This window comes from Dissulfuribacter thermophilus (assembly GCF_001687335.1).
GTDB classification, from domain to species: domain Bacteria; phylum Desulfobacterota; class Dissulfuribacteria; order Dissulfuribacterales; family Dissulfuribacteraceae; genus Dissulfuribacter; species Dissulfuribacter thermophilus.
The window spans coordinates 1-57,671 of the sequence record NZ_MAGO01000002.1; the positions used below are offsets into that span (position 1 = coordinate 1).

At 48.0% G+C, this 57,671-nt stretch carries 52 protein-coding genes and 3 pseudogenes (1 of these 55 running past the window's edge); 26 read left to right on the forward strand and 29 right to left on the reverse strand.

Annotated elements, in window-relative coordinates:
- Window positions 1-78: 78 nt before the first annotated feature.
- The 6 genes from DBT_RS01910 to DBT_RS12820 form a co-directional block, all read right to left on the reverse strand.
- On the reverse strand, window positions 79-375 hold the full coding sequence (locus tag DBT_RS01910) for a hypothetical protein (RefSeq protein WP_141674189.1): 297 nt from the start codon (window positions 373-375) through the stop codon (window positions 79-81).
- A gap of 185 nt (window positions 376-560) precedes the next feature.
- Entirely contained in the window at window positions 561-905 is a 345-nt protein-coding gene (locus tag DBT_RS01915; RefSeq protein ID WP_067615911.1) for a helix-turn-helix domain-containing protein, read from the reverse strand.
- Entirely contained in the window at window positions 886-1,014 is a 129-nt protein-coding gene (locus tag DBT_RS12815; protein ID WP_425248292.1) for a type II toxin-antitoxin system RelE family toxin, read from the reverse strand. Before DBT_RS12815 ends, DBT_RS01915 begins: the two co-directional genes overlap by 20 nt.
- A gap of 280 nt (window positions 1,015-1,294) precedes the next feature.
- Window positions 1,295-1,558, reverse strand: coding sequence for a hypothetical protein (locus tag DBT_RS12385; RefSeq protein WP_067615912.1), 264 nt, complete (start codon window positions 1,556-1,558; stop codon window positions 1,295-1,297).
- A gap of 64 nt (window positions 1,559-1,622) precedes the next feature.
- Window positions 1,623-1,844, reverse strand: a complete 222-nt coding sequence (locus DBT_RS12390) for a hypothetical protein (RefSeq protein ID WP_067615914.1) — start codon at window positions 1,842-1,844, stop codon at window positions 1,623-1,625.
- A complete protein-coding gene (locus DBT_RS12820) occupies window positions 1,801-1,992 on the reverse strand; it encodes a helix-turn-helix domain-containing protein (protein ID WP_425248293.1) in 192 nt (63 codons plus the stop codon). Before DBT_RS12820 ends, DBT_RS12390 begins: the two co-directional genes overlap by 44 nt.
- Window positions 1,993-2,145: 153 nt before the next feature.
- On the opposite strand from DBT_RS12820, the gene DBT_RS01930 reads away from it, so the two are divergent.
- Window positions 2,146-2,580, forward strand: a complete 435-nt coding sequence (locus DBT_RS01930) for a Panacea domain-containing protein (RefSeq protein ID WP_067615916.1) — start codon at window positions 2,146-2,148, stop codon at window positions 2,578-2,580.
- Between the two features lie 993 nt (window positions 2,581-3,573).
- On the opposite strand, the gene DBT_RS01945 is transcribed toward DBT_RS01930, so the two are convergent.
- Window positions 3,574-3,936, reverse strand: coding sequence for a hypothetical protein (locus tag DBT_RS01945; protein ID WP_141674190.1), 363 nt, complete (start codon window positions 3,934-3,936; stop codon window positions 3,574-3,576).
- Between the two features lie 569 nt (window positions 3,937-4,505).
- Here DBT_RS01945 and DBT_RS01955 point away from each other — a divergent pair.
- Genes DBT_RS01955 through DBT_RS01970 form a run of 4 tightly spaced genes read left to right on the forward strand, consistent with a single transcriptional unit; the run spans window position 4,506 to window position 10,988 of the window.
- On the forward strand, window positions 4,506-5,129 hold the full coding sequence (locus tag DBT_RS01955; protein WP_067615929.1) for a TetR/AcrR family transcriptional regulator: 624 nt from the start codon (window positions 4,506-4,508) through the stop codon (window positions 5,127-5,129).
- 53 nt (window positions 5,130-5,182) lie between these two features.
- Window positions 5,183-6,406, forward strand: coding sequence for an efflux RND transporter periplasmic adaptor subunit (locus DBT_RS01960; protein ID WP_067615931.1), 1,224 nt, complete (start codon window positions 5,183-5,185; stop codon window positions 6,404-6,406).
- Window positions 6,406-9,573 (forward strand): efflux RND transporter permease subunit, encoded by a 3,168-nt coding sequence (locus tag DBT_RS01965; protein ID WP_067615933.1) that lies wholly within the window; start codon window positions 6,406-6,408, stop codon window positions 9,571-9,573. The genes DBT_RS01960 and DBT_RS01965 overlap by 1 nt, the downstream gene beginning before the upstream one ends.
- Window positions 9,570-10,988, forward strand: a complete 1,419-nt coding sequence (locus DBT_RS01970) for an efflux transporter outer membrane subunit (protein WP_244155287.1) — start codon at window positions 9,570-9,572, stop codon at window positions 10,986-10,988. Before DBT_RS01965 ends, DBT_RS01970 begins: the two co-directional genes overlap by 4 nt.
- A gap of 485 nt (window positions 10,989-11,473) precedes the next feature.
- Here the strand turns inward: DBT_RS01970 and DBT_RS01975 are convergent, their stop codons facing one another.
- The gene (locus DBT_RS01975) at window positions 11,474-11,860 is read right to left on the reverse strand and encodes a hypothetical protein (protein ID WP_141674191.1); all 387 of its coding nucleotides are present in this window, start codon (window positions 11,858-11,860) and stop codon (window positions 11,474-11,476) included.
- A 331-nt stretch (window positions 11,861-12,191) separates the two neighbouring features.
- On the opposite strand from DBT_RS01975, the gene DBT_RS12645 reads away from it, so the two are divergent.
- The 9 genes and pseudogenes from DBT_RS12645 to DBT_RS12825 all read left to right on the forward strand — a co-directional run.
- Window positions 12,192-12,317, forward strand: coding sequence for a helix-turn-helix transcriptional regulator (locus tag DBT_RS12645; protein WP_279614745.1), 126 nt, complete (start codon window positions 12,192-12,194; stop codon window positions 12,315-12,317).
- Window positions 12,318-12,405: 88 nt separating this feature from the next.
- A complete protein-coding gene (locus DBT_RS01985) occupies window positions 12,406-15,195 on the forward strand; it encodes a DUF499 domain-containing protein (protein WP_067615938.1) in 2,790 nt (929 codons plus the stop codon).
- On the forward strand, window positions 15,195-16,163 hold the full coding sequence (locus tag DBT_RS01990; RefSeq protein WP_067615940.1) for a hypothetical protein: 969 nt from the start codon (window positions 15,195-15,197) through the stop codon (window positions 16,161-16,163). Before DBT_RS01985 ends, DBT_RS01990 begins: the two co-directional genes overlap by 1 nt.
- Before the next feature lie 18 nt (window positions 16,164-16,181).
- Window positions 16,182-19,727 (forward strand): DUF1156 domain-containing protein, encoded by a 3,546-nt coding sequence (locus tag DBT_RS01995; RefSeq protein ID WP_141674192.1) that lies wholly within the window; start codon window positions 16,182-16,184, stop codon window positions 19,725-19,727.
- Window positions 19,727-20,227 carry a hypothetical protein gene (locus tag DBT_RS02000; protein ID WP_067615943.1) on the forward strand — a complete coding sequence of 167 codons (501 nt, stop codon included), beginning with the start codon at window positions 19,727-19,729 and terminating at the stop codon, window positions 20,225-20,227. The genes DBT_RS01995 and DBT_RS02000 overlap by 1 nt, the downstream gene beginning before the upstream one ends.
- Window positions 20,208-23,000 carry a DEAD/DEAH box helicase gene (locus DBT_RS02005; RefSeq protein WP_067615945.1) on the forward strand — a complete coding sequence of 931 codons (2,793 nt, stop codon included), beginning with the start codon at window positions 20,208-20,210 and terminating at the stop codon, window positions 22,998-23,000. The genes DBT_RS02000 and DBT_RS02005 overlap by 20 nt, the downstream gene beginning before the upstream one ends.
- Window positions 23,001-23,039: 39 nt before the next feature.
- Window positions 23,040-24,551: an SIR2 family protein gene (locus tag DBT_RS02010; protein ID WP_067615947.1), complete on the forward strand. Its 1,512-nt coding sequence runs from the start codon at window positions 23,040-23,042 to the stop codon at window positions 24,549-24,551.
- Window positions 24,541-26,826 (forward strand): ATP-binding protein, encoded by a 2,286-nt coding sequence (locus DBT_RS02015; protein WP_067615949.1) that lies wholly within the window; start codon window positions 24,541-24,543, stop codon window positions 26,824-26,826. Before DBT_RS02010 ends, DBT_RS02015 begins: the two co-directional genes overlap by 11 nt.
- 72 nt (window positions 26,827-26,898) lie before the next feature.
- Window positions 26,899-27,051: pseudogene (locus tag DBT_RS12825) on the forward strand (metallophosphoesterase family protein); the annotation flags it as partial.
- Window positions 27,052-27,412: 361 nt separating this feature from the next.
- Here DBT_RS12825 and DBT_RS02020 read toward each other — a convergent pair.
- On the reverse strand, window positions 27,413-27,799 hold the full coding sequence (locus DBT_RS02020; protein WP_067615951.1) for a type II toxin-antitoxin system VapC family toxin: 387 nt from the start codon (window positions 27,797-27,799) through the stop codon (window positions 27,413-27,415).
- Window positions 27,796-28,062, reverse strand: coding sequence for an antitoxin (locus DBT_RS02025; protein ID WP_067615952.1), 267 nt, complete (start codon window positions 28,060-28,062; stop codon window positions 27,796-27,798). The genes DBT_RS02020 and DBT_RS02025 overlap by 4 nt, the downstream gene beginning before the upstream one ends.
- A gap of 266 nt (window positions 28,063-28,328) precedes the next feature.
- On the opposite strand from DBT_RS02025, the gene DBT_RS02030 reads away from it, so the two are divergent.
- The 5 genes from DBT_RS02030 (at window position 28,329) to DBT_RS02050 (ending at window position 35,394) form a co-directional block, all read left to right on the forward strand.
- Entirely contained in the window at window positions 28,329-32,531 is a 4,203-nt protein-coding gene (locus DBT_RS02030; RefSeq protein ID WP_067615954.1) for an acyl-CoA dehydratase activase, read from the forward strand.
- Between the two features lie 244 nt (window positions 32,532-32,775).
- Window positions 32,776-33,261, forward strand: coding sequence for a superoxide dismutase, Ni (sodN, locus tag DBT_RS02035; protein ID WP_067615956.1), 486 nt, complete (start codon window positions 32,776-32,778; stop codon window positions 33,259-33,261).
- Between the two features lie 51 nt (window positions 33,262-33,312).
- Window positions 33,313-33,615 (forward strand): S26 family signal peptidase, encoded by a 303-nt coding sequence (locus DBT_RS02040; RefSeq protein WP_067615958.1) that lies wholly within the window; start codon window positions 33,313-33,315, stop codon window positions 33,613-33,615.
- A gap of 267 nt (window positions 33,616-33,882) precedes the next feature.
- Window positions 33,883-35,088: a porin family protein gene (locus DBT_RS02045; protein WP_067615960.1), complete on the forward strand. Its 1,206-nt coding sequence runs from the start codon at window positions 33,883-33,885 to the stop codon at window positions 35,086-35,088.
- A 9-nt stretch (window positions 35,089-35,097) separates the two neighbouring features.
- A complete protein-coding gene (locus tag DBT_RS02050; protein WP_067615962.1) occupies window positions 35,098-35,394 on the forward strand; it encodes a hypothetical protein in 297 nt (98 codons plus the stop codon).
- 38 nt (window positions 35,395-35,432) lie between these two features.
- On the opposite strand, the gene DBT_RS02055 is transcribed toward DBT_RS02050, so the two are convergent.
- The 5 genes from DBT_RS02055 to DBT_RS12300 all read right to left on the reverse strand — a co-directional run bounded on the left by DBT_RS02055 (window position 35,433) and on the right by DBT_RS12300 (window position 40,220).
- On the reverse strand, window positions 35,433-37,481 hold the full coding sequence (locus tag DBT_RS02055; protein WP_067615964.1) for a monovalent cation:proton antiporter family protein: 2,049 nt from the start codon (window positions 37,479-37,481) through the stop codon (window positions 35,433-35,435).
- 223 nt (window positions 37,482-37,704) lie between these two features.
- Window positions 37,705-38,394, reverse strand: a complete 690-nt coding sequence (locus DBT_RS02060) for an HNH endonuclease (protein WP_067615966.1) — start codon at window positions 38,392-38,394, stop codon at window positions 37,705-37,707.
- 396 nt (window positions 38,395-38,790) lie between these two features.
- On the reverse strand, window positions 38,791-38,949 hold the full coding sequence (locus tag DBT_RS12830; protein WP_244155288.1) for a transposase: 159 nt from the start codon (window positions 38,947-38,949) through the stop codon (window positions 38,791-38,793).
- A 330-nt stretch (window positions 38,950-39,279) separates the two neighbouring features.
- A complete protein-coding gene (locus tag DBT_RS02065; RefSeq protein WP_067615968.1) occupies window positions 39,280-39,771 on the reverse strand; it encodes a prefoldin domain-containing protein in 492 nt (163 codons plus the stop codon).
- On the reverse strand, window positions 39,771-40,220 hold the full coding sequence (locus DBT_RS12300; RefSeq protein WP_083186562.1) for a DUF6508 domain-containing protein: 450 nt from the start codon (window positions 40,218-40,220) through the stop codon (window positions 39,771-39,773). Before DBT_RS12300 ends, DBT_RS02065 begins: the two co-directional genes overlap by 1 nt.
- Window positions 40,221-40,601: 381 nt before the next feature.
- On the opposite strand from DBT_RS12300, the gene DBT_RS12035 reads away from it, so the two are divergent.
- From DBT_RS12035 to DBT_RS12835, 3 genes are all read left to right on the forward strand, one after another.
- Window positions 40,602-40,757 (forward strand): hypothetical protein, encoded by a 156-nt coding sequence (locus DBT_RS12035; RefSeq protein ID WP_153304041.1) that lies wholly within the window; start codon window positions 40,602-40,604, stop codon window positions 40,755-40,757.
- A 287-nt stretch (window positions 40,758-41,044) separates the two neighbouring features.
- Window positions 41,045-41,215, forward strand: a complete 171-nt coding sequence (locus tag DBT_RS12040; RefSeq protein WP_153304042.1) for a hypothetical protein — start codon at window positions 41,045-41,047, stop codon at window positions 41,213-41,215.
- Window positions 41,216-41,409: 194 nt separating this feature from the next.
- Window positions 41,410-41,640, forward strand: coding sequence for a group II intron maturase-specific domain-containing protein (locus tag DBT_RS12835; RefSeq protein WP_425248294.1), 231 nt, complete (start codon window positions 41,410-41,412; stop codon window positions 41,638-41,640).
- A 262-nt stretch (window positions 41,641-41,902) separates the two neighbouring features.
- On the opposite strand, the gene DBT_RS02085 is transcribed toward DBT_RS12835, so the two are convergent.
- From DBT_RS02085 to DBT_RS02130, 11 genes and pseudogenes are all read right to left on the reverse strand, one after another.
- Entirely contained in the window at window positions 41,903-42,226 is a 324-nt protein-coding gene (locus DBT_RS02085; protein ID WP_067615974.1) for a HigA family addiction module antitoxin, read from the reverse strand.
- A 5-nt stretch (window positions 42,227-42,231) separates the two neighbouring features.
- Window positions 42,232-42,531: a type II toxin-antitoxin system RelE/ParE family toxin gene (locus DBT_RS02090; RefSeq protein ID WP_067615976.1), complete on the reverse strand. Its 300-nt coding sequence runs from the start codon at window positions 42,529-42,531 to the stop codon at window positions 42,232-42,234.
- 152 nt (window positions 42,532-42,683) lie between these two features.
- Window positions 42,684-42,884, reverse strand: a pseudogene (locus tag DBT_RS02095) (helix-turn-helix domain-containing protein); the annotation flags it as partial.
- A 23-nt stretch (window positions 42,885-42,907) separates the two neighbouring features.
- Window positions 42,908-43,357: a transposase gene (locus DBT_RS02100; RefSeq protein WP_083186564.1), complete on the reverse strand. Its 450-nt coding sequence runs from the start codon at window positions 43,355-43,357 to the stop codon at window positions 42,908-42,910.
- Window positions 43,300-43,608 carry a hypothetical protein gene (locus DBT_RS02105; protein ID WP_067615980.1) on the reverse strand — a complete coding sequence of 103 codons (309 nt, stop codon included), beginning with the start codon at window positions 43,606-43,608 and terminating at the stop codon, window positions 43,300-43,302. Before DBT_RS02105 ends, DBT_RS02100 begins: the two co-directional genes overlap by 58 nt.
- Window positions 43,605-43,739, reverse strand: a complete 135-nt coding sequence (locus DBT_RS12650) for a hypothetical protein (protein WP_279614746.1) — start codon at window positions 43,737-43,739, stop codon at window positions 43,605-43,607. The genes DBT_RS02105 and DBT_RS12650 overlap by 4 nt, the downstream gene beginning before the upstream one ends.
- Window positions 43,740-43,785: 46 nt before the next feature.
- Window positions 43,786-44,676: pseudogene (locus tag DBT_RS02110) on the reverse strand (IS110 family RNA-guided transposase); the annotation flags it as partial.
- A gap of 346 nt (window positions 44,677-45,022) precedes the next feature.
- Window positions 45,023-46,012: a hypothetical protein gene (locus tag DBT_RS02115; protein ID WP_067615984.1), complete on the reverse strand. Its 990-nt coding sequence runs from the start codon at window positions 46,010-46,012 to the stop codon at window positions 45,023-45,025.
- A gap of 806 nt (window positions 46,013-46,818) precedes the next feature.
- Entirely contained in the window at window positions 46,819-47,505 is a 687-nt protein-coding gene (locus DBT_RS02120) for a hypothetical protein (protein ID WP_067615986.1), read from the reverse strand.
- Window positions 47,505-48,530: a ParA family protein gene (locus DBT_RS02125; RefSeq protein WP_067615988.1), complete on the reverse strand. Its 1,026-nt coding sequence runs from the start codon at window positions 48,528-48,530 to the stop codon at window positions 47,505-47,507. Before DBT_RS02125 ends, DBT_RS02120 begins: the two co-directional genes overlap by 1 nt.
- A 124-nt stretch (window positions 48,531-48,654) precedes the next feature.
- Window positions 48,655-49,431: a PadR family transcriptional regulator gene (locus DBT_RS02130; RefSeq protein ID WP_067616289.1), complete on the reverse strand. Its 777-nt coding sequence runs from the start codon at window positions 49,429-49,431 to the stop codon at window positions 48,655-48,657.
- Between the two features lie 929 nt (window positions 49,432-50,360).
- Here DBT_RS02130 and malQ point away from each other — a divergent pair.
- Window positions 50,361-51,917: a 4-alpha-glucanotransferase gene (gene malQ / locus DBT_RS02140; RefSeq protein WP_067615992.1), complete on the forward strand. Its 1,557-nt coding sequence runs from the start codon at window positions 50,361-50,363 to the stop codon at window positions 51,915-51,917.
- Window positions 51,918-51,930: 13 nt separating this feature from the next.
- On the opposite strand, the gene DBT_RS02145 is transcribed toward malQ, so the two are convergent.
- Entirely contained in the window at window positions 51,931-52,728 is a 798-nt protein-coding gene (locus DBT_RS02145; protein WP_067615994.1) for a DUF169 domain-containing protein, read from the reverse strand.
- 307 nt (window positions 52,729-53,035) lie between these two features.
- Here DBT_RS02145 and DBT_RS02150 point away from each other — a divergent pair, with 307 nt between their 5' ends.
- On the forward strand, window positions 53,036-54,361 hold the full coding sequence (locus tag DBT_RS02150) for an alanine/glycine:cation symporter family protein (RefSeq protein WP_067615996.1): 1,326 nt from the start codon (window positions 53,036-53,038) through the stop codon (window positions 54,359-54,361).
- Window positions 54,362-54,905: 544 nt separating this feature from the next.
- Window positions 54,906-56,405, forward strand: coding sequence for a multiheme c-type cytochrome (locus DBT_RS02160; RefSeq protein ID WP_067616000.1), 1,500 nt, complete (start codon window positions 54,906-54,908; stop codon window positions 56,403-56,405).
- 68 nt (window positions 56,406-56,473) lie between these two features.
- On the opposite strand, the gene DBT_RS02165 is transcribed toward DBT_RS02160, so the two are convergent.
- Together DBT_RS02165 and DBT_RS02170 are read right to left on the reverse strand one after the other, a co-directional pair.
- Window positions 56,474-57,013: a THUMP domain-containing protein gene (locus tag DBT_RS02165; RefSeq protein WP_067616002.1), complete on the reverse strand. Its 540-nt coding sequence runs from the start codon at window positions 57,011-57,013 to the stop codon at window positions 56,474-56,476.
- A gap of 40 nt (window positions 57,014-57,053) precedes the next feature.
- Complete coding sequence (locus DBT_RS02170) at window positions 57,054-57,431, reverse strand: DUF2267 domain-containing protein (RefSeq protein ID WP_067616004.1); 378 nt, start codon at window positions 57,429-57,431, stop codon at window positions 57,054-57,056.
- Window positions 57,432-57,651: 220 nt separating this feature from the next.
- Here DBT_RS02170 and DBT_RS02175 point away from each other — a divergent pair, with 220 nt between their 5' ends.
- On the forward strand, window positions 57,652-57,671 hold the beginning of the coding sequence (locus DBT_RS02175; RefSeq protein ID WP_244155289.1) for a CBS domain-containing protein. 439 nt of this gene lie beyond the right edge of the window; the window shows 20 of its 459 coding nt (coding positions 1-20); it begins with the start codon at window positions 57,652-57,654; its stop codon lies beyond the right edge, outside the window.

The window sequence follows — 57,671 nt, forward strand, 5'->3', positions numbered from 1 at the left end:
TGCTGAGTAAAAAACATTGCTTGGTAAGACTGATCTCTCGATTGTCCAGTTCAACCATGGCCTTTCTCTTCTTATGGCTCACAGAAGACCGAACTTTCTGGCTAAAAAATCCCGTTCCACCTTTAGTTGTCCTATCTTCTGATAGAGTTGGTCCAGAAGAACCTGCTGCTCTTTTTCTTTCCTCTGAGAGTGGTCAAATACCACAGAGGCATTTGCTAGCATCTGCCTTTTCCACTGCCTCACCTGCCCAGGATGAACCTCAAACCTAGAAGCTATCTGATTGGTGGTCTCCTTCTCGCTTAATGGCTGCCATAGTAACCTTGGCCTTGAACTCTGAGGTGTACTTCTTCCTTGCCATCTTTTGTCTCCTTTCACTGCTTTACTTGTTACTCCTTATAGTGAAAGCGAACAATACTACCTGTCAAAAAAGGGGGACCACCTCAATGATCATAGACCAGAGGCGGCATCACTGCTCAATTTGGCTGCACTATGTCAGAGATGCCATAACCGGCATGACGCAAAAATGAGGGCGGAACACAGGAGGAATGAATGAAGAAGTATCAAATGTCAGTAAGCTGCTCTACCTTCAACCCAAGCGTTTTGGCCAGCTTTTCAAGGGTCTCTGACCTCAGGTTGTCGCTGCGTTCCATCTGGGAAAGGGCAGCCTGGGATATACCAGCCCGCTTTGCCACTTCCGCTTGGGTAAGGCCAAGATATTTGCGCCATGCTCTCAAAAGATTCCAGCCATTCTTGATGACCAGGCCAACCACTTCATGGGGGATAGTAGGCTCATTATCCGTGTCGTCCTCGCCGAGAAGACGCAAATATTCATCGTATGGTAAAACAGCAAACAAAGGTACGCCATCTTTACGGATAATCTGGACATCAGGAATATGTGCGCTCATTTCTTTTTTTAACCTCCTTTATCAGGACAATTTTCAAAGAATCAGTAAAAAACACACGCCAATGGCCAACGCGCAACCTGAAAAGATTTGTGGCCTTCACCTTTTTCACATTGGAAACATTCGGAAAATTTTTGAGTTCAGTAACAGCATCATAAATTCGATTTCTGATGCCAATATCCTTGATTTTACGAAGCTACCTCAATGCCTTTGGCGTCCATTCAATCCTCTTCATATTTATATTTTAACTTATAATATAAGTTTTTCAATGTTTGAACATATCTTTGTTGTCAACAAATAGACTTGTCCGGTTTTATAGCAAATAAACTGTCCTCTTTTTCTTAGGGAACCGCCAAAACCAAACTTTTCTTCATCAGGCCTGAAACAGATTGTCAAGGTGCCACGCATTCCTTTTTCTCCTCTATAAGACTTCCATCTGGATTGTATGCGGCCGACTTGCGAGGCCCGTGGAATATAGCAAGACTGCCGTCTGGATAACTGTGTATCCATACCTTGGCCTTTACATAATGGCATCTGTAGGGTGTTTGAGGAATTTGGAGCGTTAGTCCTTTGAACTGCACACAGTTATCGTTGTTTACTGTTCTTTCATGCTGTTCACAGAGAATATCCTTTAAATTCTGAACTATCCAAGGCACAAATGCCGTCTCCTCAAGAGCAGGCTTTACAGAAAATTCTTCATTATAGTAAGGCCCTTTCTATTCAGCCTCTAGCCTCAGGAGAGTAGGAGGGGGTCATCTGAATGCCAAGCTGCCTCATGGCACGGCCAAACTGGGTAAGATGGTTCTTGTCTAGTTTTCCTCCTGCCTCTGGAGTGTACCAGTAATGACTGCCTCTATCGGTATATAGAGATGAAAAAAGCCCTTTCTTCTCTAGAACCTCACTTACTCCAAAAAAACTGCCCCTCCAAACCCATCTCCTCATAGCGACTTATGTACCTCCGAAACGTCCTGACACTGACTCCTAAAATCCGTGCCGCCTCCTCCTGGATAAGCTCTCTCCTCTTCCATAAACAATAACTCTCTTCAAATCTCATCAACCTGACCTCCTGTAATATTTCTGTCCGTCTCATATGTGTCCCTCCTAAAAGCACATATGAAACCGGACAATTTATTTGCTATAAAGGAGGACAGTTTATTTGTCCGTAACAGCCAAGAGCACCCTTGACAATCCGTATATAAATTTGCTATGAGGAGAATAGGAGGTTTTTAAAAAGGGTTTTCTCATGGCAACCGTCCACGATGTAGCAGCCTATATTCTTCAAAAGCATGGCAAGATGACCACGATGAAGCTTCAAAAATTGGTCTATTATTGCCAAGCCTGGTCACTGGTATGGGATGATAAGCCCTTATATTCTGCTCAGATTCAGGCATGGGCAAATGGCCCCGTTGTTCCGGCACTATATAAATTGCATCGTGGGAAATATACTATATCGGAATGGCCAGAAGGCGATCCAAATAATCTGACCCCTCAAGAGAAAGAAACCATTGATGCTGTCCTTGATTTTTATGGCGACAAATCATCACAATGGTTGATTGATTTGACCCATATGGAGGACCCATGGCGTAATGCCCGGAAAGGGCTTGGCCCTGGGGAACGGGGAAACCGGCCAATTAGATTGGCTGATATGGCAGAATACTATAGTAGCTTGAATAATTAATGGCAAAAAGGCCTAAAACAAAAAGCATACCATATCCTAAAAAGCAAGCCCATAAAATACACTCACCCTCCAAGAAAAAGAAACCAAAAACTTCCTATTCCCCTAGCTTCAATCAATATTACCCTTCATGGCGATTGCAAAAACTGGATTGCAAGTCATGTTATGGATGGCATGATATTGACCGAAAGTCATTAAAAGATATTCGGGAAAAGCTCAAAGCTTATGAAAGCATGACCTGGGATGAGATATTAATCAAATCAAAAAAATAAAATCATACTGTTCCTTGTAAAAAATTATCCAAAACTGCTAGAGACCGTTTACAGGCATTACAGCTAGATGATATTGACGAGCTTGTGTCGTTAAGAGTGGGCTCGACGGGTAGGATTTGGGGGATACGCCACCAGAGCGTCTTGTTGCTTTTATGGTGGGACCCAGAACATAATATCTACTCTTCACCCCAAAAACATACTTAATATTTAGGAGGTGGCGTATGAAATGTATCTCAAATTTGGCAAATTTCTTTGTGTTTTGACTCTAATCTTAATGGCCTCAAATGCTCTGGCAGAAAAGTGTAATCCAACCTATTCCCCCTATGGGGGATATTATGAAATCTGTTAATTGATATCACCAATAATCCCGGATTATGCAGCTCGCAAGTTTGCCGAAGATGCGAGGCGGAGGGCACGCAGACGTACTTTGGTACTTCAACTGCCCGACAACAAAGCAGATTCGGTAAAATTGCGAGCCCCTTGCGGCTTCAAATGCCTGAGGATTTATCATGGATTGAACTTCACCTTTTGGGTGAAGGCACAACGGGAACAGATGGATGCTAACTATGTAATAATTTGAAGAAATTACTTTCTTCAGGCATTTGAAGTGCATAATCCGGGATAATAGCTATTAATAAGAGACACTCACTTTTTACATACCATGCTTCACGCCTTCATCCATTTTTCACTAAATCCAGATTGACGTAGTTGAGATCCGGGTATTTCAGCCCTTCGCCCCTCTGCTGAGACCTCCTCCTGATGGACCATCTTCCGATGATGCATCCCCCTTAAATGGCATGAGCCTTTCGTCATGGCCCTTCTTCCCCTTCATGGCCTCTATGCGCTCATATACGGATGTAAACTCGGATTCTTCGGGAAATCTCGCCATGCCTGCCCTCACAGGATTCAAGTCCACATAGGCAAGGGCTACCAAAAGGGCCTGGCTCTTGTAACGACCCTCCCAGAACCGACCCCTTGCACCCTCCTCCTTGTTGGCAAGCCTCGCCACATATTCATTCAGACTCCTCATGTACCATGAAAGACTGTAAAGACGCCCCCTTATCTCCTCCACTGACCTCAAAAGCACATCCCTCTCACCAACGGCGTCTCATCTAGGGACACTATACTGGACCTAGGCATGGTCATTTTTCTAAATCCCTCCATGTTTTATTTGTTTATAAACGTTCTCTGACTTACCAATCTGTTCATCTCTCTCGTAACAAACCTACCTCCTCAAAATTATGATGTTAATAAAAATGGGTGTCCTTTCTTAAATCTCGCGCCTCATGGCCCTTGCAATCAAATTCGACGGCTTCGTCCGCCGTGGCGAGGTGCGGGACTACGCCACCTCGCCCGGCTGGGTTACGTGACCCGAGCCCCCATCACGCAGATCATGAACCTCCTCAACCAGGCCCCCGACATCCAGGAGGAGATCCTGTTCCTGCCCAGGACCGTGAAGGGCCGCGCCCCGATCCGCGAGCGGGACGTCCGCCCCACGGGCAGACTCCCCTTGTGGCATTGCCTGCCAGACGTTCCAGATGACAGCACAGTTTTTTTCAGATCACTCTTGACAATGTGACGCGGACTTCTAAAATGTGACGTCACGTTCACTACTATTTAACGTGACCCTGTTCAGGCTACATATCGGGAGGCCAGATGAAAGACAAAAAATTATCAAGGCGCGAAAGAGAGAAACTCAGGCAACGTCAAGAGATGCTCGCCGCCGCTCTAGAACTTTTCTCAGAGAAGGGATACCACAATGTATCTATGCACGAGATTGCCGAGAGAGCTGAGTTTGCCATCGGAACGCTCTACAAGTTCTTTAAAAACAAGGAGGACCTCTATAAGTCCCTTATAAAGGAGCAGGCCGACAGGTTCCATGAGGCCCTGACCAAGGCCTTGGAAGAGGCAGATGACGAGCGTGAAAAGTTGAGGAATTACGTGAAGGCCAAGGGCTCGGTCTTTATAGAAAACGCTCCAGTCATTCGCCTCTACTTTGCTGAAACCCGGGGAGCGAGCTTCAACATAAAGGCAGGTCTTGATAGCGAGATCCGTGAACGATACGAGCGGTTTCTTCATACCCTGGCTTTGGTCTTCGAAAGCGGGATAAAAAGAAAACGATTTCAGAAGATCGCCGAGCCGTACCAACTGGCCGTTGCCCTTGACAGCATTTGCAACGCCTTTCTTTTCCTCTGGCTCGAAGATCCCAAGAGCCATCCGTATCCAGAGGATCCAGACATCATTTTGAATATTCTTTTCAAGGGACTGCTTAACGATTAGGGCTCGGGTTATTGCACTTCCTCGGGCCGATTTCCTTTTCTGGAGGATGTTTAATGGCTAATACCAGATTTATATTGTTAAGAATTTTGACTCTGCTTGTTTTTTTTGTATTCCTTGGGCTTGGAGGCTGTGACAGGGGGCCTTCAAGACATGGCGGCCCCCCTCCTAGCCCCCGGGCGGTATCGGTGGTGACTGTCAAGCCACAGAAGATAGAACTTTCAACCGAACTGCCCGGCAGGACCGCGGCATTTCGTATTGCAGAGATAAGGCCACAGGTAAGTGGCCTTATAAAAAGGCGGCTCTTCACAGAAGGTACGGATGTAAAGGCTGGTCAGCTGCTCTATGAGATCGACCCTGCGGAATTTGAGGCGGCCCTTGAAAACGCCAGAGCAGCCCTTTTGAAGGCAGAGGCAAATCTCCCTGCCATCCAACTAAGGGCCAAACGTCTCAAAGAACTTCTTGCCGTCAAGGCTGCGAGCAAGCAGGACTACGACGACGCCGTTTCCGCCCTCAAGCAGGCCAAGGCAGAGATCGAGTATTGGAAGGCTCAGGTGAAAACTGCCAAGATCAACCTGGGCTACACAAGGATTACAGCCCCGATTTCCGGCCATATCGGCCCGTCCAATGTCACCGAGGGCGCAATAGTTACGGCCTATCAACCCACTCCACTTGCCACCATCCAACAGCTCGACCCAATCTATGTTGACGTGCCTCGCTCCACAACGGAACTACTGCGTCTAAGGCGCCGCCTTGAAAACCGTAACCTCAGTCACAGTGTAACCAGCCAGGCCAAAGTAAAGCTCATTCTGGAAGACGGGACCATTTACCCGCATGAGGGCACACTCCAATTTAGTGATGTCTCAGTTGACCCCACCACTGGGTCCGTAATCCTTCGCATGATCTTTCCCAACCCCGAGAAGGTCCTTCTGCCAAAAATGTTCGTCCGTGCTGTCATAAAGGAAGGGGTCAGGGAGGCAGCCATCTTTGTGCCCCAACAGGCTGTTGCCAGGACTCCAAAGGGTGAGCCTTACGTTTTAGTTGTGGGCGCAGGCGAGAGGGTGGAGATGAGGATGCTTAAACTCGACCGGGCCATGGGTGACAAGTGGCTGGTGGATTCAGGACTTTCTCCTGGCGACAGGGTTATTGTAGAAGGCCTTCAATTCGTGCGTCCAGGGATGCCGGTAAAGGCCACGCCTTTCCATGAGAACAAGGAAGCCATGGGAGCCCGAGGCGGTCATGGAGCTGGGCAAAATACCCGTCCTGGTGGAGGTGCGTAATGCTGTCGAGATTCTTCCTAGACCGTCCGGTCTTTGCCTGGGTCATTGCCATCGCCATCATGAGTGCAGGGGCGCTGGCCATCCACTTTCTACCCATCTCCCAGTACCCGAACATCGCCCCTCCTGTCATAGCAGTTGACGCCTTCTATCCAGGCGCATCGGCCGAAACCGTGGAGAGTACCGTCACCCAGATCATCGAGCAAAAGATGACGGGGCTGGACAAGATGCTTTATCTGTCTGCCACCAGCAGTTCCTCGGGAGCAAGCCGTATCGAGCTCACCTTTGCCCCTGGGACAGACCCGGATCTTGCGTGGTCCAAGGTGCAGAACAAGCTCCAGCTTGCCATGGCAAGCCTGCCCGATGTGGTGCAGCGCCAGGGAGTCACAGTGAGCAAATCCACCCGCAACTATCTTCTGATCCTGGGAATAGTGTCTGAAGACGGCAGCATGGACGTAAGTGACCTAAAAGATTACCTCAAGAGCAAACTGGAAAAGGTCGTGGCGAGGATTCCCGGTGTGGGCGAGGTAGTTGTATTTGGGACTGAGTACGCCATGAGGGTCTGGGTGAATCCGGACAAACTCACCAAATATCAACTTACTATTGAGGACATCATCAGTGCGCTCAGGGCCTACAACGTGGAGGTGTCCGCCGGACAATTCGGAGGTGTGCCTGCGGTCAAGGGGCAACGCCTGAACGCCTCGATCATTGTACAGCATTATCTCAAGACTCCTGAGGAATTCGCTGCCATTCCCATCCGCACCAATCCCGACGGCTCCATAATCAGGATCAGGGACATCGGCAGGACCGAGCTTGGATCCGAGCGGTACGACATGGTCTCGTACTACAACAAAAAGCCTGCCGCCTTCATGGCCATCCGTAAAGAATCGGGAGCCAATTCCCTTGATACAGCCCATCGCATAAAGAAAAAGATGGAGGAAATGAGCCGCTATTTTCCTCCCGGCATAAAGGTGGTCTATCCCTTTGATACCACCCCCTTTACCAAAGTTGCAATCCATGAGGTGGTAAAGGCCCTTTTTGAGGCGATATTCCTGGTCTTCCTGGTAATGTGGCTGTTCCTGGGAAGCTTTCGCGCCACCCTGATTCCAACCATTGCTGTACCGGTGGTCATACTCGGGACATTTGCAGTAATCGGGGTCCTGGGATTTTCTATCAACATGCTCACCATGTTTGCCATGGTGCTTGCCATCGGCCTCCTTGTGGATGATGCCATTGTAGTGGTTGAAAACGTGGACCGCATCATGACAGAAGAAGGGCTTCCGCCAAAAGAGGCCACGGCGAAATCCATGGACCAGATCACGAGTGCCCTCATAGGCATCGGAGTGGTTCTTGCTGCTGTATTTGGTCCAATGGCCTTTTTCCCGGGTTCAACCGGCATCATCTACCGCCAGTTTTCCGTGACCATCGCCTCAAGCATGCTCCTTTCGGTGCTGGTGGCCCTGATCCTCACGCCCGTACTCTGCGCGTCCCTGCTAAAACCACGACCACCAGGCCATGAACCAGCAGACAGCGCGGTCTTTTTCCTTCGTCCCTTCCTCCGGTGGTTCGATCGAGTCTTCTATGGCGCGAGAGATCGCTATGTCCGGCTGGTGGGGCACATATTGGGCAGAAAGGCTCGTTTCGTGGTCATTTACCTTGTCCTGACAGGAATAACCGGTTTTTTGTTCATGCGCATGCCAACTGCCTATCTTCCAGACGAAGACCAGGGCGTGCTCTTTGTCCAGGTCATGCTCCCCTCCGGCTCAACCCTGGAGCAGACCCAGGCTATCCTTGAGCAGGTAGGAGACTACTTCCTCAACAACGAAAAGGAGGCGGTCAAATCCTTTGCACATGTGGCCGGTTTTTCCTTCAGCGGCGAGGGGCAGAACATGGGCATAGGTTTTGTCCATTTGAAAGACTGGGAACTTCGCAGGCGGCCAGACCTCAAGGTCCAGGCCGTGGTGGGAAGGGCCATGCGCGTCTTTTCCCAGATAAAAGGGGCGATGGTCTTTGTGTTTCCGCCGCCCGCAATAATCGAGCTAGGCAATGCCAAGGGGTTTGATTTCGAACTCCTGGACTTCGGCGGACTCGGCCATGAAAAGCTCATGGAGGCCCGAAACCAGCTCCTTGGCATGGCTGCCCAGGATCCCAGGCTCATCAGGGTACGGCCAAACGGCATGGAGGACGTGGCCCAGTACTACATAGATATCGATTGGGAAAAGGCAGGCGCCATGGGAGTGCCCATCTCTTCCATCCACAATGCCATTGCCGCATCCTTTGGCGGCGCCTATGTCAACGACTTTATCAGAGCCGGGCGGGTCAAGAAGGTCTATGTTCAGGCAGACGCCCCTTACAGGATGCTCCCTGGCGATCTCGAAAAGATCTATGTGCGCAATAACCAGGGCAAGATGGTCCCGTTTTCTGCCTTCGCCACCGGACACTGGAGTACCGGTTCTTCCAAGCTCGAAAGGTATAACGGCTTTCCAAGCATCAATATCTGGGGAGAGGCGGCGCCAGGCAGGAGCTCGGGCGAGGCCATGGCCGCCATGGAAGAACTCGCTTCCCGCCTCCCAAAGGGTATAGCCTTTGACTGGACGGGCCTTTCCTACCAGGAAAGACAGGCCACCAGCCAGGCCCCCCTGGTCTATGCCTTTTCGGTATTCGTGATATTTCTCTGCCTTGCCGCCCTGTACGAAAGCTGGCCTATCCCCATCGCCATAATGCTTACATTCCCCCTGGGGGTGGTTGGCGGCATCATCGCTTCATCAATAAGGGGGCTTCCCAATGACGTCTATTTCCAGATAGGCCTACTGACAACGCTGGGGCTTACCACCAAGAACGCCATCCTCATCGTGCAATTCGCAAGGGCCCGGGTGGACGAAGGTATGGGGCTCATAAAAGCCACCCTAGAGGGCGCAAGGCTCAGGTTCCGTCCCATTGTCATGACCTCCCTTGCCTTCGGCTTCGGGGTGCTTCCCCTGGTCCTGGCGCAAGGCGCGGGAGGCGGCTCCATGAGGGCCATCGGAACATGCGTGTTTGGCGGGATGGTGACAGCAACCGTGCTGATCGTATTTTTTGCCCCTCTTTTCTATGTATTGATCAGAAAGGCCCTGGTGCAAAGAAAGGCCGCTTTGAGCCCAGATTCCAGGAAAGAGGAGGCCTTGAAATGATGTATGAAAACAAAAAGGCATGGCTTGTTATTGTGATGATTGCACTCGTTACGGCAGGATGTTCCCTTGCCCCCAAATACACGAGGCCCAAGGCCCCGATTCCTTCAAGCTGGGCAAGTGGTCCGGCATGTCAGGAAGAAGGGGCCGAACGCCAGTGTCTTGCACCCCAGAGGCTTGAATGGCGAGAGTTTTATAAGGATCCAATGCTGAAGCAGGTCATAGAGATGGCCCTGGCCAACAATCGTGATCTCAGGATTTCCGCCTTGAACGTTGAAAGGGCCAGGGCCCTGTATGGAGTCCAACGGGCCGAACTCCTACCGTCCGTGACCGGCTCAGGCAGCGCAAGCAAGCAGCGGATCCCCGCGGATGTCATGGGTTTTCCGCAAGCCCTGACCATTGAGCGATATGACGTCAACCTCGGTATCAGCGCATGGGAGATCGACTTTTTTGGCCGAATTCGGAGCCTCAAAGACAAGGCCCTTGAGGAGTTTCTGGCTTCAGAAGAGGCCAGGAAAAGTGCGCAAATAGTGCTCGTATCAGAAGTGGCCAGGGCATATCTCACCCTGGCGGCCGATCGAGAGATGTTGAGCATTGCAAAAGCGACCTTAAAAAACCAGGAAAAGACCTACGAGCTGATACTCAGGCAGTATGAAGTGGGCATGGCCTCAAAACTCGACATGTGCCAGGCCAAGACCCAGGTGGATGCCGCCAGGAAAGATGTAGCCCGCTACACCCAGGTTGTGGCTCTTGATAAAAATGCCCTCGATCTTCTTGCAGGAAGAACCGTACCTGAACCCCTCCTGCCAAAGGGGCTGTCAAATGTACGATCTCCTGAAAAGATCTTTGCGGATCTTTCGTCGGAAGTGCTCTTGAACCGTCCGGACATCGTGGCAGCAGAACACCGCCTGAAAGCCGCTTATGCCTACATCGGCGCAGCTCGTGCTGCATTCTTCCCCCGGATCTCCTTGACCACTTCCCTTGGCACTGCCACGGATGAACTTTCCAACCTTTTCGGCTCAGGCACAGAGGCCTGGAACTTCGCCCCTCAAATCTCCATACCCATCTTTGATGCCAGAACCTGGGCGGCGTATAGGGTCAGCAAGACCGAGCGCGATATAGCCCTGGCCCAGTACGAGAAGGCGATACAGACGGCCTTCAAGGAAGTGGCCGATGCGCTTGCCGTGCAAACGGCCATAAAGCATCAGATTGAGGCCCAGGAATCCCTGGTAAAGGCGGTCTCAGAAACCTTCACGCTTGCCAGTAAACGATATCTGAAAGGAATCGATAGTTACTTGAACGTCCTTGATGCGCAGCGTTCCCTCTTTGCGGCACAACAGGAGCTCATCATGCTCCGCCTGGCCAAACTCGCCAACCGGGTGAAGCTTTATGCAGTATTGGGGGGAGGCGGTGAGTAAGGAAAGAGGGAGGCAAAACATGCTCATTTCCACATCAATTATGGGATTGCTTGCAGTGGCACTCATACTGATTGGCTACTTCAGGGGAGCCGGATAGTCTCTGTTGGCTGTTACCAGACTGCCTATGGAAATAGTAATATTAATAAAGGGACACTCACTTTTTACATACCATGCTTCACGCCTTCGTCCATTTTTCACTAAATCCAGATTGACGTAGTTGAGATCCGGGTATTTCAGCCTTGCCAGGGTGTTTTTGCCAGTTTGCCTGGCACTGTTATGACGACTATCCTGCGAGTCTTAGAAAAAGGCAAGCGATTAAGGAGCGAGCGCTATCTAAGGGATATCTACATTCACAAAAATGTTTTCAAAACCAGTTCTCATCCCAATGCCCGGCGTGCAGCACCCCCACAAATGCGCTCCTTTTGCCCAATCTCATGCTGTCACCCACTGCATGGCCAAACTCCTTCAAAAAACTCCTGGAAAGTTCAAGAGATCCCGTGGGCTCTATCCCAAGCCTCGCCCTTCGCCCCTCTGCTGAGACCTCCTCCTGATGGACCATCTTCCGATGATGCATCTCCCTTAAATGGCATGAGCCTTTCGTCATGGCCCTTCTTCCCCTTCATGGCCTCTATGCGCTCATATACGGATGTAAACTCGGATTCTTCGGGAAATCTCGCCATGCCTGCCCTCACAGGATTCAAGTCCACATAGGCAAGGGCTACCAAAAGGGCCTGGCTCTTGTAACGACCCTCCCAGAACCGACCCCTTGCACCCTCCTCCTTGTTGGCAAGCCTCGCCACATATTCATTCAGACTCCTCATGTACCATGAAAGACTGTAAAGACGCCCACTTATCTCCTCCAGTGACCTCAAAAACACATCCCTCTCACCAACGGCGTCTCATCTAGGGACACTATACTGGACCTAGGAATGGTCATTTTTCTAAATCCCTCCATGTATTACTTGTTTATGAACATTCCCTGACTACCAATTTGTTTATGTCTCTCGCAATAAACCTACCTACTCAAAATTATGATGTTAATAAAAATGGGTATCCTTTACACTTGACAATTACGGGCTGTTCCATATATCTAAACCAGTTTAACCGGATTTAGCCGATTCAAATTTACTGAAACAGAGGCAGAACAAACTGCCACGGTGGGTAAAAAACTGATTTCCCAGGCGCAGTTAAGGGCCGAGGTAAATGGAGCTTAAGATGAAAGACCGATGGCTGTCCGTAGACGAGATCGCGGCCTACCTCAGGATCAAGCGGGACACGATCTATAAGTGGATCGCCGAAACAGAAGTTCCGAAAGGAAGAGAGCTATGAATGGGTTCGCGGTGGAGGTGCGGGTGACAACGAACAGCCCGCTCAAACTGACAACAAAGAACGCTGAGCAATAGTCCGGAGGCGACAGATGTTGAACCTAAAACTTAGAGATGAATTCCTGGGCTCGCAGATGCCGGGGACGGCTATCACGCTGCGCCGGCCGGACAACACTGGTGCCGCTCAGCGAGACGCTGACTACATCCTCTCTATCACCTATCCGACGGCAGACGTCCAAACAGCCTTGCGAGCGGTAAGTAGCGCTCGCGCTCGTCGCCCGGTTGTATTGATGGGGGATCGGGGACGCGGTAAGTCGCACATCATGGCAGTGATGCACCACGCTATCCAGTCGCCGGAACGCGTGGAGGCATGGGCCAAGGAATGGGGAAGCAGGCTTGGTTCGGATGTCCTCAGCGGCCTCACCCTTGAACGAGGGTTCGTTGCGATCTCGGAACCCGTCCACAACCATGAGTACCCCTTGCTTTGGGAGCTCCTGTTCGACAGGCACCCCAAAGGCGAGTTCTACCGCGGCAAGTTCCAGCAGATGGGGCAACCCTATCCACCTCGCTCTCTCCTCGAGGAGATGTTCGAGGACCAGCCTGTTGCCCTGATCTTGGACGAATTTCAGAAGTGGTTCGATGGACTCAGTGACCAGCCGGGGGCGGAAGGGATTAAGTACAGGACGTGGGCGGAGAACTTTATCCAGAACCTCTCTGAGCTCTCGAAGGATCGTTCCGACATATTGATCCTCGTGATCTCCGTCTTGAACAACAACACGGAAGCGTTTCGCCAAGTCCATCGGGACGGTCCCGTCCTCATCGACTTCCGTGGCCCGACCGCCAAGCAGGACCGTCAGAAGCTATTGCTCTACCGCCTGTTTGAAAACCGGGAGTACATCCCGAGCACTGATATCCAGGCCCTTTCAGCCGCTTACGCTGGGGAACGTTTCCGTCTGCGCTTTTCTCACCTCTCAGATGCTGAGCGCAACCGGATCGTCTCTGAGGTGGAAAGCTCGTGGCCCTTCTCGCCGGAACTCCTGGAGCTTCTCGAAGACCAGATCCTGATGGCGGAAGCCGCTCAGGAGACCCGAGACCTCATTCGCATCCTGGCTTCTGTGTTCCGTGCCAGGGGAGATGACGTGCCGGTCATCACACCCGCGGACTTCTTCGTGGATGACGATGCCTGCGGTGTGCAGTCTCTCCTTGATTCCATCGCCACCGTAGGGGAGCAAGAGAAGCTCCGAGAGGTCGCTCAGCGGAACCTGGAGACGATTAAAACGGTTGGCGCTCCCATTCCTCATGCGCGGGAACTGGTAAGCGCATTGTGGATACGTTCCATGTCTCCAGGACGGAGCGCCGGGGGCACGCGCCAGGAGCTCCAACTGGACATCACACGAGAGCAACCCGTAGACGATAACTCCTTCCACGGTGAACTGGTCCAGTTGATAGAGAACAGCATCAATATCCATGGAGAAGAGAGCCCAGATGGCCGTCTGCGTTTCGGCTTGGAAGAGAACCCCAGGTCCAAGGTGCGGACATGCGCCAAGAATGACAAGCTCTGGCAACCCGGCGCCACGTCCGCCACGGTGGGTCAGACGGTTTACCCAGGTAAAGACATAGAACACATCCGGAACACGCTCCGACACATCCTCGTCCCGGAGACCAGGCAGCCTGCATCTCGGGTAATCGTGTTGGGGCCGAACTGGAGGGACGATCCCTGGTCGGACGTCGATGATGTGGACAAGCCCTCTCAATGGGACCGCCCCGTACTCATCGTTGTCCCTGACCCTTTGGAGATGAACGGTGGGAACCGGGTCGCGGGCTTGGGAGAGTGGCTGGCCAAGCACGTGCCCGCAAAGCGCAACACGGTCCGGTTCCTCTTACCAGCCGAAGGTGCCAAGGGCATCTATGTCGACGAGGAACTCATCTTCTGTGCCAGGTGTTCTTACCTCACCTCCATCGCTTGGAGAGATGACCTGAAGTACCGGGCACTGAAGGAGGATTTCGACAAGCCGCTCCGGGACTCCCTGAAGAAGAGATATGATCGGTTTGCCGTGCTGCGGCGGTGGGACTACCGCAATCCGGAATCGTGTACCTTCGATGTGGAACGGATTGGGGCACAGGGTGGCGAGATCCCTTCCGCCGTCGAAGAGAAGTTGCTCGCTGACCTCTTCGACCCTGCGGATTTCCAGAACCTCGTGCTAGAGCGGGCCAAGGAGTCTTGTTTCGTAGGAGATCTCCTTGACGAACTAACCGAACCTCCTCCGCCGAATACGCGGGACGCCATACCTTTCCTCGGTGAGACCGCAATCTACGAAGAGATCCTCAAGGTCGTTGCCAGAGGGAACGTGGTGGTCAACGTCGGTGGGACCTGGGTAGGACGGCTGCCGGACCACACGAATGACGAGGAGGCCCTCCGTTACGTCCGGTCCATGGCGTTCCGCTCCGGGCAAGAGATGCGTCAGGTCCAACTCGGACTACCCGCGGCAGTGGGCGGGACGACGGTCACCGGTCCCGGTCCCCAGCTCCCGGTGTCGCCTCCGCCTGGGGTGACGCCGGTAGGACCCACTCCACCGCCAGGGACCGGAGGGTTCGGTGGCCAAGGTAGTGGACCTGTGCAGCCACCTACGGGAGGTGACGTTGTTACACCCCCAGCCGCAGGCCCCGTGCAGGTTCGGCGAACGGATGCACCAAATACAGGCATTAACCTCTCCGGGTACTTTGAGAAATGGGGGATCCCCGCTGGCAAGACCCTGAGCGCCGCAAAGATCGAATTCAATAATCTGACCGTCCAGCAGCTCAAACAGGTCCTGCAACGCCTGCCCTCGAGCATGCGGGCCTCCCTGGAGATCACATTCACAGAGGAGGAGGGTGACGCGTGATGGACTCTAATCCCTGGGTACAGCTCATCCTTGACGCCCCTTCGGTCTCCGAGGGATGGAAGGCCATCTTCGGGAGGCTCGCCGAGCTTGCGTTGTCGTCCTCATCCCCGGTAGAGCTCCACAACCACACCGTCGCTCCGGACCGCTTGCTGGCCGAAAGCGCTTGGGAGCTGTGGACCGCATATCAAAGCGAAGCGCCAAAGACAGCGGACGCGCTTAAGAAGTGGTGCTCGGAACCATCCCCAAGCGGTAGGGCCATCCTTGTACTGGATGCCCTCTCCTTGCGGGAACTGCCCCTTCTGCTGGGTGGGGCCGAGAACCGTGGCATCAAACCGGTAGATGTCCGGGTGACGGGCTCCGAGGTGCCGTCGGACACTGACCAGTTCGCACGTGCCCTGGGAGCCTCTTCGCGCAGTAGTCTCTCGAACAACGGGGCCCCCTCTGGCTTTGTGCCGTTCGACGGTTCGGTCTATACAGACGTGATCAGTCTGCCCTTTGAGGACAGCGCAGGGGGGATCCCCGCTGCGAGCAACCTCTTCATCTGGCACACGTGGTTGGACGACCTCATCCACGTCCACAAGAAGCTGCCGGACCAGATCTACAAAGCCGCTTCAGCGACCCTTCAAGGCGATGGCTTCTGGAAGTTCGTGGATCGCCTGCGCCAGGGGCGCAAGCTGGTGATAACGGCTGACCACGGGTATGCGGTCAGCCGTCTCTTCTCTAGCGAAGAGATGGACCCCGATGTGATCGAGACGCTGCGGTCGACCTTCGGAGCTGCGCGTTACAAGAAGGCCAACGAGCCGTGGCAAGACCGCTTCATGCCCCCTCTGGTCACGACCGAGAACGGCTGCCACGTCGTGATGGGGCAAAGGAAATGGAAAGTGCAGGGAGGCTTCCCGCATCTCTGTCACGGAGGCCTGAGCTTATTGGAGGTGACCGTGCCGTTCGTGGAGTTGCCACCGCTGTGACGGATGAAAGAGATGAGCATGAAGGATAGCAACAACATGTTGCCTGGTATGGAATCCCTGGTTGCCCGGGAACCTGTGAAGAAGGGGCGCCGGAAAAAGAAGGCCAACACCTTTGAGCCCCCGAACCTCGGTAAGGCTACCCGTTTGCCGGTGCCTGACTTCGGCAACCCGGACCGGCGTCCCGTGTGTCTCGAAGTGGACTTCCCTATTGCGCCAATCAATGCATTAGCAAGGCTTGAAGCAACTTCAGGTGCTGCTAAGAAACCTATATATCAAATGTCAAAATGGTGGGCTCGGCGCCAATCCAGCGTCTTCCGCAGCATGTTGATTGCCGCTGCGGTGGAGGCGCCAGATGATCCCACGAAGGCGGCGAAGTTCGTTTGGGATCACTACTACAGCAACCACCAGAAGGCCGGACACTTCAAGCGACTGCGGGTGCTCGACCCCTTCATGGGCGGCGGGACTACGCTCGTGGAAGGAGCGCGGCTCGGCTTCCAGATGGTCGGTGTTGACCTCAACCCTGTCGCCTGGTTCGTCACCAGGAACGAACTGGCGGCCAGCGACCCGGAACAGGTCAGGGCCCTCTTCGAACACATCGAGGCCGAGGTCAAACCCCTCGTCCAACCCTTCTACACCACGACCTGTCCTCGTGGTCATAAGGGCAGGTGGGTCGACATAGAGACCGGACAGATCGTCGATATCGACCCTATCGACCTCCCGGCGGAAGAACGCAAGCGCTACCGCTGGGAAGGTCCGGAGGTCATCTATACATTCTGGGCGAAACACGGCTCGTGTCAGACCCGCGGTTGTGGCCATCGTACTCCGGTTTTTCCTTCGCTCGTCATCGCTAAGAAGCGAATGACCACATATTATATTGAAGCCACGTGCTCCTCGTGTGGTCATTCTTTCAATGTGGAATTGGGCGAAACTCGGATAGCTCCTGGGGCAGAACGGGTCGTGCTTGACGACGAACCGAGTTTTGCAGAAACCACACAAGAGTTCGCTTCTTTGTTAAAGACCTATGATCGAGGCAATGCCCACGAAAAGATCGAACGGATTGGGCGTCTTTTGGAGTTGGTTGATCAGGAGCCAGGCCTACGATGTCCGCGGTGCGGCAGCTTCGCAGGCGATTCCATAAAGGCGGTTCTCGAGCGGCACGCCCGGGCCAGACGGGCGAGTGACCGCAAGAAGAAGGACTTCGGCATCCGACGTCGCCCGATTCAAATGTACCTTTTGCTCCATCCTCAATGGCTGGAAGGGACACCAGGATCCATTGACGGAAGAGATCTTGGAGGTTTTGCGGGCGCACCACCAGACGCCACAGTCGCGTGGTTCAATAAGCGTAGGGAAAATCTAGTCTTAATTGAAGTGCGAGGGGGAGAGCTTCCTAATGAGGTCACCCTTTCCGATGGAGTGACTATTTCACCGAACAAAGGGTCTGTACCTGATCAGGCAAGCTTTACTTGTGCCGCGTGTGGGCGCAATCAAGGTGTATTCGAGGCTACAGAGAAAGCCGAACGTACACAAGCCATTGCCGCCTATGCTCTCCAGTGTCATTGTCCGCTGTGTGAGAAGGAAGGTTTCAATTATGGCGGACGTTACTTCAAGGCTCCTGATGAATATGACCTGAAACGCATTGAACGGGCTGTATGGGAGTGGTCTGAACGTAGAGAGGATGATTTAGGCCAATATTGGCCACGCCAAGAAGTACCCTACGGCGAAAGAACTCACGAAAGAGACTCTTTACCACGCTGGGGGTACACCCATTGGTGGAAGATGTTCAACTCCCGGCAGCTTCTCGTCCACGCACAGTTACTCCGAGCCATCACTAATGCACCAGAAGAGAAGTGGTCGCTGGACGTCAGAGAGCAGGTTCTAGGGGCATTCCAGCAGTATCTACGAAGCCAATCTATGTTCTCGATTTATCATGTTAGAAACGATCAGATCGCGGCCGCCTTGTCTAATCCCAACTTCTATCCAAAGCAGCTGGTTATTGAAACCTGTGTCTTCACATCGATTGGAAGTGGGCGCTGGGGGGCATATGTCGACGGAGTACTAAAGGCATTAGACTGGATCAAGCATCCAACAGAGCCTGTTGTCCAAGGCGATAATGCTGTGGTGGGTATGGAGGATGTTATACCTCCTTCAGCAAATATGTTGCTGTGTGGCTCGTCAACGGATCTTGCCGTACTAGAGGAAACGCTCTTCGACTTGGTGATCACCGATCCTCCGTTTGGGGACAATCTCTTCTACGCTGACCTGGCAGATTTCTTCTACGTCTGGCTGCGCATCCCGCTCCTGAAGTGGTACGAGGGCCTTCCCGAACGCGCATATTTCGAGCCGGAATTCACTCCGAAAACACTCCAAGCTATTCGTGATCCTGCGCAGCATCCAGACGACCGGGAAGACTGGGAGAAAGACCCCTTCGTGCGCAAGGAACACGTAGAGGTCGTCCGCAGGTTGAGCGGTGACGAGGCCATCCAGGAACGTGACCCCAACCCGCTCTATCGGCCAGAGCCGGCTTCAGAGTTTTATCGGGAAACACTAACCGCGTGCTGGGCCGAGGCCGGACGACTTCTCAAGGCCGGCGGACTCATGTCCTTTACTTTTCACCACAGCAAAGACGAAGCATGGGTCGATGTGCTTGAGGCCTTGTTTAACGCCGGTTTTACGCTGGTTGCTACATATCCCATAAGGAGTGATGAAACAAAAGGTGAGAATGCACAGTTTGGGTCGCAGCTAATTGAGTATGACATCATCCATGTTTGCCGTAAGCGGCTGGAAGAACCCCAGCCGGTTTCCTGGGCGCGCATGCGCCGTTGGGTGAAAGGAGAGGCGACCCGCCTCAAGGAACTTCTGGAGCACTCACACGGAAAGGATCTGCCCGAAGCGGACCTCCGGGTCATCCTGCGGGGGAAGGCCCTGGAGTTCTACAGCCGGCACTATGGCCAGGTCTACACAGGTGATGGTCAGGTGCTCTCCGTGCGGGACGCGCTGTTGGGGATCAACCAGCTACTGGATGACCTACTCCAGGGCGAGGGCGAGAACGGCAAGCGCCGCCCACCGGACTCCGCCGAGCCGGCTTCGCGCCTGTTCCTGCGCATCTTCCAGGGACGCACCTCCATGCCGCGGGACGAGCTCCACAAGACCCTTCGAGGCACCGGGGTCTCCCAGGGAGACCTGGAGGCGCGCGGTTGGATCCGGGTCGTTGGCACCACGGTCCACGTGGTCCCCATCGCGGAACGCTTCCAGTACTTCACCACGCCGGGACGGAACCGCAAGGTGTTGAAGACAGACCTCGACCAGGCGCACTTCCTCATCGGAGCGGCCATGCCGGGAAGCGGCATCGACGTGACCGATGAGCTGAACCGCGGCTCTTTCAAGGTCAAGAAGTCTGTCGACGCCCTCTTGGACTGGTACGCCCAGACAGACCCGGACGATGGTGTCCGCCGAGCCGCACGCCTTGCCCTCGACCTGCTCGGACACTGGCGCGCCCGACCTGCGAAGGGACCGGAGGTGAGACAGATGACCTTGTTTGATCGACTCGAAGCGGAGGACGACTGATGCGAGAGATGTCCAGTAGCGCATGGCTGCGCCGCGGCTCGAGCATCGTCTTTGACAAGCACAGCTTGGGCCCATTGATCACGGACGGCTGCCTGGTTTCCCTGCGCGAGGCGCTCTCGTGGATGAAGTCATGGCCAGCGCAACCGCCGGATGACAGGCAGACCGTGCTGGTCGGCGGCCTGGAGACCTGCCTGGAGGTGTTTTCCCCGGAAGACGCAGAGGCGTTCCTTCGGAACCGCATCAAGCCATTCGTCCTGGAGTTCCAGTCGCGTTGGGACCAGCGAGGGTTGGTGTTCGGCTTCGGCACTCTAGAGAAGTCGTTCGAGGTCACAGCTTCCCAAGAGGAGGTGTTGTTCCTCCGGCGAGACCGGAAGCGGGTGCGTCTTTCCTACTCGTTGTGGGACGGCAGCGCCACGATGAATGTCACCCGATTGGTACGCGACGACAGACAGACGGGCAAGAGGGTCACGCTTGGATACTATGTCCCAAGGATATCTTGACCTACAGCCGGGCCGGAAAGTAGCCCATCCGGAGCTGGGCGAAGGCGTCGTTGTCGGCGTCGAGCCGACGGGGTTCGTCCGCGTCTTCTTCCGTGCCCTGGGTGAACGCCAGGTTCCCGCTGAGGTTCTCCGTGAAGCGGAGACTTGGACCGACCGGGTCATCTCCGGCCTGCGGCCTTTCACGCCCGAGGCCCTGGAACGGCTGTGGCTGGCGCTGGAGGCTGCTGAACTGCCGCTCATGGAGAGCGCGGCCACCCTGACCTCCGCCAAGGTCGACCTCTTGCCACACCAGGTAGTGTTGGTGCACCGGGTAGCCAATGCAAGGCCTCGGCGGTTTCTCATAGCCGACGAGGTCGGGCTTGGGAAGACCATAGAGACCGCGCTGATCCTCCGGGAACTCGCATCCCGCGGGGAGCTCCGGCGGGCCCTGATGGTCGTGCCGGCAGGGCTCGTGGACAACTGGCGAAGGGAGCTCAACGAGGTATTCAACCTTGACTTCGAAGTGTTTGGGACGGAAGGCGACGTGACGGACCGGAAATCAAACGCCTTCGCCAAGCACAACCGGTTGATCGTATCCATCGACACGCTGAAGAGGCGTGCGAGGGTCAAGAGGCTCTTGAAAGCGCCGCCGTGGGACTTGGTGGTGTTCGACGAAGCACACCATCTCAGCGCGTATAAGACGGGAAACAAGGTTCGGAAAACAGAGAACTACAAATTGGCAGAGGCACTCCGGCAGCACTGCCGCGACCTCCTACTATTATCGGCTACCCCACACCAAGGTGATCACTTCCGGTTCTGGATGCTTCTCCGCCTGCTCGACCCGACCCTGTTCAGGGACGAGCAGGACATGGTTGAGAACCGACACCGGCTGAACGCGGTCGTCATACGCCGCACGAAGGCGGATGCCTGTACGTCCGACGGTGGCCCCCTGTTCGCTCGACGAGTCGTCCACACCGAGGGGTTCACGCTTTCCGAAGACGAGCGGAGGTTCTACGGGGCCCTGCTGGATTACCTGCGTGACGGATACAACTTGGCGGCGAAACAGGGCCGACAGGGACGTGCCCTGGGCTTCGTGATGACGATCTTCCAGAAGATCGCAGCGAGCAGCTTTGCGGCCGTCAAGGCCACACTACAGCGGCGGCTCCTTATGTTGACGATCCAGGAAGCTGTCGAGCGGGACGAGTTGCTCGACGTCGACGGACGGGACCGGATACTGAAGGAAGCCCGCGACCTCATTCGGGAAATCTACGACCTCCCCGACGATGCGGTCGGGAGAGCTCAAGCCGAACAGCTCCTTGCCGAGGCCAAGGTCCAACTCCTGAAGAAACGGAAAGAGACAGCCGCCTTCGTGAAGAAGGCCGAGAGTTACGACGACACGGAGATCGCCGCAGCAGTGGGTGAGGAGTCTGCCGCGACGATGGTCTCTGTGGCCCTGCCGGAAGAACGCAGGAGGATCCAGGAGCTCCTTGAACAGTTTCCAAACGGCATGGAAACGAAGACGCAGGTGTTGATCGACGCCCTCGGGCAGCTGTGGCGGGTCAACCCCCGCGAGAAGATCGTGATCTTCACCACCTATCTCGGCAGCATCGCCGGGCTCAAGGACGCCATCGAGAGGACGTTCCCCGGCAAGGGCGTGGAGGTACTCAAGGGAGGCGATCACGGGGCCAAACTTGCCGCCCAACGTCGGTTCAGGCGCAAGGACGGACCGCAGGTCCTCCTCTGTACGGCAGCCGGCCGGGAAGGTATCAACCTGCAGTTCGCCCGGGTGCTCTTCAACTACGACCTCCCGTGGAACCCAATGGACCTGGAGCAGCGCATTGGCCGCATCCACCGTTACGGACAGCGGCACACCGCGCAGGTCTACAACCTCGTGGCGACAGACACCATTGAAGGCCAGATTTTCCTCCTGCTGGAAGAGAAACTCCACGGTATCGCGCAGACACTCGGCAAGGTCGATGAGCATGGCCAGGTCGCGGAGGATCTCCGGGCCCAGGTGCTTGGACAGTTGAGTAGTCGCCTCAGCTACGACCGACTCTACCAGGAGGCCATACTTGATCCCTCCCTCAAGCGGACGCGCCAAGAGCTTGAGGTGGCAATGACTAACGCCAACCTCGCCCGCGAGATGGTCTTTGAACTCTTCCAGGATCTCGACAAGTTCAACCTCGGCGACTACAAGCGCTTCGATGATGAAGGACGTGGCATGCGGCGGCTTGTCGCTTTCGTACAGCGAGCGGCACGTCTGGACGGCGGAGAGTTCCGGCCGCGTGGGGAGGACGTCTATGAGCTGGTCTTGCCGGGCCAGGATGCCCTGCTCTTCGCCACGGATCGCGACAAGGCATTACAGCAGGAGGAACTCAATCTGTTGGGCCTCGAGCATCCCGTCGTCAAGCAGTGGCTGGACCGCTACACGTCGCTGAGCCCCGAGGAGCGGGCGCTGATTGGGAACATCGAGGGCAATGGTATTGAGGCCGGACTCATCACCATCTGGCAGGTGGTTGTCCACGGCAAGGGCGGCCAAGTTCAGCAGCGAATCGTCCGGCTGGGTATCTCACCCACCGGTGAGCGGTCCCCCTACCTCGAACGACTGTCGAAAGACCTCCTGAAGGCGTGCCCTTGCAGGAAAGGTGTTTCTCAGGACAGGGAAACGGTCGGTCGCCTGGTCAACGGCACTGCTTCTGAGCTCCTGCATCGGGAGCTGGTCTATTCCGGGTTCTTACCAGAAGGAGCGTCGTACTCGTCTAAGCTGCTGGCGTGCCTGGAGGTGGCTCCATGAGGAGGGCACAAAAGCCCAGATACCTTGAGAGGGTAGAAAATGAACGAACATGAATGCCTCTCGCCGAAATCAGGCGATTCTAAACAAGATGGGGATTTGAATCGCATTTTCGAGGCCATTCGGGGCAACCAGGTCTTAGTCGGAGGGCAAGATAACATGTGGAAACAACTCGCCCCTTTGCTTGCTGAAGACCCTGAAGACGATGAGCGCCGCCAAAAGGTACTGAAGAAGTACCCGGAAGTTCTGAAGGAACTCCGAATCTGCGTTGGAACCCTTCTCAAGATGGACAATGTCTCATTCCTTCTCGGGGCTGGAGCGTCTATGGATGCAGGAGGTGTCTCTCTTGCGAGAATCCCCTTTGAAGTAGAACAGTACCTACTCGAAATAGGAATGGCAGATGAGACGCCAGCCACTTGGCTCATGCTGTTCTACGATATTCTTGCAGCACTAACAAACACTAAAAGCTGTGACCCCTCTCAACGAAAAGAAACTGTTTCTCGTATAGTTAATGGACAACAACCAAAAAAAGACTATTATCTTCCCCGTAAGAATCTCGAAGAGTTTCTAACCACTCTACATACGTGGCAAGCTGCCTTGGTTGGCGAGACAATAACCGTTGCTATTGGTAACGGTCAGGAACTCTCGATCTCCCGTCTCGACCTAAGCGATCTGATTATGCACCTCACCGAAGGCCTTACAAAGGCCTGCTTATTGCCTCTCGAAGATAAGCGTGATGCACTTCTCATACATCGTCGACTGTTGAAAAAAGTATTAACACGCCCGCTCAACCTTCGGCGTGTCAATCTGTTCACTCTGAACTACGATACGCTTTTAGAACAAGCTGCCGATGCAGAAGGAGTTGTATTGGTTGATGGTTTTGTCGGCACGCTGCGCCGCGTTTTTCGTCCTGAATCCTTCGATCAGGATTTCTACTTTCCGGCCCATACTACAGAGGGGCGAGTGCATCGTCTTGATCGAGTACTACATCTTTACAAATTGCACGGTTCGATTACGTGGCACCGAGAGGATCCGAGCTGGGAGAATCCTTACGGACTATATGCCACATTCTTCAATGAAAACATCCATCACGATGATGTTCTAATCTATCCAACTCCCTTGAAATATGGCCAGGTGCTTGGGCTGCCATATTCTGAATTGTTCCGTCGTCTCGAAAGCTGTATCGTGCAACCTCAGTCAGTATTGTTTGTTATCGGATATGGATTCGGGGATGAACATGTGAATACCCTAATCCGGCAGGCCCTTTCAGTACCAAGTTTCACGCTAGTAGTTGTTGATCCGAATCCACAAAACGATTTCGTTAACCAGCTGGAGCAACATGGAGACCAGCGCGTATGGATAGTGAAAGGCTGGGGAAACGATGACGATAGAGTACTGTGGGGTTTAGGGACATTCAAGGGATTTGTCGAACATCTTCTTCCCGACCTCCGTGAGGAAGAAATCCAGCAAAGGATTATTGAAACATACAATGCCCTGGATTTTCAAAAATCCACTGACTCGTCCCCGGCAGGAGGGGGAAGCGATGGCGACTGACTTTGAGATAGGCCGGGTAGTCGCGATAGATACTTCCCAGGTCACGATTGAGCTTAATCGAGATCTAAAAGCATTAACCCTCTCCACATACGAAGATACTGTCGAAGTCGGACGGATCAATTCCTATGTCATTATTCCAGTTGGTGCGAGACGCGTTGTGGCCATGGTAACCCGCGTCGTAATGACCGAAGAAGCTGAACTTCGAACGGATAAGACCATGGTCGCACTGCCTGCTGCGCGTCGTTTGATGAAAGCAACTATGATCGGAACTATAGACGGGGGAGACTTTACGCAAGGTATTAGCTCGTTTCCCGTTCTAGATTCACCGGTGTTGATCGCAACCAAGGAGGATCTAACAGCGATATTTGGCGGCAAGGAGCATACAAACCGCACCCCCAAGAAGGGAGTAGGTTACTGCATCTCGATTGGTTCTTCTGGAGTTTTTCAAGATTATGAAATCAGGATCGATCCAGACAAGTTCTTTGGGAAACATGCCGCAATCATTGGGAGCACAGGCTCCGGAAAATCTTGCACCATTGCAACAATAATCCAATCAATCCTCCAAATGCCTGAGGTTGAACGCACACGTTTCATCATACTAGATACGAACGGAGAATATCGCGAGGCATTTCAAGAGGAGCGTAATGGCTCCTGGGTGGATGCACATCCGAGTTTTCGATGTTTATATATACCAACAGACCCCAGCAGACCTCGTGATAATTTGGTTATTCCTTATTGGTTTATGAATTCTAACGATTTCGTACGGCTCTTTCGCGCTTCTCCGGGTGTTCAAAGACCTGTTCTGATTGACGCCCTTACGTCTGCACGCGAAGGAGAAAGGGCTCAGGACGCATGGCGATCTATTCGAAGCGATCTTCTTACGGAGGGAAATCGTATATTGTCAGCATGTCGAGGAACGGAATCCAGGGATGCAAGATTGATTCGCCAGCTGTGCGACGAAGTGCTGAAAGTTTTGGAATGCCCAGATAATAAAGACGTCATAGCCGAGTTTATTGAGCATTATCCCAACATTACTGAGGACCAGATTAAAGAGACGTTCAAGGAGGTTCGTGATATCGTTCGTGAGGGAATTCAAAGAGAAGGGCAACAATACGAACGATATGCAGCTATTGGCGCTGACAAACGACGGCGGATTGAGAAGCTCCTAATGCCACTATTGGGCACATTAACGGCCAGGGGGACAAAAAGATGGAGTGAGGGCGGAGTAGCTACCGCGGATACTCCGAGGTATTTCAGCAAAACACGATTTCGCGACATACATCTCGAACAAGCAATGTCTCGTGAAGATGCGAGTATGTCTCGCGCTAGAGATAACTGCGCGACAATGCTGATGCGCATTTACCGGCTATTTGAGGATAAGCGCTTCGAATTTCTTTTCGGACCGACCGATGGAGATTGGCCTAAACCAGCCCATGCCCTCGCAACGTTTATGAGAGACATTCTAGGTTTACCAAGTGCAGATGAGAAAAGAATTCAGCTCTCCCCAGCATCGAAAGAAAACAGTGAGACAGAAACAGAGGCGGATAAGCCACGGATAGAAGAAGGCATCCTGCCTTTTTATGATCGGCAGCGGAAGGAAAATGATAAGCCATTCAACATAGTTATTGTTGACCTTAGTTTGTTGGCCGCCGAGGTCCTTGAAAATGTCACGGCGTTGATTGGCAGATTAATTCTTGAGTTCTTGCAGCGTGCCGGCGAGCGGCAAGTTAGCGGGATAGAGCGAGGTGAGTTACCTGTGGTCTTGGTGTTAGAGGAAGCACAGAATTACGTTCGAGCACCAAGGAGCCGTGACGACGAATCGATTTCGCGGGATGTGTTCGAAAGAATAGCGCGCGAGGGCAGAAAGTTCGGCCTGGGGCTGATCGTGGCTTCACAGCGGCCTAGTGAGCTCTCGAAAACTGTGTTATCGCAGTGCAGCAGTTTCGTAGTTCATCGATTGCAGAATCCGGAGGACTTGCGCTACTTTCGGGAGATTGTTCCTGGGATATATAATCAGTTGTTAGACCAACTGCCTGCGCTTGCCCCACGGATGGCGCTGGTACTTGGTGAATGTGTGTCCGCACCGGCATTAGTATACATGCGAGAAGCAATCCCAACACCAAGAAGTAAAGATCCGAAGTTCTGGGAACGATGGATCGAAAAGTCACCGCCGATACCGGATGTTGAAGGTGTATGTAGGAAATGGGAAGGAGAAGATGTGGAGGCTAATCAGACGGAACGGAAATCTCCCAAAGGTGAACAAGTGGTGGATTGAGGTCCGAAATATGGTCGACTACAGGTCCGCAACGAATAGATATAGGTAACTGCAGAGGGAAGACGATTCGCCATGCGATTTGTTCACACAGCAGACTGGCACTTAGGTAGGGTCTTCCATGGCGTGCACCTCACAGAGGACCAGGCGTATGTGTTGGACAGATTAATAGAGATCGTGCAGGACGCTCGCCCTGATGTTGTAATTATCGCCGGCGACGTTTACGACTGTTAAAGGCCCTGTCAATTTCCCAGGTAAGGGCCCTAAAAATTCCCCACTTAGTTGAATGCGACATAATTTTATATTTATGTAATCTGTTTTACTGGCATCAATCGAGGACCAGCACTTCTGGGGCTTCGCATCCTTGACTGCTTTGTAAAGCGTATTTCACCGATAGCGTTTGCACGCAACCTCTTACTCTGGCTCAAGGACTTTATTCTGTCATACCCTTCATCCTTAGGCCCATGTCTAAGATATTTCCTAGACAATAGGACCCTTTAATTATTTATTGACTAACCATATGGGGATTTTTAAGTGCCCTACCCTGGGGAAATTAAAGTGACTTTAACACACTTATTAATAGGGACTTTTATACCAGTGGCAGACCAGCAATATATTTGAAGTGCTCGTCTTTTGAAAACAACTTCAGGCCGTGCTGGAACGCAGTAGCAGCAATCCAAATATCATTTGTTGGAATAGGCCTTCCTATCTTTCTTAAATTCCATACTATTTCAGAGTAAAACTCAGACGTATTTTCATCTATCCCGTAAATAGTTACCCGGGGGCTGTCCAAGAACTCTTCCAATTCGTTCCTATTCTTTGATTCCCATTTCCCCAGCTTGAACCCGGTTAGGAGTTCCCCTATGCTTACAACAGAAAAACCGATCAATTCAGCTCGTCTGAGAATTTCGACCACCTCATCATGGCCTCTTAAGGCGCAGGAATATATGTTAGTATCTATTAGAAGCCGCCTCATTTCCACAATTCCACATCGATTTTCCTCTGACTGTTGATAGCCTCTTGAATTTCACTAAATTCCTCTTCTGTCCACTTTCCAAAAAGATGGTCCAGGTCATCATATCTCCTGGTATATTTTTTATCTTTTGCGATTCCTACCTTTTGCATAATGGCGTCTAATACCAACTGATTTACACTTTTTTTTTCTTTGCGGGCAATCTCTTTTAGTTTTGAAGAGAGTGCTTCATCTATACCACGAATTGTAATGGCTTTTGATTTCATTTTTGGGCTTTCCTTTTTATGACATCATTAATAGATAGCAGTATGCCAGTATTTTATGAATGCAAAACACACAAGTCAAGGTTTATGAAATATCCTAGTTGGAAATCCTCAAAACCATTGGAAGTTGTGATTAGCACCTTCATAAAATTTTTTTCCTCTTAGTACAATATTTATTTTGACTCCAATGATTAGATGATCCATAAAAAAAATATATATCATAAGCTATATTTGATATATGATAGTTAGATAATAAGGAGGTGGGCTCTATGTCCAAAGACAAATTTCAATTTTTATATGGCCTAGATGTTGGCTCAACTACTGCAAAGATCGCTATCTTAGATTCCGAATTAGAACTTATATATGATAAAAGGTACAGAACCTTTGGGCGTCCTGTGGAGACCGTCCTCCAACTACTAAATGAACTCCCCAAAGAACTCCAGCCCCAAAAAGGAGGCTCTTATTTTAGCATGACAGGCACAGGAGGGAGGCTCATCCAGGGCATTATTGGTGGCGTGTTTGTCAATGAGGTTGTCGCTCACACAGAGGCCGCACTTCATTTCCATCCAGATTGTATGACAATCCTCGACATGGGTGGACAAGACACAAAACTCGTGATCCTGGAACGTATCGAGGGACGAACAAGGATAAAGGATTTTCAACTCAATACCCTTTGTGCTGCTGGAACCGGCTCTTTTCTGGACCAACAGGCTGCCCGTCTTGGTATCGACATAAAAGAATTCGGCATCCTTGCTTCGAAATCTAAAAACCCTGCCACCATCGCCGGAAGATGCACTGTGTTCGCAAAAAGCGACATGATACACCTTTCTCAAAACGCAGTATCTGTCCCTGACATTGCAGCTGGCCTTGCCTTCTCTCTTGCAAGGAACATCAAAGCCACCCTCGCCAAGGGGAAAAACCTTACACATCCATTTGTATTTCAAGGGGGTGTTGCAGAAAACATAGGCGTTAGAAAGGCTATTAGATCAGTATTTGAAATCCCTCCAAATGGACTCTATGTTCCGATCCACTTTAAGACAATGGGTGCCATCGGGGCCGTGATCTTCGCGAAGAAAAACTCTCTTCAGCCTCTGCCCTTTAAAGGTATTGATAGCCTCAAAACTCACTTGAGGGCTAACCGCCCGAAGACCATAAGACTCAAGCCCCTTGGGCCAGTCAGTGAAGGATCCGTAGCTCAGGAAAACCACGAATTACCCAACAATCTTCACCTCAAAAGCCATAAAATCATAATTGGGGTGGATGTAGGATCAATAAGTACAAAAGTTGTAGCTCTAACACCCAAGGGGGAACTCATTTCATATTACTATGGCAAGACCTCTGGTCGTCCTCTAGATGCCATCAAAGCAGGACTTAGGACAATCAACAATACCCTTGGCGAAGAGGTGGAAGTGGTGGCTGTAGGCACCACAGGGTCTGGGAGATATCTTGCGGGTGATTTCATAGGGGCAGATTGCATCACCAATGAGATTACCGCCCAGGCAAGGGCTGCAGTACACATAGATCCTGAGGTGGACACAATATTCGAAATAGGAGGGCAAGACTCCAAATATATTAGGCTCGAGCGAGGCACATTGGTTGATTTCATGATGAATCGGGCATGTGCTGCCGGTACAGGCTCGTTTCTCGAGGAACAAGCCGGCAGGCTTGGTCTTAAAATAGAAGAGTTTGGAGACTTGGCACTCGAGGCAAAATCACCAGTTGAGATGGGGGAACGATGTACGGTCTTTATTGAATCGGACCTGATTCATCATCTCCAACAGGGGATTGGAACCTCGGACCTCGTGGCAGGGCTTTGTTATTCTATTGTCCACAATTATCTCAATAAAGTCGTGGAGAACAGGTCCATTGGAAGGCGGGTATTATTCCAAGGGGCAACAGCCCTAAATAAAGGGATTGTTGCTGCTTTTGAAAAGGTGCTCGAAAGACCTGTCATAGTACCACGCCATTGTAATGTTACAGGGGCAATAGGTGCTGCCCTCATAGCTCTTGAAAGGAAAAGTAAAGGAAAAAGCCGATTTCTGGGATTCAACGAAATTAGGCGTTCGTACAAGGTAAGTTCCTTTGAGTGTAGGTCGTGTCCAAACCGCTGTTCTATTAGCAGGGTGAAGATAGAGGATAGGCCCCCAATCTTTTACGGAGGAAGATGCGAGCGTTACGAGGCAGTGGGAAGTAGGAGGATTACTAACAAAAAGCTTCCAGACCTTGTAACACATCGCCAAGAACTCATTTTTTCATATGGCATGGAACTCGATGAGGCCCAAAAGACCCAGTTTGGCCCAATCGGAATTCCTTATGCCCTTATTTGTCAGGACATGTTACCTTTCTTTTCCACTCTTTTAAAATCCCTTGGATACGGACCAGTACCATCAGGGCCAACCACAAAAAACATCACCTTGAAGGGTGCCGAGGCGTCGGTTACTGAGCCATGTTTTCCAGTAAAGGCCGCTTTTGGACATATAGTGTCGTTGATGGATACAGGCATTAAACGAATTTTTGTACCTTCTATAGTTGATCTCCCAGGGGTGGGTAAAAACAGGATCGGACAGGTATGCCCATACGTTCAAAGTTTTCCTTATGTCTCACAGGCTATTGTTGGGGAAGATAGTGAGTTCTCCTTCATAAAAGAGGCATTCAGGCTCAGTGGGAATGGAATAAAAAATTCAGGACTTGTAAAACGTCTATCCTCGATCTTCGGTGTAAGTACAAAAAAAATTCGATCAGCACTTTCCGACGCTATGGAGGCCCAAATAGATTTTGAGAGCCGTTTTAAAAATGCTTGTATGGAGGCATTGAACCACGCTGACTCAACCACTAAGAAGGTGGTTCTGGTAGGGCGGCCATACAATGCCCTTGATCCAGGCCTTAACCTTTCCATCCACAAAAAACTTTTGACACTTGGGGCCCTTCCATTACCGTTGGATGCATTGGAGCTTGAGGCATTTGCAGATAAAGGTAAAGCCACGTACTGGCGGTATGGGCAAAAAATTCTGGCTGGGGCCAACGCCATCTCAAGGAAACCAGATTTGTCTGCAATCTATATAACAAATTTTGGATGTGGACCTGATTCATTTGTTTTACGTTTCTTTAAAGAAAGGCTAAATGCTCGTCCTTTTTTGGAGTTGGAAATAGACGAACACTCGCAAGATGCGGGGATTCTTACAAGAATAGAGGCGTTTCTCGATACGATTAGGCCACCAAAACCCACTAAATGTAATGATAATGTACAAAAAGTAGGTTCAAAGAACATCCCAGGCGCTAAAATGACCCTTGGAAGGGTCTCAGACAGGACAGTTTATATCCCCTATATGAGCAATCACTCTTATGCCCTACAGGCAGCTCTTTTAGCCTTTGGCCGTGACGCCAAGGTGCTCCCCAAGACAGATGAGGAAAGTGCACGAATTGGCATGAAATTCGCCTTGGGCAAGGAATGTTACCCAGCCATGCTTACCTGCGGTGATCTGATTAAAATGACAAGGCTTCCTGATTTTAATCCCAAAAAAGCAGCATTCTTTATGCCTGGCGGCCAGGGCCCTTGCAGGCTTGGGCAGTACTCGAATTTTCATAGATCCATATTGGATGAGATAGGACTCCACGACGTATCTATCCTGGGAGTCAATCAGGATGAAGAGATGTACGAAGAGGTGGCTAATATTGGAAAAGGTTTTGATCGTCTTCTTTGGAAAGGTGTAGTTGCAATTGACCTGTTAGAGTCTGCGCTGAGGGCCACCCGGCCCTATGCCAAAGAGCCTAAAGAAGCGGAAACACTATTCAATAGGTACTTACAAGGGCTCGTTGAACTGATTGAAAAGAAAAAAGACATTTATCCACTTCTAAAAGAGGCATCTAAAGAGTTTGGCAAACTCAAGGATGCATCTCAAAAGAAGCGGCCCGTTGTAGGCATAGTGGGTGAGATCTACGTACGCTCCAATGAATTTGCAAATGCAGACCTGGTCCGAAACCTCGAATCTTTGGGAGCAGAGGTCTTACTCCCAACTGTGAGCGAGTGGATCCTATACACCAACTTTACTGCAATGAGGAAAGTAAAAAGGCAAGAGAATCTAAGGCTTTTTGTAAAGCTCTATTTGAAAAATCTCGTACAGGTCATTGATTTAAAACGCATGGAACGTCTTTTTGCAGGTGTATTGCAAAAGAAAGAGCCTCTTACAGGAAGCCTTTTGAATCTTGCAAGACCATTCATCACGGACGAATTCGAGGGCGAGGCAATTTTGAGCATAGGTAAAGCAATTCATCTAGTTGAAAAAGGGGTAAATGGAATAGTAAGTGTCATGCCGTTTACATGTATGCCAGGGACAATCGTGTGTGCAATGATACATGGACTTAGGCAACGGTTACAGAACGTACCCTTCCTCGCTGTATCGTGCGATTATCAAAAACAGACTGGCAGGAACTTGAGATTAGAGGCCTTTATGCACCAGATATCATGGGGATAGCGCCTATCAGGTAACCCCCTTTTATTGTTGTGCCAACCAAGTGGGGATTTTTAAGTGCCCTATGCTGGTTGAAGTCAAAATGACTCTAAAAACATAGTTTACGACGGGTTTAAGGAAATAAGCGTAAATTTTTTTGACATTCTTTTCTTTTTTCTATTTAATTAAGGTATGAGAGGAAAGATTCCAGGTAGAGGGGACTCCCCCTTCTTGCCAAGCAACCTACCCACAGGGATGGAGGTATTTCATGTATAAACTAATCAAGGCCCTAGATTCCAAATTTGGGTTTGACCAGGCCAAGGCCCACTGCGATGTGCCCTGCGGCATCTACGATCCTATTGTAGCTCAAATCAGCGCTCTAACCGTGGTCCGCATGATGGATTTAATGGCCGCCCTGGAAGGCGAAGGCGTGGCGTTCAACAATAGCATGACGCGCTACATCACAGTCAAGGAAAAACACGCCGAACAGGCAAAACACGAAATTCGCGTGATTTGGGGCGATTTCATCAAACCCGATCATCTGGCCCAATATCCTGAACTGACCGAGTTGGTCCACAATATCATGCAATTAGGCTCCAAGGCCCGCCAGACTGCAGATCGCGAGGTTGGCGTGGCGCTTGTAGAAGCCATTAACCAGTTCGCCGAGATCTTCTGGGCAATCAAAGGAGTTAAGACCAAGAAAGCCAAGGCTCCGTACGCACCTGAGCTTGAGATGGTCTACCCCGACCTTTGACATCCTTCCCTCCCCTGAATAAATGAGATGTCAAAGTAGTCTTGCGAAGTCATGGTAAAGATCATCCGCGTGCATGGGAAAAGTCTATTCCCTGACTTCCACCCAGGCGATTACGTCCTGCTGTGGACTGGAAAGCGTGCTGTGCGCACCATCAAAGAAGGCGACGTGATTGTCTTCCGCCAGGCCGCCTACGGAACACTAATTAAGCGGGTTGAGAAGGTCGACCCAGAGAACGGCCTACTGCACGTGCGCGGCACTCACCCTGCCAGCGCGGATAGCAAATACTTTGGCCCCATCCCCCCTGAGGAAGTCATCGGCAAGATGATAGCTCACATCCGCCGCCCCAGCAAATGAGGAGAGCCCCCAAGTAGGCCAGTCCTTACAGGTTCTCTCGTATGGGTAGCGCCCCAATAGTTCCATCCCTTCTATGCCTCTATCGTCGCTGCCCTCCCCTCAAAGCGTGGGCTTACAGGCAGGAAAGGTTATTTTTAAAAATGACATTTTTTATTAGGCCCAACTAATTTTTTTAATTCTTCTTGACAAGCACCTTTTCTTTAGGTAGTTTCGTTTCGCTAGTTAGGCATGCCTAAAAAAACTAAAACTATCTAAGGAGGTTTGGTAATGCGAATCTTTAAGACGCTCGTTTTCTTTGGATTCTTCTTAGCCAATGTCACATTGGCCGCGGCACAGGCACCTCAAGAACAGACACTATCCATCGAAGAACGCCTTAGGCGCCTCGAGGCGCAACTAAAGGCCCAACAAAGTACAGATAGACGCTTTCACCTCGGAGGCTATGGGGAAATACATGGAAACTTTAAGAGCGGCGGTGGTGATCAGGTGGATTTTCACCGTCTCGTATTCTACGTTGGATACGATTTCAGCAATTGGATAAAATTTAGCTCAGAAATAGAACTGGAACACGCCTTTGTCTCTGACGGTTCCGACGGAGAAGTGGCCCTTGAACAGGGTTATGTAGACTTTTTGTTAGATCCAAAACTAAATGTGAGAATTGGTAGATTTCTCACACCCTTGGGAATTATCAATCAACATCATGAGCCACCCTCTTTCAACGGTGTGGAAAGGCCGGTGTTTTCCAAATACATAATACCCACTACCTGGCCTTCTGACGGAATCGGTGTGTTTGGAAGATTCAGCCGAGGACTTCAGTACGAATTTTATATTGCAGGAGGCCTTGATGGGTCTGGCTTCGATCCAGTTAAGGGAATAAGGGGCGGTAGGATCACCGAAAGGCCCAGCTTAAATGATCCCGCAATAATGGGGCGTATCGACGTGTTCCCACTGGAATTGGCTGGAGTCGCCAGCGATCACCTTCTTCGAACAGGGATCTCAGTGTATGCAGGGGGGATAAACAATGGTAACGAAGGAGACGACCCTGATGTAAGCGGTGACATCTCGATTCTGTCTGCAGATTTTGAATACACATACTCACGACTCGATCTCAAGGGAGTTGTAGCCTGGGAAAAAATAGATGACAAAGAGGGACTTAAACAAGGGGTAGCTGACGAAATCCTTGGCTGGTACCTGGAAGGAGCTGTTCACTGGTTGCCCAATTCCTGGAAAAAAGGCAGGCTCGCCAAGAGTGACAGTACTGTTTTTCTCCGCTATGAGGACATAGACACCCAGTATCGCATGCCACAGGGTGTTGAAGAAGATCCAAAAGGAGAACGCTCTGTTTGGACTACAGGAATTGGCTTCTATCCCGTTCCCAACCTGGTCTTGAAAATGGATTACCAAATCGTCGACTATGCCGACTCGTCAGTAAATGACGAATACAAATGGAACGTGGGCATTGGATGGCAATTTTAGGGGATCGAGATGATGGCTAAAAATATATTTGCCATTAAGGCCAACCGTATTCTAACGATATTGTGCGCTGTTTCATTCATGGCCCTGGGGCTTTTGGCATGTGCCCCCAAGGCCACGCCCACAGGCTCCATAGAAGGCAAGGCCATCATGATGGGAGCATGCGGTGAGTGTCACAGGATCTTTCTGCCGCGAGAATATAGCAAAGCCGAATGGAGACCCATACTGGAAAGGATGATCCCCCTTACCAGTTTGACCCCAGAAGAAAAAATCAGATTGCAAGACTACATATTGAAAAATAGTCGCTGAAAACATGGCCCAGTCAATACTGACTGGGCCTCCATTTTTTATAGAGCCTCCAATTTTTTTGACGTACCGCCCTCACCTACTCCTTTTTTTCGTTCCTTTCTTTTGTCCGGACCTGAAAAAATGTTGATAGCTTCTGCTATTTTTTCAGAAGATCCAAGGACAAAAAGCACATCGTTGCACTGAAGCAGCATGTCTGCACCAGGATTGGACAATACCTGAGAGTCGCGAAGTATTGCCACTACGGAAATCCCATAACGCCTTCTTAAGTCGATCTCAGCAAGGGTTTTGCCAATTAATGGTGATCCTGGCAAGATCCGAAACGTACTGACATCCACGTCATGGAGCTGAAGTTTCAAATCAAACAAAGATGGCGAGGTGTTGGAAAGACTGCGAAACATCTCGTAACCATCTGCTCGCACCTCATTGACCAGCCTCTCGATTTCATCTCTGGGTATAAAATATTTCCTCAAAACCCGAGTAAATATCTCCACTGATGTCTCAAATTCTTCTGGGATGACTTCGTCTGCTCCCAATTCATACAGAGGCTTCATCTCTTGGAGATAACGGGTTCGTACAATCAAATAAACCTTCGGATTGAGTCTCCGAATGATTTCAACGATTCTACGGGTGGCCGTGGGATCGTTAATTGCAATTACCACAATTCTCGCTTCTTTGATGTTCGTATGCTGGAGTACAGCCTCCTGGGTTGCATCGCCATAATAAATAGTTTCCCCCTTGGCTTGTTCGCTCCTTACTGTTTCTGGGTTCATCTCTATGATTACATATGGGATACCAGCGACTCTGGCTGCGCGTGCCACATTTCTCCCGTTCACTCCAAAACCGATTATGATAAGATGATCTTTTTTGTCTACGACCTCGATCTCTGAGACAGGATAAAACCCCGATATCAACCGTTTGGGAAGCGGCAAACGTATGATGATGTCTGCCAGGCGAGGCGCCAAGGTTATAATGAATGGTGTCGCCGCCATGCTAAGAATAGAGACAGCCAGAAACATCTGATAAATATCTCCGGCCAGTAAACCGTATTCAAGACCAGTTCTAGACAAAATGAAAGAAAATTCACCGATCTGACTGAGGGCAAGACCAACCAATATGGCGGTGCGAAGTGGAAAGCCCAGCAAAATGGTAACAAAGATAGCGACGATGGCCTTCAAGACCAAGACGCTTAGAGCAATCAGCAGGATGGACCCAGGCTGCTGGAAAAAAAAACCGATATCAAGCATCATGCCAATAGAGACAAAAAAGAAGGTCGTGAATACATCCCGAAAAGGTAAAATATTCCCAAGGGCCTGATGGCTGTACTCAGATTCGGAAATGATCAATCCTGCTAAAAATGCCCCAAGGGCAAGGGATAACCCTACCCTAGAGGTTAGCCACGCAACGCCAAGGCATATTACAATCACGCTCAACAGAAAGAGTTCTTGATTGCGCGTTCTTGCAATTTGATACAACACTTGGGGCACAATCCATCTTGCAGAGACCATCACCAACAGGATGATACCGATTCCTTTGGCCAGAAGAAAGAAAAGGGTCTCCCATACATTCCCGGTTGCTCCAGCCAATAGCGGTGTGACCAATATCATTGGAACAATTATGATGTCCTGAAAGATGAGGATGCCAAGGGTTGTCCGCCCGTGTGGACTATCAACTTCTGCTCTTTCTTGGATTAGTTTGAGTACAATGGCCGTACTGCTCAAGGCCACGAGAAATCCAATGAAGACAGCCTCGCCAAAAGATTGACCAAACTGCCTGGCTATGAACAATGTGGCCAAAAAGGTCAGCAGCACCTGAAGCGATCCGCCCACTAGGACGGACTTCTTGATCTGCAACAGCCTTTCAAGTGAAAACTCGATGCCGATGGTAAAAAGCAATAATACAACACCAACTTCAGCAAATATCTCAACTTCATGCACTGCCTTTACGAGTCCGAGTCCGTAAGGCCCTACGAATATCCCCGTGAGGATGAATCCCACAACCGCTGGAACGCGAAGTCGATGGCAGAGAAAGAGGACAGCAATGGCCAGGCCAAATATGATGACGATGTCATTTAGAACCGGTATGTCCATATTCCAAATTACCTTCTAGAGAGCTACCTTAAATATCAGCTTAACACAAACTACTAGCCAACAACAAGGCGCCACTTTTCCAGAGGGACCTTAGGGCAACTGATATGGTAACCTCCTTTTAGGTTACTAGATTATGACTTCGAAACCTCGGACAAGACCAGGGGCAGTGTCTAGCATGGAGCGCCACTTAGATGCAAGTCCAGTGTAACTGTTTATTTGTCGATTATTCTATTTTATCTCGCTTTTTTAGGTTATGTTTTCCGCAAAGCAGTTGAATATTATCAGGCGTGTTTGACGAACCGCCCTTGGAAAAAGGAATAATATGGTCAAAATGTAAGTCTTCTGTTGCTCCACATTTAACACATTTCCCACCGTCCCTTTTCCACACCTCTAATTTCACCCAGGTTGGAATAATTCTTCTGTGTCTTGTTTTTTTCGGAACTGGCTTTTCGAAGTCTTCTTCACCTTCAACTGCTACCAGTTTAAACTTAAATACCTTTCTACCATTACTAACCTCAATCCAAGAATCAACTAAATGAAATACACCGTTATATGACCAAATACCTTGTTTTATTTTTTCATACACTCTCACTCGTTCTGGCTCTCTCACTCCATTTTTATAATCTTGAGCAGCTTTATGAAACTTGCCATTTTCTGTCAGATTTCCCGCTGGCGTATATTCTGGCTGATCTATCAACTTTGGATCAGGCATATCTTTCTTTTTAGGTGCGTCATGTCCTTCATAAATAATAGTGGAGCCATCATCCTCATATCTATCTTCATATGGTGCCCCGGGACGCACAGACATTAATATGACAGAATGATTGCCACCTATTTGATAATTCATCCCTCTTTGGAGACTAACTCCTTCTCGCCTGCACATTTCAATATATGGAATGATTTCGTTTGGCATATTGTCTTACGGCTAACGTGTCTGTATAAACATACAATTTCCAGTCTAATTCCTTTCTGGAAATCTATTCCCCTAAAAAAATCTAGTTAAAGAAATAATGGTGGGAATCCTGAGGAATCCAACTCCATCCTCATTTTTTTTTATAACAACCTCATTTCCAGTTCAAGATACTTTTCTTAAGTGAATACGCGTACAAATCGCTGGCTTTTGATGATATTGTGCACCATGCAGTAAAGAAGCTTCAGTATGTTCACTTTGCTTTTGCTTTTGAGAGAAAAAAGTTTAGCGGAAAGCATTAACAAATTTACGCAACTGGTGGTTTTACTGTACCTAATCATGCATAATGCGCTCTAAACAACTGGACAAATTCTTGATCTAGTGAAGATATGAAAGTGGCTATGTGGTAAATTGAGATCTTGTATCAGAAGACAAGGCCATGAAGATGACATTCTCTCGACAACACTGAGCTATTTTCCTGCTGGAAACTATTCCTCTAGAATATGCATATAAAATAATCTTAAGCAGGATAGCTGGCTCATAGGCAGGCGCACCCACTTCATCATTTTTATAGCGCTGTATGAATACAGAAAGATTTGATTAATTGTGAATCAAATAATGGAGTACATATTCAAAGGTGCCTGGAAGAATTTGTTTCTCTAAATGTATAGTAACAAACTTACCTTGCTTATATGCAATCCCCTTAAAACGCGCAATTAGTCAATCCTTTACTCAAGATCATTAACCGATATATATCAACCTCTCAGAAAAAAACAGCAGTAATCTGGCGCGCTTAAGTTTTTTTCTAAAGCCGCAACGACTGAACTCACTGTTTTTTTTACGGAGCGCAGCGGAGTAAAAATCCAGTGCACCCAATTGTTATGTGCATTATTCCCTCATATGTTCCATTATTTGAAGCATTCTAAAAAAAGGATTTTTAATATCATGAGTTGTTTCTTTTGCTAGCGATCTCAGCTGCTCAATACGTTTCTTATACTCGCCATTTATTACTGATTCTAAGGTTTCTATCTTCTGCAAATTTTCTGTGATATAACCTACTGGTACCACAGGAGACCAAAACATAAATCTATGGTTTTTGAAGTTCTTTAAGTACTTTTTTGCATATTCCTTTTGGCGTTCATGTTTTTTCTTTATGCGACGGATAGTTTCCTGATTATTTTTATATAGTAGGCCTCTTATGTGTGTTGTTACCTCACACAAATACACAGTATCCGTTTTAAAATTCAGCCCAATAACATCTAATTCACTAAGTCCTTTTAAACCTCCACCAGGAGGACGAACATTATAATCGATGAAATCGCATTCCTCGATAAGTTGAAGATAAGCACCTACAATAAATTCCCCTATATCAGTTAGCATTAATCCGCTTTTCCTTTAGTACTTACTTCCTTTTCAATGGATTTTAAAATTTTTAAAATTAGGCCTGATTCAAATGCTGAGACCAAAGCCCCATCGCAAAACCTGTCATTCCTTACAATTGCGGTAATCAATTTACATTTCGTCACAAGATCAATTGTATTGAAATCGAATCCCTCGTCACTTGCAATTTTTCGTCCTTCATCCCACGACCCCCAATCAAAGTTTATGATAATCGGGATGGCATAAACAATTTCTAAAAATTTAGAGACAATGGGTGCTGGGACAGAATATGGAAATGTTATGACTCCTTCTTTATTCTTATCTCCTCCACACCATTCACAAAACTTTGATGTGTTTTCAATCTCCGGAATCAATGCCAGCAATGGCTGCCAATCTTGATACATAAGAGCATCTATTTTAGATTTACAATTTTTCTCATCTATCATCATGTGATGTATTTACCCTTGCACATATCGCAATGGGTCAGTGGCTAGCATGGAGCGCTAGCAGAATGCCAGTCCAGTTCACCCGATTGGTACGCCTGGCATGGGCATGGGCTCATGGGGTGAAAGTCCCCTGTAGCTGAGCCACTGTTAAGCATAAGCTTAGCATAAACTACTAGCTGACGGCAAGGGCGCCACTGTGAGGTGGGGTCTGGAGGAAGCCTGAGTGCAAAACTGCGAGCCGACGAACAGGAACTGCATAAAAGGCCGAACACCCTGGGTGAACTAGCCAGGCATAGCAAAACCCTGTGGCTCAAGGGACACGGTAGATGCAGCGGAAGGGCTGTGAAAGTCCATGCTCTTATCCGGAGAGGCCTGTGTCCAGGGGTGATGATCTGGTTGCCCATTGGTGACATTCCGGGTTTTGGGGTCACCGGTGACCATGACTCCAGGCACTTTCAGGGAGTCTCCGCCTGGAAGGTGAGCGAAGAGCAGGAGACAGACAAATGGGCACCCTTCAGCGCTTTATGGAGCAATCCATGAAGTAAGGGCACAGGAGTCAGCAGAGGCCATAGTAGCCTAACGCCTGGAGTTGATGCCACACCACCTTATTCGAGCTTCTTGGCTCCATAAATTTAAAGGATGCCTGGAAGCAAGTTTTGGCCAATAAAGGAGCGCCTGGAATAGATGGAATTACAATCCAGGAATATCCTCAGTGGATATCCAGCAGGGCCTGCTCCAGATCATGACGCCTGTATTTGAGCCTGGCTTTTCAGATTCAAGTTATGGTTTTCGTCCTAACCGTTCAGCCCATGATGCAGTAGAGGCAGATGAAGGAGTATGTGAAACAAGGATACAATGTAGTGGTAGATATGGATATCTCGAAGTTCTTCGACAATGTTGATCATGACATACTGATGCATCTTGTGGCCAAGAAGGTAAAGGACAAGGCCATACTGAGGCTGATTGGCCGGTATCTTAGAGCAGTTTACCCTGTATAGATATTGTACAGGGGGTTCCTCCAAAAGAGACTCAAGCTGGAGCTAAACCAGAAAAAGAGCCGAGTGGTGCCAGTGAATCAATGTAAGTTCCTGGAATTTTCTTTCAGTGGAAAAAAATCATCTGGCACGAGGAGAGCCTGAAGCGTTTCTAGTACATGGTCCGCAAGCTGACGGGCAGAAACTGGAGAGTTGCCATGGAGTATCGGCGCAAGAAGCTAAACGAGTTCCTTCGGGGATGGTGTCACTATTACTGCATATTTGATTACTACAGGCCGATTCCCAGGCTAGACGAGTGGATACGAAGACGACTCAGAATGTGCTTTTGGAAAGAATGGAAAACGCCACGAAACCGGGTAAAGAATCTCTTGAAGCTGGGATGCAATCTAGCCCAGGCCAAAAAGACCGGGGCAAGCTCCAAAGGATAGTGGCGCCTGGCCAGGACTTTGGCCACTCAATCAGGCATGACGAATACCCTGTACAATATCTGTACAGGGTAAAGCTGGCTGAAAGAACATGGCCTAATATCCGTCAGGGATATCTGGCTAAAGATCCAAGGATACGCCTAAGGTAGCTCTTGCTCCATCATTACCAACCGCCCAGTGCGGACCCGCACGCTGGGTGGTGTGGGGAGGGCGGAGGAAACCCCCGCCTTTACCCGATTTCGGCTCTCTTCTTTCAATTTTCCAATCAAGCTGCCTCCTGAACCTTGTCTAACTCTAATGGCTTTATCCCTTTTAATATATCTTTTTCTTTTTTAATGGCCTTGTATAAATCCCACCGTAATTGAAGATTTAGCCAAAAATCTTCAGATGTTCCAAAATATTTTGCCAGACGAAGGGCAGTACTTGGAGTTATACCTCGTTTTCCATTTACAATTTCATTTATCCTTTGGTAGGGTACCTTAATAGCATCAGAGAGTTGGCGCTGAGTGATCCCCATTGGTTTTAAAAATTCTTCTAATAACATTTCGCCAGGATGAATTGGCTCTCTATGAGTGGGAATTCTTACCATTTTTTTTATCCTTTGTGGTAGTCTATAATTTCTACTTCTGCAGGTCCTTTGTCCTGCCATTTAAAACAAATACGATATTGATCATTTATTCTTATACTATACTGTCCTAATCTATCACCCTTTAAGGCCTCCAAGCAGTTGCCTGGTGGAATCCTTAATTCATGTAAATTTACAACAGAATCAAGTAATTCCAATTTTCTTATAGCAAGTTTCCACAACTTTTCTTGACAAGTTTTTCTAGCCTTTTTGGTTTTCTTTCCGTTAAAGATATCCTCTGTGCCGGCGTCTTTAAATGATAATATCATAAAATAACATTATCACGGACATCATGTTATTGCAATTACATTATTTTATTGCAAAACGACGAAGCTCAGCGGCCGGCAAGACGCCAAGCGAAGCGCCGGCGGATTGGCGGTCAAGTGCACCCGCTTGTTCGCTTTTGCGTTATTTCAGTTGATTACACCACCTCAACCCTTAATTTCTTGCCCAATGCTTTTGCAATCTTTTCAAGGGTTGAAAGCTTGATATCTTCCGCATTATTTTCTATTCTAGATATTGCAGATTTTTTTGTGCGGAGCTTTTGGGCCAACTGTTCCTGTGTTAAACCTGCATCCTCTCTTGCTAACTTAAGCATGGCGCCAATCTTAAATTGTTCATAATTTCATGTTCAAGATTCTCCTATCAAGTAAATCCAGGCGCAAATCGGTGGATTTTGACGATATTGTGCACTATGCAGTAAAGAAGCCACTGGGTATTTACCTTGCGCTTGCCTCTTAGGGTAAAACGGTTCAGACCAAGCACTGAACAGATGTGAGCAAATACCAGTTCCCCTGTACCTATGCGTCTGCTGTAAATCAAACGGCCAAGGCTTGAGTCTATCTTCCGCTTCATCTTTTCTATGAAGGTGCTGCCTGCACTATTCTCCTTGCCATAAAAAAAGTGTACCTGCCGAGCCTCGGTCCTGTCAGGATATCTCAGACATCGCTCACGAAGCTTACAGACCCTGCATTCGGTCTTTTTACCCATAAAAGCTATGGCCTTGTAACCATTTCTAGTTACAAAATTCTTGTTCTTTACATAGAGATGTTTCTCGGCAGGACAGATACAGCTCTGTTGCTCCTTGTCAAAAATAAAATCTCTGGGCGTGAACCAGCGGGATTTTCTCTCCTTTGAGCTCTCTGTTTAAAACGATCTTGGTCCTTGAATCTGGGATCTTGTTTGCGAAAATGTCTGTCTGCTATATAGGCATCTATCCCCTGGCTGAAGACCATCTCCATGTTCTTCTTCATATGAAATCCAGCATCAGCAGTCAACTTTGCTTTTTTAAAAATATCTTTATCAGAAGATAGCACCTTAAAGGTCTTACTGGTCCCCTCTATCATGGGCTGGTGGCATGTTCCAACTTCTTGCACTTTTTCTCAAAGTCAGCCCTGGTACCGCTCCACTCCTTAGATGCATTGGATGGAAGTTTGCACCCATCCAGTGCAAACATCTCTTTACCGACAAGTCCCATCTCGTCACATACAAGATACTGTGTTGAGTGTCAAGCACTATTTTATCTATGTTGCCAAAGCCATGTATGCTCGTTTATGCTTCAGTACTCCAAAAGCAATATGGACCAGCTTCCTCATGGCAGCTCCTATGGCTACCATTTTTACCTTGCCTCTTTGAACAAGACGATTGTAAAGCGCTTTTACATCCGGATTGTACCGCACAGCAGTAATAGTTGGAAAATATAAAGCTTTGCGTATATCTCCCGGGCCTCTCTTGGATAATCTGGAACGTCCCTTGAGGCTTGTCCCTGAAAGATTTTCTCTTACCGAAAGTCCCAGGTAGGCCGCTGCTTCCCGTGCGCTTTTGAAACGCCTTCCACCTTCCATTACTGCAACAAGCAAAACAGAAGTAATCCAGGCTATCCCTGAGATAGTCATCAACAGTTCCACCTCTTTTTTGAGACCAGGATGCCTTCGAATATGAGACTTGATCTGTTGTTCCAAGCGCTTTATGGATTCACCTACCTCAACAAGAAGCCTTCGCTTTTCTTCCAGAATCGGACCTGGGGCTGTACGGCTTATTTCCAATGCCTCTATCCTGTTCAATATTGCAGTCCTGCGTTGCTTAAGTGAATCTATCGCCATATGATGGCTCAACAAAATACGATATTCTGGCGGTGGCGGAGTCCATAAATCAGGATGCATGGCACTTCCATACTCAACAAGCACCAGGGCATCCTTGCTATCTGTCTTTGTTCGCACTCCAAAACTCTCTGCAAATGACTTTACATACTTGGGGTTGAGTACAGATATCATGCTGCTGGCATCATGTAAAAAGGTGGCAATGCCTTCATAATACACCCCTGTTGCTTCCATTATGAAATGGATACGCTCTTTGCCTTCCTTGTTGGCTATTTTCTTTGCCCAGGCAAACAAGGCAGTATGCCCTTTCAAGGTGTTAGGATTTTTTCCTCTTTACCTTGAATTTCCCATTAGATGCCTGAGACTTATGGGCGGTGTGCTATTCCTTCTTGCCAACATCAATACCAATGATCTTCTTATGCATTTACGCCTCCCTGTATGGAGAATTAAAATCCCGCCCTGGCGTTCTCTTGTACATTCGGGCTTTCCCATTCATATGAGAGCCATACGATACTGTTCAGCCTTTACGGTGCAGGAAATGGAACGGAGACAAATCTCTAACCGACGAACTTTACAGTTATAAGGTGTAGCACGGGCTCATCCGTTCCCCTAAGGACCTACCCTACTTCTTTGTTTTTAACATACAAGGTGGGGCGCATTGTTATGCTATGAATTTAATTTCATTTCCATTGATTGCAAATTTAATAAGTTTAATTTTCAAAGTAGTGAGTATTGATAAAAATTGACTATCATAAGTATCGTTAGGAAGCACTAAGAATCTTGCAATTTTGTCATCACCGCTCGAATGAAACATCAATTGCCCAATCCCCGTGTATATAGATTGGGAATCCGATCTTGTTTTGACCTCATATATACTTAAAGTCCTTTTTCCATCAGATACTGCAAGGTCTATTAACGAATTATTAAATGTCCTTTGATTTTGTTTTAATCGTTTTCTGAGCGAATTTTCCAAGGCATTCACGATCATTCCATGATTGCTGTCATATTCAAATATTGATTTTCTTTTTCCTTTCTTTTTTCCATAAAACTCTGGATTGAACGATAAACTTTTTTCAACATTCTTAATGGTTCGCTTATCATGTTTATTAGCAATAGATTCTTTAAATTTGGCAACTTCATTAACAAATTCTGTTAATTTTAGTAGCAAGTTTTTTGAAGTGATTGAAGAGATTATTATTGCTTCTTCATTATTGCCCTTATCATCAAATACCTGCACCCATTTACCACGATACCAATTTTTGAATCTTTCCTTTCCTATACCCTTTCTTCCACCGCCGATTTTTCCGCGATGAAGAATGAAGTAATCATTAGTTATTTCGTCTTTTGCGAATATACCTGCCACTTGCCTTGTTGAACCTTCAATAGGCGGATTGATTTCAACGACAATTATTTGATTCCCGTCTTTTCTTTTTCCTAAGCCAAATGCGTTCCAATAACGAGGAATATCGGCATCTCTCAAAATTAATGTCGAATACCATAAATTGTCGTTATAAAATACTTCATTTGTTATCTTTCCTCCTTGAAATCCAATGTCTAACTTTTTCTTATATGGAAGAAGTTTCTTCAATCGCGCTTCAAATTCTTTTTGGCATTTTTGAATTTTGTTTCTGGTGGTAATCAAACGGAGCATCTATTTTCTCCTAGCATAACGAGTCTGTATAAAAATATAAATTCCAGGCTGATTCCTTTCTGGCACTCTATTTCCCTCAAAAAATCTAGTTAGAGGAATAATGGTGGGAACCGTGAGGAACCCAACTCCATCCTTATTCTTTTTTATAACAACCTCATTTCCAGTTCAAGATGCTTTTCTCAAGTGAATTCAGGTACAAATCGCTGACTTTTGATGCTAGTGTGCCTTAGCAGTCAATAAGTCTCTGGATGTTCACTTTGATTTTGCTTCTGAGAGAAAAAGGTTTAGAGGAAACCATTAACAAATTTGCGCAAGTAGTGGTTTCACTGTACCGATTCGCTTATTGAAAGCTAAACGGTCAAGGCTTGAATCTATCTTTTGCTTAACTATACCATCCGTTAGTCCTCGGTCTGATCTGGATATCTCAGGTAGTGCGAACGAAAATTACAAGATCGTGAATCATAGGCTCTGAACAAGAGGATAACTTCTTGATCTAGTGAAGATATGAAGGTGGCTATGGTGGTAAAATTAGGTCTTGTGTCAGATGACAAGGCCATAACATTTACATTCTCTCTACAACACTAGGGTATCGTCCTACTGGAAACTATTCCTCTAGAATATGCATACAAAATAATCTTGAGCAGGATGGCTGGATTATGGCCAGGCGCATCCAGTTCATTATTCTTATAACCCTATGTGAATAGGAAAAGATCTAACTCATTATCAATCAAATAATAAAGTGCATATTTTAAGGTACCTAGAAGAACTTGCTTTTCGAAATGTAGTGGACCCATTTGTTGTACCTATCATTTTGTATTGATTTCATACTGCTTTGGTAAGCTGATATATGGTTCAATATCATCTTGACGCAACTCATGATTATTAAGTAAATGATATAACCAGTAATGTTTCATAAATATAGTCTCATCTCTATATATTATTTCCTTTTCTTCATCATATATTTGTTTTAGCTTATTATAAGCATTCTTCCAGCCCATTTGTGATATAAAATCTATAAAATATATTCCATTATGGATAAGCAAAAGTCCTTTCTCAATTTTAGTATTTAACTCCTTTTGCAATTCTATAACATTATGGTCAACAACAATTCTCGGATAAATAGCAACGCTACTTTCAAGCTTATGCGATAGAGATATTGCATGACTATAGGTTAAATTTCCACTATGAAAATGATGACTATATGATATTCCACCTCTTATTAAGAGATTTTCATTTAAAAATGATATAAAAAGTTTCTGTTGAAGTTTAATAAAATCAATAAACTTATTACGGTCACTACATATTATGATTATTGTATCTGATATCGCTTGATATTGATATATGGCTTCATTAATATCCGTGAGTATATTCAAGGCGTTTCTTAGGCGATGCTGAAAAGTTAAATATCCTACTTGATAATCTCTTTCAAGGTATTTTTTATAACCTAAGACATCTATTAGAGCTACATAAGCATATGTAGGACTTCCTGACATTAGAGGATTACCTCAGCTATTTTCTGAATTTCATCTTTGTATTCTTTCATTCTATCTTGCCAATTCTTCCATACAATCCCATAGTATTGCCGACCATCACTTGAAGCCTCAACGGTGTGCTCTTGTTGCACGTCAAATATAGCCCTCCCAAAAATTTGAGCTACCGGAGCCATAGGGCCTACATCCCTAATTTCTGCAACAAAAGGATCTTCATGTAGATCATTCCGTGATTCAATTAGTTCTTTAGTTAGAAATTCACCTATAATGGTTTTAGATATTTCGGTTTGCCAGTATTTATAACTACGCTTAACTTTACCAACAATTGCTTTAAAATTTTGTGATATAGCACCAAGAAATACAGGCTTACCAGTAAATTGCTCTAAACCAAAAGATTCGAATGTTTGAATAATTTGTAGATGTCGTTTGATCCAGTCTGATAAAACTTTTCCTAAAACGTGAATGGCCTGATTACAAAATCTATCTGGTGAAGTTGGCATAAAAAAAGCGTCACAACTTAAAACAGTCAATCTAGTTAAAGCTCCCACACTAGGACCTACATCCACTATTAGGTGATCAAATGAATGAAGGTTAATTAGATCATTAAACAAACGATATAAGACTAAATATGTCTGTTTTTCATTAACATTTTCTGTAATTGCTTGAGCACACGCTTGAGCAAAATAATTTTCAGCCATTCCTAACTCAAAATCACCTCTTAACAAATATAAATTTTTATAAATAGTTGACTGAACAAGATCAATGTCTTCTGAATTGATTCTTCCCTGATCACCGTAGAATCTTGGCTTTAACGCCTCAAAGAGAGACGTTCCAGGTAATGAAGTGTCAGGCTTATCGAACTCATCTGTAGAAGCAAAAAAAAGCTCCGTTAAGTTACTTTGAGGATCACAATCTATCAACAACACTTTTTTATTTCGTTCTTTCGATAAAAAAACTCCTAAATTAAATGTGGTTGTTGTTTTTGAAACACCACCTTTATTATTATAAAAAGTCACAATCTTATACATCTATTCACCTCTTCCCATATCATAATTGCACAACATATCGACAAAGCTCAGTGACCGACGGCCCGCAAGCCGAAGGCGCAGCGGGTTCGGCGATCCACTGCAGCGATTTGATCGGCAATAAATATTAAAATGGTACATCGTCGGTTGGAGCGATTTCTGTATTCTCCTTTTTAAGGGTCAGTTTCTCCTGATGATTGATTAGCCATTGTTCCCCCATCTCAGTTATTTTATAGACGGCATAAGGTTCACCATCACGTTCATCTGTCCAAATATCCGTCTCTATCATGCCTTTACGCTCCAATGTCTTTAGGGCAAGACCTACAGCAATATCTGTAAAACCTGCTGCATTCATGTCGTTGCGTATCTGATAGCCACCCACATAGCCGTTTGTGAGAAAAGAGTTTTGAAGTATCGTAGCAAGTGCTACAATTTCATGTTGATTTAGCCCCTCAGTATCTTTTACTACTGAATGCGTTACAACACGACCTATTTCTTCGTTTTTCTTAAGAACTGCCTTTATTCGTTTTGTAATCTTTACCTTTAATTCTTCAAAATCTTGCGGTGCTCCAGTTTTATATGAAATAATGCTTCTATGTTGTATATCGAAAGGATACTTTGTAGTTCGTTCATCTGAGCATACTAGGATTACCTCACGAGGTATTGCTAGAGCGAATCCAAGCTCAAACCATACATTGGGATTATCAGTTGTAATGTCTGCGAAGCATAATACAGAATCTCGTATTCCTCTCTCTATTTCCTGAATCGGTATACTGACTGATGGATCCCTGTCCACTCTATATGGTTGAACACCAGCGGCTTTAATGGCGGGCGCAAAAACCGAGTCATACCGTTTGTCGAAAGTCCCTCCATCAAATGGTTGCATTACAAAACAACTTCTCATGCCATATTCCTTATGCCGAACATTTATTAGATGCTCCCACCTCCATAGGAAGGCCATTCGAATGTTTTCATATCACAATTTCCAAAACAGATCAAGATGGTATAAAATGCAGTTAATAGGTATTATATAGAAATAATTTGAATTTCATTTTTAAATACCCATCTTAAAATAAAAAATCTCTGTTTTTTCTCTCTTTTTGTCTTTAGAATTATTAATATTATTAATGCATATGTATAATCCCGGATTATGCACTTCAAATGCCTGAAGAAAGTAATTTCTATGAATTATTGCATAGTTAGCATGCATCTTTTCCCGTTGTGCCTTCACCCAAAAAGTGAAGTTCAATCCGTGATAAATCCTCAGACATTTGAAGCCGTAAGGGGCTCGTAATTTTACGGAATCTGCCGTGTTGTCGGGTAGATGAAAGAACCTAAGGGGGTCTGCGCACCCTCTACCTGGCATCTTGGCAAACTTGTTAGCTGCATAAATTACTGTGAAAATACCTATCTCCCCCAATTTAGGGCCGAGAGAGCCCCTTTTACCCCATCAAAAGTTGGAGGCGTAGGCCCCTTGATAGCGAGGGTTAGGGGGAAGCCTATTGGCCTGAAGGGGTCAAAGCGGGCTTTGTTCCAACGAGGAACGGTTTGGCTGAGCAAGCCGTGCGGAGTGCAAAAGGCCCGAAGGTCGTAGAGGCTGAGGGTGCGTGCATGGATGCACGCACCGACCTTCACGGCATGGATGCCGTGTAGGTCGGCCAAGCGGAGCACGGCTCAAGAGCGAGGCCATGTTCCGTTTGGAGCAAAGTCCGCCCCCCTAAAAACAAATATAATTTTTCTTCGTCATAAAAGTTTGGGTTTAATGCGAGCTGCATAATCTGAGTCTAGAGTTCACATGTTTCCTAAAAAGCATACCATGTTATATTTGTTGCCATGAAAGAAAGATGTAAACCCACGCCAGGCAAAAGAAGCTGCGGCATACTTCTCCACATTACCTCACTTCCTGGCCCCTACGGCATAGGTCAGATTGGCCCTGAGGCAAGAAATTTCCTAAGATTCCTAAAAAAGGCAGGACAAAGCTATTGGCAGTTTCTGCCCCTTTCTCCCACTTCAAAGTCCTGTGGGCATTCACCATACATGAGCCCGTCTGCCTTTGCTGGAAACCCGCTCATGATCTCCATTGAGGATCTACTAGCAGACGGTTTATTGGAAGAAAAGGACCTGACCGGCCTTCCAGAGCTTTCAGAATACCTCGTGGACTTCGAAACCGTCTCATCGATTCAGCACTCCCTCTTAGAAAAGGCCTTTTTAAGGGCACGAGAGTCAAAAAATTTCCTCTTGGAGCTCGATCAATTTCTTTCAGAAAAGGATTGGGCCAGGGACTACAGTCTCTTTATGGCCCTTAAAGAAAAATTTGGAGGACGGGCATGGTATGAATGGCCAAGGCCCATTGCCTTAAGAAGCCCTCATGCCCTTGATGAGGCTCAAAAGGAGCTAGAAGAGAAGGTAAAGTTTCATGCCTTTTGCCAGTTCATCTTTGACATGCAATGGAAAAGGCTAAAGACCAAGGCGGAGTCATTGAACATAAAACTCTTTGGAGACATGCCCATATACGTCTCTCCAGACAGCGTTGACGTATGGGCCAATCAGGGGGCCTTTGACCTCGATTCCCAGACCCTTAGGCCTAGTTTTATAGCAGGGGTACCACCAGACTACTTTAGCAAAACTGGCCAGAGATGGGGAAACCCCTTATATCGCTGGCAAATAGGAAAAAGCCCCAATAAAGACCTGTACGAATGGTGGCGCCAGCGTTTCTTAAGGCTTAGGGAACTCGTTCATGTAATTCGGATCGATCACTTCAGGGGCTTTGAGGCCTATTGGAAGATCCCTGCAAGGGAAAAGACCGCTGTAAATGGCACATGGGTAAAAGGGCCAGGGCTCACTTTTTTTAAAGAGATGGGGGAAGCCATTTCAGGGCTTGAAATCGTGGCAGAAGACCTTGGGACCCTCACTCCAGGAGTAGAGGCACTTAGAAAGGCCCTGGGCATTCCTGGCATGAAGGTACTCCAGTTTGCCTTTGACTCTGACGAGACCAATCCGTATCTTCCCCACAACTTTGAAGATAGTAACTGCGTTGTTTACACAGGAACCCATGACAATTCCACCACTGTTGGCTGGTATCTCCACCCAGAAGTGAGCGAACAGGCAAAGGCCAGAGCCCGCCGTTATGCCAACAGCGATGGAACGAGCATCCACTGGGACTTCCTTCGCATGGCCTACTCTTCTGTTGCAAAGCTGGCAGTGATCCCCATGCAGGACGTCCTGGGCTTTGGAGACGATTGCCGCATGAACACGCCATCAACCAGCAAAGGTAACTGGATCTGGAGACTGGCCCCAAGGTTCATTACAGAAAACGTGGCAAAGGCTCTGGCAGAAGAGGCAAAATTCTATAATAGATTTCCACCTGATCTTTCCCCTAAAACCCCATAACTATCCCGTTTGATCAGGTATGCGCCTCCTGCCCACATTTTTCCCCTTCAGCCACCTTTTCAAATTTTATTAGCGGACAATTTCTACACACATCATTTCCCACTAGCTCTTCACCTCCGAGGAGTGACACCCTTCCCTTCTCAGCCTTTTCCTCCAACACCTTGGCCACCTTCAAAAAGGCCTTCCAAGGAAATGCCAAGATCAACTCTCCCCTTTCCATCTTACCTGAGGTAAAGGCACCAGGACACGGAAGGGCAAGTTGAGGCCCATTTTTCTTCAAGGCCTTTACTGCATTTGCACAGGCGGCACCGTTTACGTTGTGGCTCAAGGGTATCTCGGACATATCTTGTGCCTTTGCATAAAAGTCCAGTAGATGCATGGCCTGAAGCCCGTCCAGCACCATTACCACTACATCCGGTTCCTCAGAGCATTTTCCAAGGGGGGCTAGTACCACGGACTCAATCTCACCCAAGGCAAATCTTGGCCTTACGTCGTAGAAACTCTCTGCCTCAGATGGGCTGAGATAATTCTTAAGGGTCTTAATCGCCTTCTCACGCTCATTCTTAAACCCGAATACGTCTGCAGCAGTAATACAGCCCAGGCGATTTGCTTCTAGACGGACACTTTCTCCCACCTCTCGCACAAAGGCCAGGAGCTGGCAGAAGCTCAACCTGTTTTTCGGGACCAATTCTGGGACGATCCTATTTTTACCCTTCTCCTCAAAAAAGATTCCAACAGGGTGATGATATAGACGAAGGTGCTTCATAAATAGTGTTTCAAGATCTAAAAATCTCTTTAATCCACTATCCATATTCCTAAATTCTCCTTTAGAGATTCAATTTTTCTATTGAAGACTCTGAATACATAGGAAAAATCTATTATTTTTTCCTATTGTTATTATAGCTAATACCAACATTAAATAGCATCTTTGTTGGATGCAACCCCATAAATATGCCTTGCAAGGTAGCGACAAACTCATTTGATAGGTAATTTAAGAAAAAATTAGATAGAAATCAGTGAGTGCCATTTTTCACGTGAATAGATAAAATTTTCATGCTTTATAGGACAAACTCATTTAATTTCATTCATTAGGCTAGAAATTACTTGTAGGAGGCAAAATGGATATCAATCAAATAGTCTCTGTAGCCAATAGTTTTGTATGGGGTCCCTATATGCTTATTCTCCTTGTGGGAACAGGAATATACCTCACCTTGAGGTTAAAGTTCATTCAATTCACAAAGCTCCCCAAAGCCCTGAAACTTGTGATTTCAAGGCCTGAGGCACAGGGCCAAGGTGACATTCCTCCCCTTCAGGCGCTTACCACAGCCCTTTCTGCCACTATAGGCACTGGGAACATAGCAGGTGTTGCAACAGCCATCTATTTGGGTGGCCCGGGTGCCATATTCTGGATGTGGGTGTGTGCAGTTTTCGGCATGGCCACTAAATTTTCAGAGGCGGTCCTAGCAGTCAAATACAGAAGGGTACTTCCAGACGGCACCATGCAGGGTGGCCCAATGCTTTATATTTCCAATGGGCTGGGGCAAAAATGGCTTGGCTGGCTCTTTGCCCTAATGGGCTCAGTTGCCGCCTTTGGTATCGGAAGCATGGTCCAATCAAACTCAGTGGCAATGGTGCTTAACGAACACTGGTCCGTGCCTTTGCCTGCTACTGGCATCATTTTGGCAATCATGACTGGAATCGTAATTATAGGCGGCATCAAGAGAATAGGAAAAGTTACTGAAAAACTCGTCCCTTTTATGGGAGTCTTTTATGTTCTAGGGGCACTTACCATTCTTTTCCTCCACTTCGAAAAGATTCCCGAGGCACTTAAATTGATCTTTAGCTATGCCTTCACTCCAGTGGCTGCTACAGGAGGTTTTGCAGGTGCCACTGTGGCCCAGGCGATACGGTTTGGGATTGCAAGGGGTGTATTTTCCAACGAATCCGGCCTTGGAAGTGCCCCTATCGCCCATGCCGCTGCAAGGACCAATGATCCAGTGCGCCAGGGTCTCATTGCCATGACCGGAGTCTTTTTCGATACAATCATAATCTGCTCCCTAACGGCACTTGTCATTCTCACTACAGGAGCGTGGACGTCAGGACTCACTTCCAGCGCTCTTACCTACAAGGCATTTGAGATAGGACTTTCTGGAGTTGGAGGTTACATCGTAAGCATTTGCCTTGCCATCTTTGCCTACTCCACCATGATCGGGTGGGCCTACTATGGTGAAGAGTGTGTGGAATACATACTTGGAATCAGGGCGAGAACTCCGTACCGTTATTTATTTTGCCTTGCCATTGCCCTTGGCGCCTTCATGAAGATAGACTTTGTTTGGAACTTTTCAGATACCATGAATGGTGCCATGGCCATACCGAATCTCATAGGTCTCCTTGGGCTTTCCGGGATAATTGTCAAGGAAACTCAGGAAAGGCTTAAGAGCTAAGAGGTAATACGGAAAAAGCACATGAAAATCTCATTTCAAAGACTCAAATTGAATTTTTTACTGGAATATAGACCCCAAAATATCTTATAATAGATAGCAACGGTATTATTAAAGATAGAGTGGTTTTATCACAAATTATGCACTTCAAATGCCTGAGGAAAATAATTTTTATGAATTATTGTATAGTTAGCATGCATCTTTTCCCGTTGTGCCTTCACTCAAAAGGTGAAGTTCAATCCGTGATAAATCCTCAGGCATTTGAAGCCGCAAGGGGCTCGCAATTTTACCGAATCTGCTTTGTTGTCGGGAACTTGAAGTACCAAAGTACGTCTGCGTGCCCTCCGCCTCGCATCTTCGGCAAACTTGCGAGCTGCATAATCTGGTTTTATTCCCGCCTGTATACAGAAACGCTACAAGGCCCTGAGCTATTTTTGGACGTCCTAGACCTATACTCATCCTCCTCTGGCTGGAAATCTGGCAGGCAGGAAAACTGATATGCCAAAGGGTTTAACCCATTCAAATAATTACTAGAGGAGGCAAAATCATGAAAAGACACTTTATAACCGCAATCTTGGTGGCATTTTCGGTCCTGACCCTGCCCACTTTTGTAATGGCCCTAGAGGTAAGCGAGGCAACACAAACATGCCTCGAGTGTCATGAGACTGTAACCCCTGGGATAGTGGCAAACTGGCAAAAAAGCGTGCATGCAAAAACTACTGTAGTAGAGGCACTGAAGAAACCCGCAATTTCCCGTACAATTTCCACAGACAAGGTCCCTACAGGCCTTGGAAAGGTCGTCATCGGCTGCGCAGAATGCCATATCACCAATGCCAAGGCACACAAGGATACATTTGAGCACAACGGTTATCAGGTACATATAGTGGTGAGTCCAGGCGATTGTGCAATCTGCCACCCCCAAGAAGTAGAACAATACAGTAAAAACCTCATGTCAATGGCATACAAGAACCTTAAAGGGAATCCAGTATACCAGGATCTCATGAATTCAATCAATGCTATCCAGGATTTCCACAGAGGAAAGGTCACCTACGCCAAAAAGGTGGATGATAGCACCGAGGCAGATTCATGCCTTTTTTGCCATGGAACCAGGATTGAGGTGAAGGGGATGCAGACCCTGGAGACTGATTTGGGAGATATGGAGTTTCCAATACTCAAAGGCTGGCCAAACCAAGGGGTAGGCAGGATAAATCCTGATGGCACTCATGGATCGTGTAGCTCATGCCACCCCCGTCACAGCTTCTCAATAGCCGTTGCCAGAAAACCCTATACCTGTGCCGAGTGCCATAAGGGCCCTGATGTCCCTGCATACAAGGTTTACACAGTAAGCAAGCATGGAAACATCTACTCTTCCTATGCCACTAAATGGAATTTTTTAGCTACTCCCTGGGTAGTGGGAAGGGATTTTTCAGCTCCTACCTGCGCCACCTGCCACATCAGTCTTATTGCCAATAAAGACGGAGAAGTGATTGTAAAAAGGACTCATCAGATGAATGACAGGAGCAAATGGAGGATATTCGGATTGATTTATGCCCATGCCCATCCAAAATCCTCTGACGTCACCATTATAAAAAACAAGGCAGGGCTTCCGCTTCCTACTGAATTGACAGGTGAGCCAGTATCCGCTGCCCTTATCAATGAAAAAGAGCAGCAAAAAAGGGAGGCAGAGATGCAAAAAGTCTGCCTGTCCTGCCATAGCATGGGATGGGTAAAAGGGCATTTTGAAAGGTTTGACAATACCATTAAAACCACCAATCAGATGACCCTCACAGCAACCAAGATACTCGTTGCCGCATGGGAGAAAAATGTTGCCAAAGGCCTTGCCCAAAAGGACAGTATCTTCAACGAGGCCATAGAGAAGATGTGGGTTGAGCAATGGCTCTTTTATGCCAATTCCACTAGATTTGCTGCTGCCATGGCTGGAGCTGACTACGGAGTATTTGCCAATGGCCGGTGGTACATGTCAAAAAATATTCAACAGATGGCAGATTGGCTAGACTTTAAATTGGCCACTAAGAAGAAAAAATAAGCAAAGTTTCGAGTCCCTTGGGGCTTCACATGTTAAGCTGAACACTTATCTATGCAAAGGGAAGGCCTCTAGTCCATCCCAAGAAATGGGTATCGTCTGAGGTCATCCCTTGTCCAGAGGGACAGACCAGCTCGCTCTCCCACGGTCTCAACAGAGATGATCGCATCTGGGTCTTCGAAGGTGATTTCTCCACTCTTTCCATTTTCTTCCAGTGCCCTAAGGAGTTCTTCATCTAATAGATGTTCCTCGATCTGGCTGGACAGTTGAGTCTTCAAGCCCCTTCGGTGCATACGCACATGGAAACTACGATCAGCTATCTTTGGGAGCCATGAGAGAACGGCTTTGGTTACGTTTTCCTCAAATTCATCAGCCGTTTTAAAATCAAAGGTCTTGGTTGCAGGCACTACCCTAGAAAGAATATGAAGGAGATGAGGATCTTCTGTAACCAAATTGTGAATGGTTTCAAGAAAGCCTATCGGATCTTCTACCTTCATGACTAACACGTTATAAAAACCCGTCTTTGCCATAGGGCCCAGTTTTTTCAATATGTTACGTGCCGTGCCAAACTCCCCTGTGTGAACAGTTATGACTACGTTCCAGTCACGCATAGTACTTTTGATAGATTAAGTGACAATTGTGGCCATAGGATCAGGCCCTGGCCATCATTGCGGCAAGATCGTTAGGTAGTTGGGCTAGAACGTCTTTTATTTCGCCTGGCTGAATTGCCGATTTTAGAACTGAAAAGGTGGCACTCGTATACCTCTCTGCCTCTGTTGCATCTGTTTTCAATAACTCAGCAACGCGTTCTACAAATTCCTTGCGATTCATTTTTATGATTTTTTCCTTTGCTCCCTCAACGATGCCTTTGAGTTCCTGGGGTAGCTGTGAGGCCAGATCAAAAGCCTCGTTTTCGGTCAAACGCTCGGATAGGGTCTTTAGGACCGCATCTGTGACCCATACAGCCTCTTCCTTGTTGGGAAGTTGTGCCTTTTCTTGGACATTTTTAATGAATTCATCTTTCTTCATGGCAATCCCACCTCCTTTTTAGGGAAAAACCTTTTATGGAAAAGGGTTTCATTTAAAGCTGGTCACTGCCCCCCTATAAGTCAATATGAAATAGATATTATTTTTTTATTTAAACACTTTTTTACTTTGACTTGCCTAAACCACTACATTAACCTATTCATAGTTTGGTAAACAAAAAATATTTTCATCGTTAAAAACTCCTTTCCATGGCCTCTATGCCATGGATAAAATAAAGGAGGA

What these genes read in the sequence shown, in the direction of transcription:
- DBT_RS01915 (WP_067615911.1), bottom strand. Translation starts at nt 905, where the DNA reads ATGAGCGCACATATTCCTGATGTCCAGATTATCCGTAAAGATGGCGTA.
- DBT_RS12390 (WP_067615914.1), bottom strand. Translation starts at nt 1,844, where the DNA reads ATGAGGAGATGGGTTTGGAGGGGCAGTTTTTTTGGAGTAAGTGAGGTT.
- DBT_RS12820 (WP_425248293.1), bottom strand. Translation starts at nt 1,992, where the DNA reads ATGAGACGGACAGAAATATTACAGGAGGTCAGGTTGATGAGATTTGAA.
- DBT_RS01930 (WP_067615916.1), top strand. Translation starts at nt 2,146, where the DNA reads ATGGCAACCGTCCACGATGTAGCAGCCTATATTCTTCAAAAGCATGGC.
- DBT_RS01955 (WP_067615929.1), top strand. Translation starts at nt 4,506, where the DNA reads ATGAAAGACAAAAAATTATCAAGGCGCGAAAGAGAGAAACTCAGGCAA.
- DBT_RS01960 (WP_067615931.1), top strand. Translation starts at nt 5,183, where the DNA reads ATGGCTAATACCAGATTTATATTGTTAAGAATTTTGACTCTGCTTGTT.
- DBT_RS01965 (WP_067615933.1), top strand. Translation starts at nt 6,406, where the DNA reads ATGCTGTCGAGATTCTTCCTAGACCGTCCGGTCTTTGCCTGGGTCATT.
- DBT_RS01970 (WP_244155287.1), top strand. Translation starts at nt 9,570, where the DNA reads ATGATGTATGAAAACAAAAAGGCATGGCTTGTTATTGTGATGATTGCA.
- DBT_RS12645 (WP_279614745.1), top strand. Translation starts at nt 12,192, where the DNA reads ATGGAGCTTAAGATGAAAGACCGATGGCTGTCCGTAGACGAGATCGCG.
- DBT_RS01985 (WP_067615938.1), top strand. Translation starts at nt 12,406, where the DNA reads ATGTTGAACCTAAAACTTAGAGATGAATTCCTGGGCTCGCAGATGCCG.
- DBT_RS01990 (WP_067615940.1), top strand. Translation starts at nt 15,195, where the DNA reads ATGGACTCTAATCCCTGGGTACAGCTCATCCTTGACGCCCCTTCGGTC.
- DBT_RS01995 (WP_141674192.1), top strand. Translation starts at nt 16,182, where the DNA reads ATGAAGGATAGCAACAACATGTTGCCTGGTATGGAATCCCTGGTTGCC.
- DBT_RS02000 (WP_067615943.1), top strand. Translation starts at nt 19,727, where the DNA reads ATGCGAGAGATGTCCAGTAGCGCATGGCTGCGCCGCGGCTCGAGCATC.
- DBT_RS02005 (WP_067615945.1), top strand. Translation starts at nt 20,208, where the DNA reads ATGTCCCAAGGATATCTTGACCTACAGCCGGGCCGGAAAGTAGCCCAT.
- DBT_RS02010 (WP_067615947.1), top strand. Translation starts at nt 23,040, where the DNA reads ATGAACGAACATGAATGCCTCTCGCCGAAATCAGGCGATTCTAAACAA.
- DBT_RS02015 (WP_067615949.1), top strand. Translation starts at nt 24,541, where the DNA reads ATGGCGACTGACTTTGAGATAGGCCGGGTAGTCGCGATAGATACTTCC.
- DBT_RS02020 (WP_067615951.1), bottom strand. Translation starts at nt 27,799, where the DNA reads ATGAGGCGGCTTCTAATAGATACTAACATATATTCCTGCGCCTTAAGA.
- DBT_RS02025 (WP_067615952.1), bottom strand. Translation starts at nt 28,062, where the DNA reads ATGAAATCAAAAGCCATTACAATTCGTGGTATAGATGAAGCACTCTCT.
- DBT_RS02030 (WP_067615954.1), top strand. Translation starts at nt 28,329, where the DNA reads ATGTCCAAAGACAAATTTCAATTTTTATATGGCCTAGATGTTGGCTCA.
- sodN (WP_067615956.1), top strand. Translation starts at nt 32,776, where the DNA reads ATGTATAAACTAATCAAGGCCCTAGATTCCAAATTTGGGTTTGACCAG.
- DBT_RS02040 (WP_067615958.1), top strand. Translation starts at nt 33,313, where the DNA reads ATGGTAAAGATCATCCGCGTGCATGGGAAAAGTCTATTCCCTGACTTC.
- DBT_RS02045 (WP_067615960.1), top strand. Translation starts at nt 33,883, where the DNA reads ATGCGAATCTTTAAGACGCTCGTTTTCTTTGGATTCTTCTTAGCCAAT.
- DBT_RS02050 (WP_067615962.1), top strand. Translation starts at nt 35,098, where the DNA reads ATGATGGCTAAAAATATATTTGCCATTAAGGCCAACCGTATTCTAACG.
- DBT_RS02055 (WP_067615964.1), bottom strand. Translation starts at nt 37,481, where the DNA reads ATGGACATACCGGTTCTAAATGACATCGTCATCATATTTGGCCTGGCC.
- DBT_RS02060 (WP_067615966.1), bottom strand. Translation starts at nt 38,394, where the DNA reads ATGCCAAACGAAATCATTCCATATATTGAAATGTGCAGGCGAGAAGGA.
- DBT_RS02065 (WP_067615968.1), bottom strand. Translation starts at nt 39,771, where the DNA reads ATGCTAACTGATATAGGGGAATTTATTGTAGGTGCTTATCTTCAACTT.
- DBT_RS12300 (WP_083186562.1), bottom strand. Translation starts at nt 40,220, where the DNA reads ATGATGATAGATGAGAAAAATTGTAAATCTAAAATAGATGCTCTTATG.
- DBT_RS12040 (WP_153304042.1), top strand. Translation starts at nt 41,045, where the DNA reads ATGAAGGAGTATGTGAAACAAGGATACAATGTAGTGGTAGATATGGAT.
- DBT_RS12835 (WP_425248294.1), top strand. Translation starts at nt 41,410, where the DNA reads ATGGAGTATCGGCGCAAGAAGCTAAACGAGTTCCTTCGGGGATGGTGT.
- DBT_RS02085 (WP_067615974.1), bottom strand. Translation starts at nt 42,226, where the DNA reads ATGGTAAGAATTCCCACTCATAGAGAGCCAATTCATCCTGGCGAAATG.
- DBT_RS02090 (WP_067615976.1), bottom strand. Translation starts at nt 42,531, where the DNA reads ATGATATTATCATTTAAAGACGCCGGCACAGAGGATATCTTTAACGGA.
- DBT_RS02105 (WP_067615980.1), bottom strand. Translation starts at nt 43,608, where the DNA reads ATGATAGAGGGGACCAGTAAGACCTTTAAGGTGCTATCTTCTGATAAA.
- DBT_RS12650 (WP_279614746.1), bottom strand. Translation starts at nt 43,739, where the DNA reads ATGGGACTTGTCGGTAAAGAGATGTTTGCACTGGATGGGTGCAAACTT.
- DBT_RS02115 (WP_067615984.1), bottom strand. Translation starts at nt 46,012, where the DNA reads ATGCTCCGTTTGATTACCACCAGAAACAAAATTCAAAAATGCCAAAAA.
- DBT_RS02120 (WP_067615986.1), bottom strand. Translation starts at nt 47,505, where the DNA reads ATGTCAGGAAGTCCTACATATGCTTATGTAGCTCTAATAGATGTCTTA.
- DBT_RS02125 (WP_067615988.1), bottom strand. Translation starts at nt 48,530, where the DNA reads ATGTATAAGATTGTGACTTTTTATAATAATAAAGGTGGTGTTTCAAAA.
- DBT_RS02130 (WP_067616289.1), bottom strand. Translation starts at nt 49,431, where the DNA reads ATGAGAAGTTGTTTTGTAATGCAACCATTTGATGGAGGGACTTTCGAC.
- malQ (WP_067615992.1), top strand. Translation starts at nt 50,361, where the DNA reads ATGAAAGAAAGATGTAAACCCACGCCAGGCAAAAGAAGCTGCGGCATA.
- DBT_RS02145 (WP_067615994.1), bottom strand. Translation starts at nt 52,728, where the DNA reads ATGGATAGTGGATTAAAGAGATTTTTAGATCTTGAAACACTATTTATG.
- DBT_RS02150 (WP_067615996.1), top strand. Translation starts at nt 53,036, where the DNA reads ATGGATATCAATCAAATAGTCTCTGTAGCCAATAGTTTTGTATGGGGT.
- DBT_RS02160 (WP_067616000.1), top strand. Translation starts at nt 54,906, where the DNA reads ATGAAAAGACACTTTATAACCGCAATCTTGGTGGCATTTTCGGTCCTG.
- DBT_RS02165 (WP_067616002.1), bottom strand. Translation starts at nt 57,013, where the DNA reads ATGCGTGACTGGAACGTAGTCATAACTGTTCACACAGGGGAGTTTGGC.
- DBT_RS02170 (WP_067616004.1), bottom strand. Translation starts at nt 57,431, where the DNA reads ATGAAGAAAGATGAATTCATTAAAAATGTCCAAGAAAAGGCACAACTT.